This window comes from Azoarcus olearius (genome assembly GCF_001682385.1).
In the GTDB taxonomy this organism is placed as follows: Bacteria; Pseudomonadota; Gammaproteobacteria; order Burkholderiales; family Rhodocyclaceae; genus Azoarcus; species Azoarcus olearius.
In genome coordinates this window covers 2,601,011-2,657,443 of the sequence record NZ_CP016210.1, presented here as the reverse complement: position 1 = coordinate 2,657,443, position 56,433 = coordinate 2,601,011, and the positions used below count along the sequence as shown (strand labels likewise).

Sequence of the window (56,433 nt, the reverse complement as noted above, 5' to 3'; positions counted from 1 at the left end):
TCACCAGGATCACGGTGGTGGCCTGCGGGTCGGCGAGGCGTTCCACGGTGGCGGCATAGAGCGCCTTCTGCTGTTGCAGCCCGGCCAGCGGACCGAGGCAGGAGGCGCCGCCGGTGGACGACGAGATGAACTCGCTCCACGCGCTCGGCAGCGTCAGCAGGCGCAGCGTGTGGCCCGTGGGCGCGGTGTCGAAGATCACATGGTCGAAACCGGCGGTGGCGGCGGGCTCGCCGAGCAGCTTGGAGAACTCGTCGAAGGCGGCGATCTCCACGGTGCAGGCGCCGGAGAACTGTTCTTCCATGCTCTGGATCGCCGCCGCTGGCAGGATGCCGCGGTAGGGCCCGACCATGCGCTCGCGGTAGGCCGCGGCAGCCGCTTCAGGGTCGATGTTGAGCGCGTACAGCCCGGGCGCGCCAGCGATGGCGGTGGGCGTCTGGCCGAGCGCGGTGCCGAGCACCTCGTCCAGGTTGGAGGCCGGGTCGGTGCTGACGATCAGCACGCGCCGGCCGGCCTCGGCGAGCGCGAGGCCGGTGGCGCACGAAAGCGAGGTCTTGCCGACCCCGCCCTTGCCGGTGAAGAACAGGTAACGGGTGCTGGCGCGCGGCAGTGTCATCGCGGCGCTCCGCTCAGCAACAGCCGGACTTGGGATCGCAGCAGGCGCTGCCGATCTTGATGTGCGGCTTTTCCTCGCGGGTGAGCGTGATGCCGAGCTTCTGCGCGAGTTGCAGGCGCGACGGGTACATGCCGGTGCTGACGACATGGCCGTCCACCACCAGCACCGGCAGGCGGTCCATGCCGGCCTCCATCTCCTTCAGCACAGCGGGGTTCGCGGCGAAGGCCTGCGGTTCCTGGCCGAGGTTGTGGCGCTGCACGGCGATGCCGTGTTCCTCCACCCACTTCAGGTCGGCGGCAAACTGCACCAGCACCGGATCGACATCCACCCCGCACACGCCGGTGGAACAGCACATCGCGGGATCGAACACTTCGAGCTTTTTCATGCTTGTCTCCTGGATCAGCGGGCTTCGTACCAGCCCTTGGATGCATTGACGACGCGGACCACCAGCAGCATCACCGGCACCTCGATCAGCACGCCGACCACGGTGGCGAGCGCGGCGCCGGATTCGAAACCGAACAGGCTGATGGCCGCGGCCACCGCGAGTTCGAAGAAGTTGGAGGCGCCGATCAGGGCCGAAGGGCAGGCCACATTGTGCTGCTCGCCGACCTTGCGGTTGAGCCAGTAGGCGAGCGCCGAATTGAACAGCACCTGAATCAGGATAGGCACGGCGAGCAGCGCAATCACCAGCGGCTGGCGCAGGATCGCTTCGCCCTGGAAGGCGAACAGCAGCACCAGCGTGAGCAGCAGCGCCGCGATCGACCACGGCCCGATCTTTTCCATCGCCGCGTCGAAGGCCGCCTGGCCGCGCGCGAGCAGGCGGCGGCGCCACAGTTGCGCGAGCACCACCGGAATCACGATGTAGAGCACCACCGAGGTCAGCAGCGTGTCCCACGGCACGCTGATCGCCGAGATGCCGAGCAGCAGCCCCACCAGCGGCGCGAACGCGAACACCATGATGGTGTCGTTGAGCGCCACCTGCGACAGCGTGAACAACGGGTGGCCGTTGGTCAGCCGGCTCCACACGAACACCATCGCGGTGCAGGGCGCGGCAGCGAGCAGGATGAGGCCGGCGATGTAGCTGTCGAGCTGGTCGGCCGGCAGCATGGGGGCGAACAGCTGGCGGATGAACAACCAGCCGAGGAAGGCCATCGAGAAGGGCTTGACCAGCCAATTGACGAACAGCGTGACGCCGATGCCGCGCACATGGGCGCGTACCTCGTGCAGCGCGCCGAAATCCACCTTGACCAGCATCGGGATGATCATCACCCAGATCAGCAGGCCCACCGGCAGATTCACCTGCGCCACTTCCATCCGCCCGACAGCCTGGAACAGGCCGGGCAGCCACTGCCCGAGGGCGATGCCGGCGACGATGCAGAGGAAGACCCACACGGTGAGATAACGCTCGAACACGCTCATCGGCGCCGGAACAGGCGCGGGGGCGGTCATTTCGTACTGGGACATGGCGGCTTCCTACAGACCGAGCGCGGCGCGCACCGCGGGCACCAGGCGGGCGCGGATGTCGTCGCGTACCGCGACGAAGCTCTCCAGCGGTTCGCCGTGCGGATCGTGGAAGGGCTGGTGGATGCGCGGCACCGGACGCGGAAACACCGGGCAGCTTTCCTTGGCGTTGTCGCACACGGTAACGACGAGGTCGATCGGCTGGTTCAGCACCGCATCGACGTCCTTGGGGAACAGGCCCGCGGTAGGCAGGCCGGCGAGCTTCAGCGCCTCGATCGCGCCGTCGGCCACCTTGGGCTGGGGCACGGTGCCGGCGGAAAGCGCGTGCACGCGGCCGGCGAGGTCGTGGTTGAGGATGGCCTCGGCCATCTGCGAACGGCAGGAGTTCCCGGTGCACAGCACGAGAACGGTCTTGAGCGGGGTCATGCGGAATCCTTGTCGGTGGCGGCGCGGCGCTTGGCCGTGGTGTCGCAGCCGGTGGTCTTCGGCAGGCAGGCCGAGCCCTGGCAGCAGTTGCGGGTGAGGAAGGCGATCAGTTCGTCCATGATGTCGAAGCGGGCCGAGTAGTGGATGAAGCGGCTCTCGCGCTCGCCGACGATGAGGCCGACGCGACTGAGGTGGGCGAGGTGGAAGGACAGCGTGGCCGGCGCCAGGCTCAGGTGTTCGCCAATCGCGCTGGCGTTGAGCCCCGCAGGCCCGGCTTCCACCAGCAGGCGGAAGATCGAGAGGCGGGTCTCGTGGCCGAGCGCGGCGAGGAGTTCGGCGGCGTTCAGGGTTTCCATGATTCGAATATTATCGAACTGTTGGCGGGATGCCCAGCACGATGTGACCGGCGGTCGTCAGCCCGCTTCGCGGCCGATGCCCTGCAATTGCGACTGCAGGCTGAGGCGGTCCAGCTTGGCGAGCGGCAGGCTGAGGAACAGGCCGATGCGATGGCTGAGCAGGCGCAGCGCCGCGCTCATCGCCTTGCGGGCGGCTTCGTCCCCTTCGGCTTGGGCCGGGTCCTCGAGGCCCCAGTGGGCGGTCATCGGCTGCCCCGGCCACACCGGGCAGACCTCGCCGGCGGCGTTGTCGCACACCGTGAACACGAAATCGAGCGCGGGCGCGCCGGGCGCGGCGAACTCGTCCCACGACTTGGAACGCAAGCCTGCGGTTGGCAGATGGTTGCGTTCGAGCAGTTCCAGCGCGAGTGGATGCACCTCGCCCTTGGGATGGCTGCCGGCGCTGTGGGCGACGAAACGGCCGTGGCCGAGCTGGTTGAGGATGGATTCGGCCAGGATGCTGCGGGCCGAGTTGCCAGTGCAGAGGAAGAGGACGTGGTAGATGCGTTCGGACATGGGGGACTCCGGGAGCGACGAGGCGGACGAAACAGCGAGTGGTAAAAAACGATAATTCCATTATTATCGAAATGAAGGGCGGCGCGGCATGAAGCTTTTGTGACGGCGCCCCCGGTAAGCCGCCCGCGGGGCGGAACATTAGAGGGAGGATGGAGATGAAAACCCTGGACCTGCGCTGGCAGCGCCTTGTCACCACCGAAGGCGCAACCTGCGACCGCTGCGGCGCCACCGAAGCCGCGGTGGAGCACGCGTGCACCGAACTGCAAACCGCGTTGCAGCCGCTGGGCATTGCGGTGCGCCTGGAAAAGATCGAGATCGCGCCGGAGGCCTTCGCCGGCGAACCGGCCGAATCGAACCGGATCTGGATCGCGGGCAGGCCGCTGGAAGACTGGGTGGGCGGCCACGCCGGCAGCAGCCCGTGCTGTGCCGCCTGTGGCGACGCGGACTGCCGCACACTGGAAGTGGATGGCGAGGTGCACGAGGCGATCCCCGAGCGGCTGATTCTCCAGGCCGCGTTTACCGCGCTGCCCACGCTGGTGGATGAGGGGGCGCCCTCCGCCGCCGCTGCGGCGGACCCGGCAGGGCGCTGAACCGCATGTCGCGTGCGCGGGCGGCGATGAAGCCGCCCGCGTGGGCGGCTTCAACCCGCCTGACGGCTGGGTGCGAGCTGCTCCGGCGGCAGTGCGGCCGCGGGCGAGGGCGTTCTGGCGCGGTTCTGCTGACGGCGGAAGCTGGCGCGCAGCCGCTTCCAGCCGAGCACCACCGAGGTCAGCGACATCACCAGGCCGAAGCCGATCCACACGATCATCCAGCCGTCCCACAGCGGGCGCGCATACAGCCAGCCGAAATCCCAGTGATGCAGCGCCGAGAAAATCCAGCGGTAGGCGCGACGGCTGTCGTCCTGCCGCAGCAGCAGGCGGCCTTCGCGCGGATCGACGTAGTAGCGGGTGTTGCCGGCATCGGCCAGTTCCACGCGCAGCACCGGCAGCGGGCGGTCGCTGGCGGCGCGGCCATGGCGCGGGTAGTAGTAGCTGTCGTATTCGGTCTGCAGGGTCTGGCTGGCGACGGCCGCATCGCCTGCTGCGCGCAATACCGCCGCGCGTACGGTGTCCTCGGCGAACCCCGCCGCGGCCACTGGCAGCGCGTGCAGCTCGCCGGCGGCGTTCGCCGCCAGCAGCGTGGCCTCGCGGCCCAGCCGCTGCCAGCGCAGTTCCACGGTGTCGGCCGGCACCGCGGCGCTCAGGCCCGGCTGCCACTGCAGCATCACCGCGGGCACCTCCTTGCCGATGAAGCGCCCCAGCTCGCCGCGGTTGGCGTTGGCGGGGGAGAACAGCTGCCATGGATTGTTGTTGAAGAAGCCGCTGGCTATCCATAGCAGCGCGACGATGCCGCCGATGAGGCCGCTCCAGAAGTGCCAGCTGAACCAGAACGCGCGGTAGGGATGGGCGCGTCCGCCGCTGTATTGCGGCTGGCGGCCGAAGGCCGGGCGCCAGCGCAGCCAGCCGACGATGAGGCCGGTGAGCGTGGCCACCACGGTGAAGCCGGACACCCACAACAGCACGTCGCGGCGGGCCTCGCCCCAGCCGACCGAATCGAGCGGGCGGAACAGGTGCAGCCAGTTGCCGGCCCAGAACAGGCCGCGGTCCACCGCGTCCGCCACCCGTACGACTTCGCCGGTGCGGGCCGACAGCGTGATCTCGGTGCCGCGGCCGTCATCCACCGCGATGCGATGGAAGGGGCGCAAGGCTTCGAGATTGCGCACCGTGGCGTCGTGGTTGAAGGTTTCCAGATGGGCGACCGGCACCGTGGAACCGCCGATCCATGCCCGCGCCAGCGCTACTGCGCGGGCGGCATCGGTTTCGCGCGCGCTGCCGTCGCGCGCCGAGATCAGGTGACGTTCGCCCTGCACGTCTTCCACCAGCCACAAGGGCTCATCCAGCTGGCGCAGCAGGCGGGCAGCGGCGATGCGCTGCGGCGCGGCTTCGTCGCCGGCACCCCAGCGCGCGGTCCATGCGCTGCCCAGCGGCAGCCAGTCGGCCTGCGGGGCCAGCAATTCGGCGTGGGCGAACTGGTCCTCGCGGCTCTGCACGGTGTTGGGCGCATAGACGATGACCAGGCCGGAGACGAACCACAGCAGCATCAAGAGCGCGAGCGCGACCCCGAGCCAGCGGTGGGTGAAGAAGAGTAGGCGTTTGAGCTGCATCGGCGATTCTCCAGGACATTCGGTTGGGCAGGCGGCACGCGGGGCGCGCCGGCGGCAAAGCGGAAGGGCGGCGCGCGGATCGGGGAATGCCTGTGCGCCGCGAGCGCAGCCGCCACTGCAAGAACAAGGCCATTGCGGATGTCCTTGCCGCGCGCGGGGTTTTGGCGGACGGCGGATGAAAAGTCGTTGATTGCGCAGCAGATGCGCTGGCGCGGCTGCTACGGAAACGACAGCGGCGGACTGCCCCGGCGGGCCAATCCCGCGTGGCGAAAGGCGGATGGCGGTGGCATGCGGCCTGCTATCCCGGCCTGTCCATGTGGGCATCCATTCAAGAGGTCGAACAAAGATGAAGTCGAAGATCAGCATGCTCGCGTTCGCGCTGGCCGCCGTATCCCCGCTGGCGTTTGCGCAGAACGCCGCGCCTGCCGCAAGCGCCACGCCGGCTGCCGCGGCGTGGAAGTACACATCGCCCAAGCTCGATCGCGGGGCGATCGACAAACTGCTGCGCGCGCCGGACAAGGTGGTGTTCATCGATGTCCGCCAGCCGGACGAGGTCAGCAAGATCGGCGGCTTCCCGGTCTATCTCAGCATCCAGGCCGGCGACCTGGAAAAGCAGCTCGCCTACATCCCGCGCGAGCGCCGGGTGGTGACGCTGTCCAACCACGCCGGGCGCGCCGGCGCCGCGGCGGACCTGCTGGCGAGCAAGGGCTTCAAGGTGGCCGGTGCCGTGGGGGTGCAGAACTATGAGGAAGAAGGCGGCACGCTGACGAAGATCGCGCCGCGCGCCAACAGGGAAGCGGCGAGCGCCGAAGCGACCCGCCGCTGAGGGGGGAAGCGCAGCCCGCCGAGGCGGGCTGCACGGGGCGCTTACAGCTTGCCGCTGAAGACGATGCCGACCCAGCGCGGTGGCGCCGGAACGTAGGTGTTCCAGGTCTTCGCCAGGGGGGTGTCGTCGTCGAACAGGTTCTTCACCAGCAGCGTCACGTCGTAGCTCTTGTCGCGCCGGCCGAGGCCGATCGAGAAGTCGGTGGTGCTGTGGGCGTCGATCCAGCCGTAGCTCGACAGCGTGTTGTCGGAGTTGAACTTGCTGGTGTAGTAGGTGTTGAAGCTGGTGTGGAACTCCTTGTCGCCCAGCACCGGGCGGCGGTATTCCGCGCCGACGCTGAAGGTGTACTTGGCCGCGCCCGGCAGGTTCTTGCCGCTCAGATCCACGTACGGCGCCGCGATGTTGTTGACCTCCGCCGCCTTGCCCGCATTCGGGAAGGACTTGTACACCGCGTCGTTGTAGGCGCCCGAGAAGCGCAGCGTGGTGTAGCGGATGCCGGAGTAGGTCGCGTCGATCTCCACCCCGTTCACCCGCACCTTGGGCACGTTGCCGGTGGCGCTGGTGTAGTAGGTGGTGCCGTCGTTGTTCAGGTTGGTGGTGTATTCGTCATACACCTGCACGGCCTGCTGGTAGTCGCGGATGTTGGTGCGGAAGATGTTGGCGTTCAGCACCAGTGTGCGATCCAGCAGCGTCGACTTGAAGCCGAGTTCGAACGAGGTCGTCTTTTCGGGCTTGACCGGGTTGGAATAGCCGTTGGTGATCTGCGCGATGCCGGCCTTTTCGCCGTACTGGGCCGAGAAATAGGTGGTGAGGTTCTCATTCACCTTGTAGCTCGGCGACAGCAGCAGCGTCGGTTGCGTCTCACGGAAGCCCTTGGCCTTGGTCTCGGCCCACAGCACGCCGATGTTGGTGCGGCGGACCGCCTTGGCCGCGGCCACCTGGCGCTTCTGCGCGGCGGTCAGGCTGGCGTACGCCTGGCCCGGCGTAGCCGTGATCGCGGTGCCGAAGTACTTGTTGGCGACAAAGTCGGCCACGTTGAGCTGCGCCGTGGAGTTGGTGCCGGACAGTTCGCCCGTGGTGTTGTTGGACGAGAAGCCGCCCAGCTGCACGCCATTGACCGCCACCGGGTTCAGCTCCGCACCGTAGCCGTTATTGATGATCAGGCGGCTGGTGCGGTTGTCGCGGTCCTCGTGGGTGAAGCGCAGGCCGGTGGTGAGCGTCAGCGGTTCGGTCAGGTGCCAGTTGGCCTGGCCGAAGATCGCTGCGCTCTGGGTCTCGATCTTCTGCAGCGGCGACACCTGCAGTTCGTTCAGCGAGTTCTCCAGCAGGTAACGGCCGTTGCTGTTGGCGTCGAGCGTGTTGTATTGCGAGTTGCTGGCAAACCATGCGCCGGCGTCGCTGCCGAAGCCGGCGTTGGAATCGTAGCGGTTGCTCGACTTCAGCAGCAGCACGCCGGTCTGGTAATCGACGAAGCCGCCCAGTTCGGAGGTCAGGCGGAATTCCTGGCTGATCTGCTCGAACTTGTCCACGTGGCCGCCACCGCGCTTGGTGATGTCGAAGGGCGTGCCCTCGTCGTTGCGCACCTGGAAGCGGAAGTCCTTGTAGGCGGTGATCGAGGTCAGGGTGTGGCCGGCGACGCGCCAGTTCAGCTCGGCGGAGATGCCCTTGGTGTCGGTGTAGGTGGGCGTCTGGTGATCCAGGTTCACCGTGTTGCCGCCGTACAGGTAGTCGCGCTGGTAGTCGTAGCTGGAGAGCTGACGGAACCAGCGCCGCGCCAACCGGGTGGAGGCGTCGGAACTGAGCGTGTTGACGCTGCCGTCGGCGTAACGCGTGGGCGTCGGCGTGTAGACCGTCTTGCCGTTGAAGGCCTCGCCGGTGGTGGGCGCCATTTCGATGCTGAGGCGGGCATCGAAGTCCGGGTCCGGCGTCAGCAGGAACTGCACCCGTCCGGCGGCGCGGTCGTGGTTGCCGAAGGTGCTTTCGAGATAGCCCTTCTCCACGTTTTTCACATAGCCCTGGCCGCGGTCGAACTGGAAGGCGCCGCGCCATGCGAGCAGGCCATCCACCACGCCGCCGCCCACCGCGCCGCGGGCGATGAAGCGCTGTTCTTCACCGAAGGTCAGCGAGTAATCCGCCTCGGGGTTGAAGCTCGGCCGCTTGTTGGTGATCTTGAGCACGCCGAGGTTGGCGTTCTTGCCGAACAGCGTGCCCTGCGGGCCGCGCAGCACCTCCACCGAGTCGACGTCGAACAGGTCGAAGCTGGACAGCGGGTTGTAGGAGTAGGCGACGTTGTCGACGTTGATGCCCACGCTCGGGTCCATCGCGTCCGTTTGCGACTGCTTGCCCAGGCCGCGGATCGACAGGCTGCTGGTGCGCGCGTTGCCGGGGTTCCACGAGAAGTTGCCGACACGTTTCGCGATGGCGTCCAGATCGGATGCGCCTTCACGCTCGAGTTCCGCACCGGTGACCACCGCCACCGAGACCGGCACGTCCTGCAGGCGTTCCAGCCGGTGGCGGCTGCGGACCACCACGGTGTCCAGCGCCTGGGGCGAGCCGTCCGCCGCGGGGCTGCTTGCAGCGGGCGCAGCGGCGGGTGCGGCGGCAGTGCCGCCTTCCGCAGCGGTCTTTGCTGCAAGTTCCTGTTGCAGGCGCGCGATTTCGGCCTGCAGTTCGGCGACCGAGCGGGATTCCGCCGCATGGAGCGGTGCGCTGCCCGCGATGGCCATGCCGGCGATCAGCGCGGCAAGCGGCGAAAGGCGGAATGGCGTGGGGTTGGAAGGTCGTGGCGCCGGAGGGTGTTTGCGCACGCGGGTTGTCATGACGTTTTTTCTCCCTGGTTGAAAACCGAAAACACAGGGCGCCAATTCAGCAATCGCTATGCCACTGGTTATAGGGATTTGCGCGTTGCAATTCCGTATTCGAGAAATGAGCGGATTGGTATTCGGTTCAAACGTTTATGTGTCCGGGCTGAAATGCGGATCGCGTGAGCGGTGTCGTCGCGGAAAAACGCCAGGGCCGCGCTGCTGCGGCGCACGCAGCAAACGGCGGCCAGCCCTGTTGCCTGCACAGCAGCCGGATTTGTGCGTGTTGTTGAACACAAGCCTGCTGAGAAACAAGCACTTGCGAGCGGATGATGGTGAAAATCAAGCAGCGCTGAACCCGTGGCGGAACGCAATTGCTCCGCAATCTCCGGGTAATAAGCGAGGTGTGGAAAAAAATAAGAAACCCGATCAGCGATTTGCCGACATTGACCTGCGCGATGAAGCGCGGGAATTGCCGATCCGATGCATTTGGCACGCTTGCTGCTCAAGCACTGCCGATGCCGCGCCGGTGTGCCGGAGGGCGGCAGCCGATTACCGCGGTGTTTTCCGGTATTGGGTGGATGGTCGGCCGCGAGCGGTCTGCACCGGTGTGCAGTCGCATCGGGCCATTCCTGTGAATCGGTGTCTTGGGAAAAACGATGAGAAAAATCCTTTATGTCGCGGTGCTGTCTTGCTTCGCGGTCACGCTGCCCGCCGGGGCGGAAGACAAGCCGGATGCGCCGGCCCCCAGCGCGCGTGCCCAGCGGGCGCAGCAGTGGTCGCCCTACAAGCAGGTGGAGCAGCCGGCGGTGCCCGGCGTCAAGGAGGCGCGCTGGGCACGTACCCCGGTCGACCGCTTCGTGCTCGCCAAGCTGGAAGCGGCCGGCATCAAGCCCTCCGGTGAAACCGACCGCGCGACCTTCATCCGCCGCGCGACGCTGGACGTGTGGGGCGTCATCCCGACGCCGGAAGAGGTGGCGGCCTTCGTGAATGACAAGTCGCCCGATGCCTACGAGAAGCTGGTCGACCGCCTGCTCGCGTCGCCGCGCTACGGCGAGCGCCAGGCGCGCCGCTGGCTGGACCTCGCCCGCTACGCCGACAGCGCCGGTTTCACCAACGACGAGACGCGCGCCAACATGTGGCGCTACCGCGACTACGTGATCAAGGCCTTCAACGAGGACAAGCCCTACAACACCTTCATCCGCGAGCAGATCGCCGGCGACGAGCTGTGGCCCGAGCGCCAGGACGCGCTGATCGCCACCGGCTTCCTGCGCAGCTACGCCGACGACAGCAACTCGCGCAACCTGGTGCAGAAGAAGTACCAGAACACCACCGACATGGTCGATACCGTGGGCACGGTGTTCCTCGCCTCTTCGGTCGAGTGCGCGCGCTGCCACAACCACAAGATCGACAAGATCTCGCAGAAGGAATACTTCCAGCTGCAGGCATTCTTCTCCAACGCCGCAGCCAGCGACACGATTGCGCTGAAGGAGAAGTCGGAACGCGACATCGCCTACGAGAAGGCCTACGCGAAGTGGGAAGAGGCCACCAAGGAGACGCGCGACAAGATCGCCGCGCTGCTGGCGCCGATCCGGAAGGTGGGCGAGGAATACCACCTCGGCCGCTTCACTCCGGCCACCCGCGAAGCACTCGCCAAGCGCGACAACCCGGAGCAGGCCACCCCGGCCGAGCGCTGGGTGATCAACCGCTACCTCACCACCAACTACACCGATGTCGCCGTCACGGCGTCCTATCTGCGCGACGAGACCTCGCTGAAGGAAACCCGCGAAAAGCTGCAGGCGCTGAACGAAGAACTGAAGAAGTGGGACAACATCAAGCCGGTGAAGGGCTCGGACAAGATTTCCGGCATCACCGACCTCGGCGCCGATCCCGCGCCCACGCACCTGCTGTTCTCCGGCATCGATGACCGTCCGCTGGAAGAGGTGCAGCCGGGCATTCCCGCGCTGTTCAACGCCACCGGCGAAAAGCTCGACATCGCCGCGCTGCCGAATTCCACCGGCCGCCGCTCGGCGCTGGCCAACTGGCTGGCGAGCGAACGCAACCCGCTGACCGCGCGCGTGTTCGCCAACCGGGTGTGGGCGCAATACTTCGGCAAGGGCATCGTCGAAACCGTCAGCGACTTCGGTCGCGCCGGCGCCAAGCCCACCCACCCGGAGCTGCTGGACTACCTCGCCGACAACTTCGTGCGTAACGGCTGGAGCCCGAAGAAGCTCCACCGCGAAATCCTGCTGTCCAGCGTCTATCGGCAGAACTCGGCACCGCGTGAGGATGCGGAGAAGGTCGATCCCGAGAACAAGCTGCTGGCGGTGTTCCCGCGCCAGCGCCTGGATGCCGAGCAGATCCGCGACTCGCTGCTTGCCGCTTCCGGCCAGCTCGACGACACGGTGGGCGGCCCCGCGGTGTTCCCGCCGGTGCCCTCCACGCTGAAGGCGCCGGGCCGCTTCTGGAGCGTGGATAAGGACACCCGCGAGCACAACCGCCGCAGCATCTACATCTTCACCCGCCGCAGCGTGCCGTACCCGATGCTGGAGACCTTCGACATGGCCTCGTCGCAGAAGGTGCACAGCAAGCGCGCGGTGACGACCTCGCCGCTGCAGGCGCTGACGCTGTTCAACAACGACCTCGTGTTCAAGTGGTCGCAGAACCTCGCCGGCCGGGTGATCCAGGAAGCGGGCACCGATCCGGCCAAGCAGCTCGACCGCCTGTACCAGATCGTCTATTCGCGCAGCCCGGACAAGTTCGAGAAGAACACGCTGCTGGCCTTCCTCGACCGCCAGGAAGCGGTGCTGCGCGAGCAACTCGCCAGCGCCAACAACGGCAAGTTCGCGGTCGCGGTGCCGGTCGGCCTGAAGACCACGCAGGCCCAGTCGGCCGAACCGCTGCGCCTGGCAGCCTTCGTCGATCTGACCCACACGCTGGTCAATTCCAACGAGTTCGCATACCGCTACTAACCCCATCGGACAAGGACAAAAGCATCATGAAATCTCGTCGTGAATTCCTGCAGAAAGCGGGCTACGGCCTGGGCGCACTCTCGCTGTCGAGCGTGCTGGGGCAGGGCGGTGGACTGGTGTCGTGGGCCAACGCAGCCGACCTCGCGGTGGCCGCCGGCATCGAGGACCCGCTCGCACCCAAGCCCACCCACTTCGCCGCCAAGGCCAAGTCGGTGATCTGGCTGCACATGGACGGCGCGCCCAGCTCGCTCGACCTGTACGACTACAAGCCGGAGCTGGTCAAGCTCGCCGGCACGCCGACGCCGGACTCCTTCACCCAGGGCATCCAGATCGCCACCCGCGGGCTGGACGCCAACAAGCTGTTCGTCTCCAAGCGCACCTGGAAGCAGTACGGCGAAAGCGGCGCCTGGTTCTCGGACCTGCTGCCCAACCTGGCGCAGCGCGCGGACGACATCGCCTTCATCAAGTCCAGCGTCACCGTCGGCGCCACCCACAATATCTCCATCCTCAAGCTCAACACCGGCGACCTCGTTCCGGGCCGTCCGTCGCTGGGCGCCTGGGTGCAGTACGCGCTGGGTTCAGCCAACCGCGATCTGCCGGCCTATGTGGTGCTCTACAACGGCAAGAACGAACCGGCGGGCGGCTCGGTGAACTGGAGTTCCGGCTTCCTGCCGGCGGTGTATCAGGGCACCGCCTTCCTGCCGGGCGACGTGCCCATCCACAACCTCACCCGCCCCGAACTGGTCGCGGCCAACGCGCAGCGCAGCAATCTCGACCTGCTCAAGCACATCAACGAGTATCACGCCAGCCGCCACAAGGGCGACACCGAGCTGAAGGCGCGCATCGAGGCCTACGAACTCGCCCACCGCATGCAGAGCACCGCGCCGGAAGCGGTGGACATCAGCAAGGAGACCGCCGCCACCAAGGCGCTGTACGGCGTGGGCGAGAAGGACACCAACGACTACGCGGTGAATCTGCTGCGCGCGCGCCGGCTGGTGGAGCGTGGCGTGCGCTTCATCCAGGTGGTGTCCGGCCCGGCCGATGAGGAAATCCGCAACTGGGATGCGCACAACGACCTCGAAGGCAACCACGGCAAGATGGCGCGCATGGTGGACAAGCCGATCGCCGGCCTGCTGGCCGACCTGAAGTCGCGCGGGCTGCTGGAGAGCACGCTGGTGGTGTGGACCTCGGAGTTCGGCCGCACCTCTTTCGGCGAATCCGGCGACGGCCGCGACCACAACCCGTGGGGCTACACGCAGTGGGTGGCGGGCGGTGGAGTCAAGGCCGGCTTCACCTACGGCGAAACCGACGCGATCGGCCTGCAGGTGGCGGACAAGGAGAAGGCGGTCGATACCTACGACCTCCACGCCACCGTGCTGCACCTGCTCGGCCTCGACCACCTGAAGGTGAATTTCTTCAACGCCGGCCGCGCCGAACGCCCCACCGTGGTGTACGGCAAGGTGGTGAAGGAACTGATCGCCTGATGGCACCCGGCCCCGCCCGCGGGCGGGGCCATTTCCCCAATCGCAAGGCGGCCCCCGCGGGTCGCCGGACCGGGCCCTTGATGCCCGGTGGAAGTCCGGACAATGTGCAAGTTCAGTCTCGTCTTTGCCCTTTTCATGGCGCTCGCCAGCGGTGTGTTCGCGGCGGTCGCCCAGCTCGATTCCGACCTGATGCAGGCGGTCGAGGACACCAACAAGAGCCTGTCGTCTAACCTGCTGCTGAAGAACGCCCCGGCGAGCCTTACCGACGTGCGCGAACTCGACGCGATGTTCGCCGAGATCGAAGGCTATTACGTCGCCAAGGGCGACGCCGCCGATGCGGTGGAGCTGTCGCGCAAGAGCCGCGCGCTGGCCGCGGAAATCCAGAAATCCGTGCAGGCGAGCGAGTTCGACCACGCCGTCACGCTGTCGTCCGAGTTGTCGCGGACCTGCAAGACCTGCCACAACTTCTACAAGAAATCATGAGGATGCATGCGATGAAGACTCACGCCCTGGCGACCGTGCTGGCGCTTGCCGCCTCTTCCGCGACCTATGCCGCGCTGCCCGCCGGGGCCGAGGCGCCGCTGTTCGAGGCCCAGGCCGCGCTCGCCGGCAAGGCCCAGTCCTTCGTGCTGAAGGAGGCGATCGCCCGCGGCCCGGTGGTGGTCTATTTCTACCCGGCGGCCTACACCAACGGCTGCAACCTGCAGGCGCGCACCTTTGCCGACAAGCAGACCCAGTTCGCCGCGGCGGGCGCCACCGTCATCGGCGTGTCGCTCGACAACATCCGCCGGCTGACCGAGTTTTCGGCCGATCCCGAGTTCTGTGCCGGCAAGGTGGCGGTGGCGTCCGACGCCGACGGCCGCATCGCGCGCGCCTACGATCTGCAGGTGCGCGAAGTGGCGGCGGGGCGCAAGGACGTGCGCGGGGTCGAGATCGGCCACGACGCGGTCGAGCGCACCACCTTCGTGATCGACCGCAGTGGCCGCATCGCCGCCACCATCAGCGGCGTCGCGCCCGCCACCAATGTGGAGCAGGCCCTGGCGGCGGTGCAGTCGCTCGCCGCCGTGCGCTGAGCGGCGATCCGAGCCGTCCGGCCTTGCACCCCGGGTCGCAGGGCGACACGGGGCGCGTCAATCTCTTTCCAGGACATCCAGATGTACGGGCATTCGGGGGGCGTTGCTCCCCTTTTTTTGTCACTCGCCTTCGTGGCGATGACGGGTAGCGCGTGGGCTCAGGGCAACGAGGTGCTGCGCCACGGCAGTGGCGATCCCACGCTGGGCAAGCAGATCAGCGAAGCCGAGTTGTGTCAGGAGTGCCATGGCGCCGACGGCCGCGGCACCACCGCCGCCACGCCGAGGCTGGCGGGGCAGTTCGCCGCCTATCTGATCAAGCAGGTGCGGGACTTCCGCAGCGGGGCGCGCAAGCACAGCGCGATGAGCGTGATCGCGCCCAATATCGCCGACGAGGATCTGGTCGATATCGCCGCCTACTTCGCCCGGCAGGAAGCGCCGCCGGGACCGCATGCGAGTGCCGAGAGCGGCCTGCTGCCCGCTGCAAGCCCCGCGGTGGCCAGGGCGCTGTTCGAACAAGGCGACGCCGCCCGCGGCATCCCCGCCTGCGCGGCCTGCCATGGGCCGGATGCACGCGGCGCGGTGGCCGGCAACGTGATCAGCCCGGCGCTGCGCGGCCAGCAGCTCGCCTATCTGCGGGGGCAGATGGCGAGCTGGAAGCTCGGTGAGCGACGCAACGACGCCACCGGACAGATGAACGCGCTGGCGGCGAAGCTGAGTGCCGAGGAGATCGAGGCGCTGGCCGAATACCTGTCGCGGCTGTAGGCGCTGTTCCTCCTGCAGCAGCCGCGGCCGCGGCACTGCCTCGCAGCCAGCAGCGGCGTCCGGCGCCAGCCTCCGGACAAGGCCGGGCTGATCTTCCAAGTGGCTGAAAAACAAGCAGTCTTGCGATGGAAGCAGGCCGCCCGGATGAGTCGATAAGGCTGGCACGGCGGCTGCTAACGGGCCTACGGTCGCCCATTTCCGCAGGCTCCCTATCCGATGAATACGTTCCACGCCCTTGCCCTGGCTGCCGGTTTCGCGCTGGCGGCGTCCGCCGCCTTCGCCCAACAGCCCGCCGTTACGCCCGCCATTCCCGGCGTGGTCGCGGCAGGCACGCCGATCGAACTCGTCCGCGAAGGCTTCAAGGGCACCGAGGGGCCGATCGGGCTGCCCGACGGCAGCCTGTTGTTCACCGAGACGCAGGACAAGCGCATCACCCGCATCGCGCTGGACGGCAGCGTTTCGTCCTTCCTCGAGAACAGCAACGGCGCCAACGGCCTCTGCTTTGCGCCGAATGGCGATCTGGTGGCGGTGCAGGTGGCCGACACGCGGGTGGGCGTGGTGCACCCGCCGGAGCGCGCCCGCACGCTGGTCGAACGTTTCGACGGCCGCCGCTTCGGCCGCCCCAACGACCTCGTGGTGGACAAGCGCGGCACCGTGTATTTCACCGATTCCGGCATCAACGCCGCGCAGAGCGCGGTGCAGAACGACGGCACGCCCACCGATGCGGTGGCGCCGCCGGCGGTGTATCGCATCAGTCCCGCCGGCGCGCTGCAGCGCATCGCCGCGGACATCGAGCGCCCCAACGGCATCCAGCTGAGCCCGGACGAGAAGGTGCTCTACGTGGCCAACACCTGGGGCGAGCACGTGCTCGCCTTCGACATCGCCGACGACGGCAGCATCGGCCCGCGGCGCAATTTCGCCCGCCTGGCGGGTTACCAGAAGACCGACACCGGCTATTCCAGTGGCGCGGACGGCCTCGCGGTGGATGCGCAAGGGCGGGTCTATGTCGCCTCCAGCGTGGGCGTGCAGGTCTTCAGTGCGCGCGGCGAGGCGCTGGGAATCATCGCGCTGCCGAAGGCGCCGCAGAACCTTGCCTTTGCCGGGGCTGACAAACGGACGCTGTACGTCGTCGGCCGCGGCGCCGCCTATCGCATCGCCACGCTCGCCGCCGGCAACCCCGGCCGCGCCAAGTGAGGCTGCTGCGGCATCTGCCTAACGCATCGTGAGGAATCCCGTCATGACCCAGACCGTCCCGTCCGCCGTTCCCACCGCCGCTACCGCGGAGATCGACAGCGCCGGCGCCATCTTTGCCGGCTCGGTGCTCGGCGCGCCGCCCGCGCCCGGCCAGACCGCCGCCGATTTCGCACCGGAGGTGCTGAGCCTGTTCGACAAGTATGTGCACGGCGTCATCCCGCGCCGCGAGTTCCTGCGCTCCGCGGCCAAGTACGCGGTAGCCGGGCTCACCGCCGAAGGCCTGCTCAACGCGCTCGCGCCGCGCTTTGCCGAGGCGCAGTTCATCGATCACGACGACGCGCGCATCAGCGCGGGCTACGTCGAGCATCCCTCGCCCAAGGGCTACGGCACCGTGAAGGGCTATCTGGCCCGTCCGGCCAGGACCGCCGGCCGTGCGCCCACGGTGCTGGTAGTGCATGAGAACCGCGGCCTCAACCCGCACATCGAGGACATCGCCCGCCGCCTTGCCGTGGATGGCTTCATCGCCTTCGCGCCGGACGCGCTCCACCCGCTCGGCGGCTATCCCGGCGACGAGGACAAGGCGCGCGAACTCTTTCCCAAGCTCGACCAGGCCAAGACGCGCGAGGACTTCATCGCCGCCGCCGGCTACCTGCGCACGCTGCCGCAGGGCAACGGCAAGGTCGGCGTGGTGGGCTTCTGCTACGGCGGCGGCGTTGCCAACTTCCTCGCCACGCGGATTCCCGATCTGGCCGCGGCGGTGCCCTTCTACGGCGGCCAGCCGACCGCAGAGGAAGCTGCCCGCATCAAGGCGCCGCTGCTGATCCACTACGCCGGCAACGACGAGCGCATCAACGCCGGCTGGCCCGCCTACGAGGCCGCGCTGAAAGCCGCGCGCGTGCGCTACGAGGCGCACTTCTATCCCGGCGCCCAGCACGGCTTCAACAACAACACCACGCCGCGCTTCGATGCCACCGCGGCCTCGCTGGCGTGGCAGCGCACGATCGCGTTCTTCCGCCAGCACCTCGCCGACGGGGCGAGGGACGCCTGACGCTTTCCCATCCCGGTCGCTTCCGACCTTTCATCCAGGAGTCGTAATGAAGAAGTGCTTCAAACCGCTGGTCGCCATCCTGCTTGCCACCGCGTCGCTCGGCGCGGCGGCCCAGCAGGCCAAGCCGGAACAGCTGATCAAGTGGCGGCAGTCGGTCTATCAGGTGCTGGCGTGGAACCAGGCCCGCATCAAGGCCAACGTCGAAGGTCAGTTCAACAAGGACGAGGTGATCCGCGCCGCCAACTCCACCGCGGCAATTGCCAACTCCGGCCTGGGCGCACTGTTCGCCCCCGGCACCGACACCGGCAAAGGCTGGCGCGACACCACGGTGAAGCCCGAACTCTTCAGCGACACCAAGGGCGCAGCGGAAGCGGCCGGCAATTTCGCACGCGAAGCCAACGAGCTGGCGCGCGTGGCGGCCACCGGCGACGCCGCGGCGGTGAAGGTGCAGTTCGGCAAGGTGGGCGAAAGCTGCAAGGCCTGCCATGACGACTACCGGAAGAAGGACTGAGGGGGAAAGGCGGCGCTTTATGTCCGCGCCCGAACGCCTTCTTTAACCCCGGTGATTCTTCGAGGGGCGAAAATTAACCGCAGGGTTTTTCTCCCTCCCCTTCAAGGGGAGGGCGGGGGTGGGGATGGGGTTCGCCGGGCGCCGCGGGAGCGTTCTTCCCCCGGGTGTCGCTTCTTGATTTCGTTTCCTCGCCTGGGCGTCGTTCCTGACCCCATCCCCACCCCGACCCGGGAGTCTTCGCTTCGCTCCGCTCCGGCGGCGCATAGCGATGCTCTGCGAAACCCGCGCCTACGCCCCCTTGAAGGGGAGGGAGAAGACCCTCGGCCCCTTTCACTTTCTGCGTTTTCTGATCGACTTCACTGTCAGAAAAGCCGCGACCACTCTGATTGCAGCGACGACGACAGTGCGGGCAAACCGCCGTGGGCCCTGGGGGCATTCGCCTCAGCTGGCCGAAAATGGAACCGCGAGGTTTTTCTCCCTCCCCTTCAAGGGGAGGGCGGGGGTGGGGATGGGGTTGGCCGGGCGCTCTTCGGGAGCGTTCTTCCCCCGGGTGTCGCTTCTTGATTTCGTTTTCTCGTCTGGGCGTCGTTCCTGACCCCATCCCCACCCCGACCCGGGAGTCTTCGCTTCGCTCCGCTCCGGCGGCGCATCGCGATGCTCTGCGAAACCCCCGCCTACGCCCCCTTGAAGGGAGGGGGCAAACCGCCGGCCTTCACCTCCTCAAGCAAAAAGGCCCCGGCGATTCGCCGGGGCCTCTTCATTTCAGTTGCAGGGGACGTGCCGCCTCAATTCAGGCTACGCCGTCCTCCCGCTGCCACATTTGCTTCGCTGCGCTGCAGGGTGGCGAGGTCGCCGACGATGCGGGCGGCTTCGTTCAGCAGGACGTCGGGTGCCTTCTTGCGCAGCTGTTCGGCGGCCAGTTCGGCGTCGAGGCTGCGTTCGCCGGCGAGCAGGCCGTCGTCGCCGTTGTCTTCGTCGGCGGCGTTGGCGTTGGCGTTGGCGCGCAGCTTGCGTTCCTGCTCGGCGCGTTCGCGGCGGCGCTCGGCTTCATTCAGCGAGATGTCGAGCTTCTTGCGCTGGGCGGCGACTTCGGTGACGTCCTGCTGCAGGTTGCGGAAGGCGGCGTCGTTGGCGATGCGTGCAAGGTGGCGCTGCTGCAGCGTCGGCACCAGCGCCGGGATGCCGCCGGCGGCCTTGTGGGGCGCGGGGTCGATGCGGGTCCAGGGCAGCGCGTTGTCGAAGCCGGATTCGCCGAAGCGGTCGGCGTCGAGCAGCGAGGGCAGGCCGATGTCGGGGCTCACGCCGCGCAGCTGGGTGCTCTCGCCGTTCACGCGGTAGAACTGCGCGATCGTCATCTTCAGTTCGCCATAGATGGGTTTGCTGTTGCGGGCCATCTCGTCGAGATCGACCAGCGTCTGCACCGTGCCCTTGCCGAAGCTCTGCTCGCCGATCAGCACGCCGCGGCCGTAGTCCTGGATCGCCCCGGCGAAAATCTCGGAAGCGGAGGCGGAGGCGCGGTTGATCAGCACGCCGAGCGGGCCGTCCCACACCTGGCCGGCGTCGGTGTCGCGCTCCACGCGGATCTGCCCCTGTGCGCTGCGCTGCTGCACCACCGGGCCGGTGTCGATGAAGAGGCCGGTGAGCCGTACCGCCTCGTCCAGCGAGCCGCCGCCGTTGTTGCGCAGGTCGATCAGCACCGCGTCGGCGCCTTCGGCCTTCAGTTCGCGCAGCAGCCGGGCGACGTCGCGGCTGGCGCTGCGGTAGTCGCCGCCGGCGCCGCGCGCCGCCACGTCCTGGTAGAACGCGGGCAGGGTGATCACGCCCACCTTGCGGGGCGCCTCCGGGGGGCCGGCGTCGATCACGCTCTTGGACGCGGCCTGCTTTTCCAGGTTGATGGTGTCGCGCACCAGCTTCACCTTCTTGTGCGCGCCGTCGGGGCCGGCCTCGGCGGGCAGCACGTCGAGCACCACCACGGTGTCCTTGTTGCCGCGGATCAGCGCCACCACGTCGTCCACCCGCCAGCCCAGCACTTCCACCGGCGGCTGCTCGCCCTGGCCGACGCCGAGGATGCGGTCGCCGATCGCAAGCTGGGTGGAGCGCGCGGCGGGGCCGCCGGGCACCAGTTCGCGGATCACGATGTAATCGTCGCGCTCCTGCAGCACCGCGCCGATGCCGACCAGCGACAACCGCATCGAAATCTCGAAGTCTTCCGAGGCGCGCGGCCCGAGGTAGTTGGTGTGCGGCTCGATCGAGGTCGCGTAGGCGTTCATGAAGGTCTGGAACACGTCCTCGCTCTTGATCCGCGTGGCGCGCGTCAGCAGGCTGTCGTAGCGCTTGGTGAGCGTGTCGCGGATGCCCTTGTCGTCCTTGCCGGCGAGCTTGAGGCGCAGCCAGTCGTTCTTGACCCGCTTGCGCCACAGTTCTCGGGCCGCCGCCTCGTTCGCGGGCCAGGGCTCGTCGGTGCGCACGAAGCGGTACTGCTCGTCGGTGGAGAAGTCGAAGCTGCCCGCGGCGAGTTCGCGTGCCAGCGCCAGCCGCTCGCGCAGCCGGGTCTGGTAAAGCGCGAAGATCTCGAACGGCAGGCGCAGGTCCTGCTCGCGGATCGCGTCGTCCAGCGTGGTGCGGGCCGCCGCGTAGCGCTCGATATCCGCCTGCACGAAGTACACCCGCTCGGGGTCGAGCGCCTTCAGGTAGCGGTCGAGGATGCGGGCGGACAGCGCGTCGTCCAGCGGCGTGGGCTGGTAGTGGAAGCGGCCGAGCAGCCGCGCGCTCAGCGCCGCGGCCTCGGCCTGGGTGGCCGCGGGCTGCAGCGGCGTTGCCACCTGGGGTTCGGCCGCGTGCAGCGTGGCGCTGAGCAGCAGCACGATCCAGGGCAGTTTTCGGTTCATTCAGGGACTCCAGGCATGACCTGCGGAAGGGGCCGGTTGTTGCGTGCGGCTTACCAGCCGGGGGCGGCGGCGGGGGCCGGACTGGCCGGCACTTCTGCCAGCCAGCCGCCCGCGGCAGCGTAAACGCTCGCCACCGCCAACGCCAGCGCGACCCCGAATGCCAGCGGACGGAGCCGCCCGGCGCGCGCAACAGTCGATGGCGCTTGGGCCTCAAGGCCGGGGCCGAGTTCCTTCCAGCCGGTCAGCATCGGCCGCACGAGGTTGTCGCGCTTGATCCGCACGTAGAACACGATGGCCGCCAGATGCAGGCCCACGACGCCGAGCAGCACGTTCTGCAGCAGTTCGTGCAGGCCGGTGAGGCGGGCCGAGGCGGCTTCCGACACCAGCCCCGCGAGCGGGCCCTGGAAACTGATGTCGTCGTTGGCGAACAGTCCGCTGACCGCCTGGGCGCCCACCAGCCCGAGCAGCGCCAGCACCGACAGCGCGCCCAGCGGATTGTGGCCGATGCCGTGCCAGCTGCCGGCGAGATAGGCGCGGATCGCCCCGAAGCCGCGCACGAAGCTGGCGAAGCGCGCGGTGGGCGCGCCGATGAACCCCCACACCAGGCGGAACGCGACCAGGCCGACGATGAAGAGCCCGATGCGGCCGTGCCAGACGATGTAGTTGCCGCCGATCTGGCCGGTGACGTAGGCGGCGAGGATGGCGAAGGCCAGCAGCCAGTGGAAGAGGCGGGTGGGCAGGTCCCAGATATGCACGCGCTTCATGGACGGATCTCCGGTCAGGACAAAGGTGGGGACGGCACCGGCGCGGGCGCGACGGCCGGGGCGGGGTGTTCCTTGGCCAGCGCGGCTTCCCACGGGTCGCCGCCGAGCGCGCGCACCAGCTCGACCGAGGCCGCGAGCTGGCGCCCGAGCAGGTCGAGGCTGGCGCGCTCGGCGGTCAGCGCCGCGGCCTGGGCGATGGCGACGTTGAGGTAGCTGACGGTGCCGGCGAGGTACTGGTTGTTGGTCTGCGCCAGGAACTCGTTGGCGGCGCGGGTGGCGGCGGCCTGCACCTGGCGCTCGTCGCCCAGGATGCGCAACCCGGCCAGGCTGTCCTCCGCTTCGCGGAAGGCGTCCAGCACGGTCTGGCGGTAGTCGGCCACGCTGCGGTCGTAGGCGGCTTCGGCCTGGTCGCGCGCGGCGCGGCGGGCCCCGCCGTCGAACAGGTGCTGGGCCAGTGTCGGCCCCAGCGACCAGAAGCGGTGCGGCAGCGCGAAGAGGTCGGCGAGGCGCTCGTGCTGATAGCCGGCGGAAGCGTCCAGCACCAGCGTGGGGAAGAAGGCGGCCTCCGCCGCGCCGATGCGGGCATTGCCGGCGGCCACGCGGCGCAGCGCGGCAGCCACGTCGGGACGGCGCTGGAGCACCTCGGCCGGTTGCGCGGCCGGCAGCGGCGGCAGTTCGGGCACCGCGGCAACCGGCTCGATGCGCAGCTGCGAAGGCGCGCTGCCCACCAGCACGGCGATCGCGTGTTCCAGCCGGGCGCGTTGCAGCTGCAGGTCGATGCCCTGGGCCTCGGCGCTGCGCAGCTGGGTTTCGGCTTGCGCCACCTCGGCCAGGCTGGCGACGCCGGCGCGGTGGCGGTTGGTCGTGATCTCCAGCGAACGCCGGTAGGTGGCAACAGTGCGTTGGTAGAGCCGCTGCTGGGCGTCGATGACGCGCAGTTGCAGGTAGTCCTGCGCCAGCGTGGCTTGCAGCGCCAGCCGCAGCGCGGCGAGGTCGGCGCCGCTGGCGGCGGCATCGTGGCGGTCGGCTTCGGCGTTGCGCGCGAGCCGGCCCCACAGGTCGATCTCCCAGCGGCTGGTGAGGCTGAAGCGTTGCAGGTTGCGCGCGGCTGGATCGCTGCTGCTGTCGCTCGCAGCGGTGCGGCTGCGGCTGCCGGCCAGCCCCGCGTCGAGCGTGGGCAGCGCGTCGGCGCGGGTGCCGCGGGCGAAGGCGAGTGCTTCGCGATAGCGCGCCGCGGCGGCGGCCACTTCAAGGTTGTCGGCGTTCAGGCGCGCCAGCAACTGGTCGAGCAGCGGGTCGCGGTAGCGCGTCCACCAGTCGCCGGTGGCGGGCATGTCCTGCGGCACGGCCACCTGCCAGCCTTCGGCGGCGCGGAAGGTGGCGGGAAGGGCGACATCGGGCGCGCGGAAGTCCGGCCCGAGCGCGCAGCCGCCGACCAGCAGCGCGGCGGCGAGGACGAAGACCTTGGGGCGCGGCATGCGTTGGCGGGCGGCGTGGCGAGGTGGTGGTGGGGTCATGGCGGGCAAGGCGGCGGGGGGTGACGCGGTGTGCGGTTTCATTGGGGGCGTCAGGCGGGATCGACGGCGGGGGCCGGCGCGGCAGCGGGGGCCGCAATCCGCTTGTGCGCCTGGCGGGCGAGCCGCAGGCGCAGGCGGTCGAGCGCGAGATAGACCACCGGCGTGGTGTACAGCGTGAGCCACTGGCCGACCAGCAGCCCGCCGACGATGGCGATGCCGAGCGGCTGGCGCAGTTCGGCGCCGTCGCCGCTGCCGAGCGCAAGCGGCAGCGCGCCGAGGATGGCAGCGGCGGTGGTCATCATGATCGGGCGGAAGCGCAGCACGCACGCGTCGAGGATGGCCTCGCGCGGGGCCAGCCCGTGGCTGCGCTGCGCGTGCAGCGCGAAGTCGATCATCATGATCGCGTTCTTCATCACGATGCCGGCGAGCAGGATCACGCCGATCAGCGCGATCACGGTGAATTCGGTGCCGAAGGCGAGCAGCGCCAGCACGGCGCCGATGCCGGCCGAGGGCAGCGTTGACAGGATGGTGAGCGGGTGCAGCAGGCTCTCGTACAGGATGCCGAGCACCAGATAGACCGCGACAATCGCGGCCAGAATCAGTAGCAGCTGGCTGTTGCCGGCGGACTGGAAGGCGCGCGCCGCGCCCTCGAAGCTGCCGAAGATGCTGGACGGCACGCCGAGCTGCGCCATGGCCGCGCTGATCGCGCGCGTGGCCTCGCCCAGCGGCACGCCGGGGGCGAGCGCGAAGCTGACCGTGGAGGCGGCGAACTGCGACTGGTGATTGACCGTGAGCGGGGCGTTGCCCGGCTCCCAGTGCGCAACCGCCGACAGCGGCACGCGGCTGCCGTCTTCGGCCACCAGCACGATGTCGGCCAGCACCGTGGGGCTGCGCCAGAAGTGCGGCGCGGCGCCCATCACCACCCGGTACTGGTTGAGCGGATGGTGGATGGTCGACACCAGCCGTTCGCCGAAGTAGTTGTTGAGCGCGAGGTCGATCGCCCGCTGGCTCAGGCCCAGCCGCGCCGCGGCCTCCCGGTCCACCACCAGCCGTGTCTGCAGGCCCTTGTCGCGGGTATCGGTGTTCACGTCGGCCAGTTGCGGCAGCGCGGCGAGCGCGGTGCGGATCTTCGGTTCCCACGCGCGCAGCGCATCCAGGTCGTCGCTCTGCAGCGTGTAGAGGTAATCCGATGAGCCGCCGCGGCCGCCGATGCGGATCTCCTGCGCGGACATCACGAACACGCGCGCGCCGGCGACCCGGGCGAGCCGGGGGCGCAGGCGCTCGATCACCGCCTGCGCCGGCTCTCTCCGTTCGCCGAGCGGCTTCAGCGTGACGAACATCCGCGCCGAGGTCACGGTGCCGCCGCCGGGGCCGTTGCCGCCCACCGAGCCCGAGGTGCGGAGCACCGCGGGGTCCTGGCGCAGGATCGAGTCGATCACCGTGAGGTGTTCGTACATCGCCTGGAAGGAGCTGCTCTGGTCGCCCTCGATGAAGGCGATCAGGCGGCCGGTGTCCTGCTGCGGCAGGAAGCCTTTCGGCACCACCGTGTAGAGATAGACGTTGAGTCCGACGACGCCGGCCAGCGCGAGCAGCATCGTCGCACGGTGGTCCAGCGCCCAGCCCAGGCTGCGGCGGTAACCCGCCAGCAGCGCGGCCAGCGTGCGTTCGCGCAGGCGGCCGAAACCGCCGGGCGCGGGCAGCGCCGTGGTGGGGCGCAGCAGGCGCGAGCACAGCATCGGCGCGGTGGCGATCGACAGCAGCAGCGAGACGCCGATTGCCGCCACCAGCGTGAGCGCGAATTCGCCGAACAGGCGGCCGACCACGCCCTCCATGAAGATGATCGGGATGAACACCGCGGCGAGCGACAGCGCCATCGACACCAGCGTGCCGCTGACCTCGCCGACGCCGCGCAGCGCCGCCTGCAGCGGCGACAGACCGTGTTCGATGTGGCGGGTGGTGTTTTCCAGCACCACGACGATGTCGTCCACGACGAAGCCGGCGGCCACCGTCAGCGCCATCAGCGACAGGTTGTTGATGCTGAAGCCGGCGAGGTACATCAGCGCCAGCGTGCCGACCAGCGCAACCGGCACCGTCACCGCCGGGATCAGCGCGGCGCGGCGGTCGCGCAGGAAACCGATCACCACCAGCACCACCAGCAGCACCGACAGCACCAGGCAGACGCCGACGTCGCGCAGCGAGGCGCGCACGGTGGTGCTGCGGTCCTGCGACACCTCCAGCCGGATCTGCGGCGGTATCGCGGCCTGCAGCTCGGGCAGCAGCTTCAGGATGTGGTCCACCGTGGCGATGATGTTGGCGTTGGGCTGACGATTGACCATCAGCAGCACCGCCGGCCGGCCGCTGGCGACGCCAGCGTTGCGCAGCTCCTGCGCGCCGTCGCGCACCTCGGCCACGTCGCTGAGCCGCAGCGCGGCGCCCTGTTGCCAGTGCACGATCATCGGCGTGTAGTCGGCCGCGCTCAGGGCCTGGTCGTTGGCGCCGATCTGCCAGTGGCGGCCGCCGTCCTCCACGAAGCCCTTCGGGCGATTGACGTTGCCGCTGGCGATCGCGCCGCGCACCGTCTCGGCGCTGACGCCGCTGCGCGCCAGCGCGAGCGGGTTGAGTTCCACCCGCACCGCGGGCAGCGAGCTGCCGCCCACGCTGACCTGCCCAACGCCTTCCACCTGCGCGAGCTTCTGCGCCAGGATGGTCACCGCCGCGTCGTAGATCTGCGTGCGCGACAGCACGTCCGAGGTCATGGCCAGGATCAGGATGGGGCTGTCGTTGGGGTTGGACTTGCGCAGCGTGGGGTTGCCCGCCATGCCCGAGGGCAGTTGCGAGCGCGAGGCGTTGATCGCCGCCTGGATGTCGCGCGCGGCGCCGTCGATATCGCGCGAGAGGTCGAACTGCAGCACCACCTCGGTGCTGCCCAGGCTGCTGCGCGAGGTGATCTCGTTGACCCCCGCGATGCTGCCGAGCGCGCGTTCGAGCGGCATCGCCACGCTGGCCGCCATCGTGTCCGGGCTGGCGCCGGGCAGGCTGGCGCGCACCGAGATCACCGGGTAATCCACTTGCGGCAGCAGCGCCGCCGGCAGCTGGAAGAAAGCCGCCAGCCCGACCAGCGCCACGCCGAGCGTGAGCAGCACCGTGGCGACCGGGCGGCGGATGAAGCGTGCGGCGAGCGACATCAGCCTTCTCCCGCCTGCGCGCCGAGGCCGCCCAGGCGGTGGCGCGCGCGCCGGCCGAGGCGGTCGAACGCGAGGTAGATCACCGGGGTGGTGAACAGCGTGAGGACCTGCGACACGATCAGCCCGCCCACCATGGTGATGCCGAGCGGCTGGCGCAGCTCGGCGCCGACGCCGGTCGACAGCATCAGCGGCAGCGCGCCGAGCAGGGCGGCGAGCGTGGTCATCAGGATGGGCCGGAAGCGCAGCAGGCAGGCTTCGAAGATGGCTTCGTCGGGTGACTTGCCGTGGTCGCGTTCGGCCTCCAGTGCGAAGTCGATCATCATGATGGCGTTCTTCTTGACGATGCCGATCAGCAGAATGATGCCGACGATGCCGATGATGCCGAGGTCCGACCCGGCGAGCAGCAGCGCCAGCAGCGCGCCGACGCCGGCCGAGGGCAGGGTGGAGAGGATGGTCACCGGGTGGATGTAGCTCTCGTAGAGCACGCCGAGCACGATGTACATGGTGACGATGGCCGCGACGATCAGCCACACGGTGCTGGTGAGCGAGGCCTGGAAAGCCTGCGCCGCGCCCTGGAAATGCAGGCTGAGGCTGGCGGGCGGGTCCAGTTCGGCGAAGGCCGCGCGGATGTCTTCCACCGCGTTGCCCAGCGCCGCGCCGGGCGCGAGGTTGAACGAGAAGGTGGCGGCCGGGAACTGGCCGATGTGGTTGATCGCCAGCAGCGTCGGCCGTTCGCTGATGCGAGCCACCGCCGACAGCGGCACCTGGGCGCCGCTGGCCGAGACCAGATACAGGCTGTCGAGCGCCGCCAGGCCGCGCTGGAATTCCGGCTTCACCTCCAGCACCACGCGGTAAAGGTTGGTCTGCGTGAAGATGGTGGAGATCTGGCGCTGGCCGAAGGCGTTGTAGAGCGCGGCGTCGATGTCGGCCGGCGTGATGCCGAGGCGGCCGGCGCTGTCGCGGTCGATGTCCACATAGGCCTGGCGGCCCTGGTCCAGCCAGTCGGTGGCGACGTCGGCGAGCGCCGGCTCCCGCGCCAGCCGGTCGCGCAGCAGATGCACCCATTCGCCCAGCTGCTCGGCGTTGGCGCCTTCCAGGCTGAACTGGTACTGGGTGCGCGCGGCGCGGCTCTCGATCGTGAGGTCCTGCACCGCCTGCATGTACACCGCGATGTCGGGCACCGCCTTCAGCCGCGCCTGCAGCCGCTGGATCACCGCCGCGGCGCCGGCGTCACGCTCGCCGAGCGGCTTCAGCGCGATCAGCAGGCGGCCGCTGTTGAGCGTGGCATTCACGCCATCCACGCCCACCACCGACGACACGCTGTCGACCGCCGGGTCGCCGAGGATGGCGCTGACCGCCGCCTGCTGGCGCTGCGCCATCGCGGCGAAGGACACGTTCTGCGGCGCATCGGTGATGCCCTGGATCAGCCCGGTGTCCTGCGCGGGGAAGAAGCCCTTGGGCACGATCAGGTAGAGCAGCACGGTCAGCCCCAGCGTGGCGCCGGCCACCGCCAGCGTCAGCCCCTGGCGCGCCAGCACCCAGCGCAGCGCCACCGCGTAGCGCGCGATGCAGCGGTCGATGAAGGCGCCGGTGAGGCGGAAGAAGGCGCCGTGGTTTTCTTCCGGCGCGTGGTGCAGCAGGCGCGCGCACATCATGGGCGTCAGCGTCAGCGACACCACCGCCGAGATCAGGATCGCCACCGCCAGCGTGATGGCGAATTCGCGGAACAGGCGGCCGACCACGTCGCCCATGAACAGCAGCGGGATCAGCACCGCGATCAGCGAGAAGGTCAGCGAGATGATGGTGAAGCCGATCTGCTGCGCGCCCTTCAGCGCCGCCTCCAGCGGGCTTTCGCCTTCCTCCAGGTGGCGGACGATGTTCTCGATCATCACGATCGCGTCGTCCACCACGAAGCCGGTGGCGATGGTCAGCGCCATCAGCGTCAGGTTGTTGATCGAGAAGCCGGCGAGGTACATCACCGCGAAGGTGCCGACCAGCGACAGCGGCACCGCCACGCTGGGGATGAAGGTGGCCGGCAGGTTGCGCAGGAAGATGAAGATCACCATCACCACCAGCGCGATCGCCAGCAGCAGCTCGTGGCCGACGTCGCGCACCGAGGCGCGGATGGTGGTGGTGCGGTCGGACAGCAGGCGCAGGTCCACCGTGGCCGGCAGCGAGGCCTGCAGCGTGGGCAGCAGCGCCTTGATGCGGTCCACCGTGTCGATGACGTTGGCCCCTGGCTGGCGCTGGATGTTGAGGATGACCGCCGGGCGCGTGTCGGCCCATGCGGCCAGCCGGGTGTTCTCGGCGCCGTCGACGAGTTCGGCGATGTCGCCCAGCCGGATCGGCGCGCCGTTCTTCCACGCGATGATCAGGCGGCGGTATTCGTCGGCGGAGCGCAGCTGGTCGTTGGCGTCCAGCGTGGAGGCGCGCAGCGGGCCGTCGAAGCTGCCCTTGGCGATGTTGACGTTGGCCTCGCCGATGGCGGTGCGGATGTCTTCCAGGTTGAGCCCCTGCGCGGCGAGCGCCTGCGGATTGACCTGGATGCGCACCGCCGGGCGCTGGCCGCCGCCAATGCTGACGAGGCCGACGCCGGCGATGCGCGAGATCTTCTGCGCGAGCCGGGTATCGACCAGGTCCGCCACCTGCGGCAGCGACAGCGTGCCCGACGAGATCGCCAGCGTGACGATGGGCGCGTCGGCCGGATTGACCTTGCTGAATACCGGCGGCATCGGCAGGTCGCCGGGCAGGAAGGCGCTGGCGGCGTTGATCGCGGCCAGCACCTCCTGCTGCGACACGTCCATCGACAGGCCGAGCGCGAACTGCAGCGTGATCACCGAGGCGCCGCCGGAGCTGGTGGAGGACATCTGCTTGAGCCCGGCGATCTGGCCGAGCTGGCGTTCCAGCGGCGCGGTGATCGACGAGGCCACCACCTCCGGGCTAGCGCCGGGGTAGAGGGTGGAGACCTGGATGGTCGGGTACTCCACCTCCGGCAGCGCCGCCACCGGCAGCAGCCGGTAGCCGATCAGTCCGGCGAGCAGGATCGCGAGCATCAGCAGCGAGGTCGCCACCGGCCGCAGGATGTAGAGCCGCGAGGGGTTCATTGCGCCGCCCCGGGCGGACGGCGCTCGTTTCGGGCCGTGGCCGGCTCCGCCAGCGCCACGGTGACCCCGTCCACGCTCAGCACATCCACGCGCGCGCCGTCGCGCAACTGGTCGGTGCCGTCGAGCACGATGCGTTCGCCGCCGGCAAGGCCGTCTTCCACCACGGTCAGCTCGTTGGCGCTCGGCCCGGTGCGGATCTGCCGCGCCTGCACGCGCTGGTCGTCGCCCACCACGAACACATAGCTGCCCTGCGCGTTGCGCTGCACCGCGGCGCTGTGCACCAGCACGCTGTCGCGGCGGGTCTCGGCGCGCAGCCGCACGTTGATGAACTGGTTGGGGAACAGGCTGTTGTCGCCGTTGGCGAACTCGGCCTTCAGCTTCAGCGTGCCGGTGGCGACATCGATCTGGTTGTCGATGCTGATCAGCCGCCCCTCGGCCAGCCGGGTGCGGCCGTCGCGGCTCCAGGCTTCCACCACCGCGCCGCGCGCGCCCTGCTGCAACTGGCCGAGCTGCGGCGTCAGCGCGTCCGCCGCGAGCGCGAACACCGCGTGGATGGGCTGGGTCTGGGTGATGACGACGAGGCCGGCGGCGTCCTGCGCGTCCACCTGGTTGCCGATGTCCACCACGCGCAGCCCGAGGCGGCCGGCGGCCGGCGCGGTGACGCGGGTGAATTCCAGCTGCAGCGCGGCCTGCGCTTCCAGCGCGGCATCGGCGGCGACAGTGCCTTCGAGCTGGCGCACCAGCGCTTCCTGCGCGTCCACCTGTTGGCGGGCGATCGAGTCCTGCGCCAGCAGCGCGCGGTAGCGTTCGAGGTCCACCCGTGCCGCGCCCAGCGTGGCCTCGTCGCGCAGGCGCTGCGCGCGCGCCTGATCGAGCGCGATGCGGAACGGCCGCGGGTCGATCTCGGCGAGCAGTTCGCCCGCCTTCACCACCTGGCCTTCGCGGAAGTGCAGCGCGGTGAGCTGGCCGCCGACGCGCGGCTTGACCACCGCGGTGTTGGACGCGGTAACCGTGCCGAGCGCCGACAGCGCGATGTCGAGATCGCCCACCCGCGCGGCGGTAGCGCGTACCGCCAGCACCGGCGGCGGGGCGCCGGGGCCGCGGCGCAGCGCGCGGGCGCCTTCGCCGCCGGGCGCACCGGGTGCGGCCTGGGGGTTGGGTGTGCGCCCGGCGGGTTGCAGGTAGGCATAGACGGAGGCGCCGCCGGCCAGCAGGCCGATGGCGAGTGCAAGCGTGCGTTTGTTGAGCAGGGTGCGGAGGTTGAAGCCCATGGGGAGCCTGGCGGGGCGCAAGAGTTGGGAGGCAATGCCGCCCCGGGGGGCGGTGTAACGGGCATGCCAACGCCCCCGCGACAGCGCGGGGGCGGTTGACTGGGGCGGCCGGGCCGCGTGCTCAGAGGAATTGTTCGGCGCCGATCAGGCCCACCTTGGTCAGTCCCTTGCGCTGCACCGCGGCCATGACCGTGGCGACCGACTTGTAGGCCACCCGCTTGTCCGGATTGACGTGCAGCTCGGGCGGCGATTCGAGCGCGGCGACGGTGGTCAGGCGCGATTCCAGCGCGTCTGCGTCGGCCAGTGCCTCGCCGTTCCACAGCACCGTGCCGGCGGGGTCGATGTCGATGCGCACCACCTCGGGCGGCGTGGTCGGCGGCGGCGGGGTGCCCACCGGCATGTTCATGTTCACCGAGTGGAGCTGGATCGGGATGGTGATGATCAGCATGATCAGCAGCACCAGCAGCACGTCGATCAGCGGCGTCGTGTTGATGTCCACCAGCACTTCCGGATCGCCCGAGCCGCCGGCGGCGGCGACGTTCATTCCCATGGTCGGTTCTCCTGTGGATCAGCCGCGCGGCGGCGGTTCGGTGATGAAGCCGACCTTGACGATGCCGGCGCGCTGGCAGGCGAAGATCACCTTGCCGACGAACTCGTAGGGCGCCTCGCCGTCGCCGCGGATCTGCACCTCGGGCTGCGGTTCCTGCAGCGCGATGCCCTTCAGGCGTTCGACCAGCGCCTCGCTGTCGGTCACCGCGCTCTCGTTCCAGAACACCTTGCCGTCACGGGTGACCGCGATGTTGATGTTCTCCGGCGCGGTGACGCGCGGCTGGTTGGTTTCCTTGGGCAGTTCCACCGCCACCGTGTTGGTGACGACCGGGATGGTGATCAGGAAGATGATCAGCAGCACCAGCATCACGTCCACCAGCGGCGTGGTGTTGATGGCGGAGACGACGTCGTCCTCTTCGCCCGGCAGGGTCATCGCCATGGCGGCTTACCCCGCGACTGCGTGGATGGGCGGGTGGGCGTGGCCGCTCTTGCCGCGCGCGGCCTTTTCGGCGTGGGCGCCGAGCAGCACGGCGTGGAGTTCGGCGCCGAAGCTGCGCACGTCTTCCAGCGCGGCCTTGTTGCGGCGGACCAGCCAGTTGTAGCCCAGCACCGCCGGCACCGCGACGGCAAGGCCGATGGCGGTCATGATCAGCGCCTCGCCGACCGGGCCGGCCACCTTGTCGATCGAGGCCTGGCCGGCAACGCCGATCGCGGTGAGCGCGTGGTAGATGCCCCACACCGTGCCGAACAGGCCGACGAAGGGCGCGGTGGAACCGACCGTGGCGAGGAAGGCGAGCCCGCCCTGCAGCCGGCTCTGCACCTTCTCGGTGGCGCGGTGGATCGAGAGCTGGATCCACTCGTTCACGTCGATGAACTGCAGCAGGCCGTCGTGGTGGGCAGTGGCGTCGTTGCCGGACTTGGCGATGTAGTGGTAGGCCGAGTTCTTGTCCAGCGTCTCAAGGCCCTTGTCCACATCACCCGCGCCCCAGAAGGTCTTGTTGGCGCTGTTGCCCTGGCGGTTGAGTTTGGCCTGCTCGTAGAGCTTGCTGAAGATGATGTACCAGCTGCCGATCGACATCACGACGAGGATGGCCAGCGTGCCCTTGGCGACGAAGTCGCCCGCGCTCCACAGCGCTTCGAGGCCGTAGGGGTTCTCCACCGTGGTGGTGGCGCCGCCCTGGGCGAGCGCCAGCGGCGCGGCGGCAAGGGTGGCGAGGGCGAGGAGGAGGCGGGCGGCGGTGGCCCGGGGGTTGCGGTTGCGGATCATGGCGGTTCTCCTGAAAAGGGGGTTCGTGAAGAAGGCTCAGGCGTCGAGGCGGAAGGCGAAGGGCACGCGTACGCGCACGTCCTGGCCCTGGCCGGAACACCGGAGCTTGGCCACCGCGGCGGTGGCGGCGGCGTTGAAGACGGAATTGCTGCTGCGCGACACCGCGACGTTCTTGATCGAGCCGTCCGGCGCGACGGTGAAATCGACCACCACGTCGCCCGACAGACCGAGGCGTTCGGCCTGCGGCGGGTAGGCGACCTGGCTGCGCACCGCGACGTGGTTGGCGCAGGTCACCGCGATGTCGACCACCGGCGGCGCGGCCGGCACGGGGGCGGGCGCCGGGGCCGCGGGCGGCGCGGGCGGCTGCGGTTCGGCCGAGGTCGCGGCGATCACCGGCGGCGGGGCCTGTACCGGCGTCTCCACCGGAGGCACATAGGCGGGCGGCGGCGGTGCAACCTTGGGCGGGGCCTTCACCACCTGCTTGGGCGGCGGAGGAGGCGGGGGCGGCGGCGCCGGTTTCACCGGCTCGATCAGGCTCACGTCCAGCGGTGCCTTCAGCACTTCGATGACCTTGCGCCCGAGGCCGTTGGCCAGCCCGTAGCCGAGGATGATGTGAAAGCCCAGCACCGCCGTGAAACCGATCATCAGCCGGCGCGGGTCTTTTTGCTGCTCTGCATAACTCATCGTCTGTGGATCTCCATGAAGCGGGCGGCGAAGCGGGACGAGGGTTCCGGTTCGCGTGCGCGGCGACATACGCTGGGTCTTCAGCATGGCGCGTGCCTGTTTGCGACGGCGCCTGAAGAAATTGCCTTAATCGATATAAAACAATGTGTTGGGTTTCTTCCGAGGCGGCGCTGGGTGCGAAACGCGCGGCGCGCGGTGCTGGCTGCGCGGCAACCGGCGAAAGCGGCTGCTGCGCGCGCAGCAGGTGCTGCGCTGCAGCAGCCGAGGCCTAGTCGAAGGCGTCCGCGGTCTCGGGCGTGGCGTCGCCGATCAGGCCGAAGCGCTTGAGCTGGGTGCGCAGGATGTTGCGCGAGATGCCCAGCTCGCGCGCGGTGCGCACCTGGTTCTCGCGGCAGTACTCGAACGCGGTGGTGAACAGCAGGCGCTCGATCTGCTCGTACAGCGCCGGCGTGCCGCCTTCCAGCAGCCGGCACACCAGCACCTGCAGCGAGGCGAACGGATCGCCGCCGGTCGGGGCCGCACCCGCGGCGCCGGGTCCGGTTACGCCCGGCAGGCGCAGGTCGGCGGGCGTGACGATGCCGTCCTGGCAGACGATGAGGGCGAAATGCACCACGTTCTCCAGCTCGCGGATGTTGCCCGGCCAGTGGTAGCGGGTGAGCAGGGTTTCGGCTTCCGGGCTCAGCGTGGGCGCGTCGATGCCGAGCCGGTGGCGGTAGTACTCGATGAAATAATCGACCAGCGGCAGGATGTCGGTGGCGCGCTCGCGCAATGCGGGCAGCATCACCGGGGCGACGTTCAGGCGGTAATAGAGATCGAGGCGGAAATGCCCGGCTGCCACGGCCTTTTCCAGATCGACGTTGGTGGCCGCGACCAGCCGCACATCCACCGGCGTCGATTTGCGCGAGCCGAGCCGCACCACCTGGCGTTCCTGCAGCACGCGAAGCAATTTCACCTGGATCGCGAGCGGCAGATCGCCCACTTCGTCGAGGAACAGCGTGCCGCCATTGGCCGCTTCGAACCAGCCGGCGCGCGCCTGCTGGGCGCCGGTGAATGCGCCGGTTTCATGGCCGAACAATTCGGCCTCGACCAGGTTCTCGGAAAAGGCACCGCAATTGACTGCAATGAAGGGCCCACGGCGGCCGCTCAATGCGTGGATATGGCGCGCAATCAATTCCTTGCCGGTGCCGGTTTCACCGATGATCAATACATTTGCATCGCTGGGGGCGACGCGTTCAACATGCCGCAACAGGGCAAGCGACTTTCTGTCGTGGAAAATCAGTGCCTTGGCGCGGATTGTCAGTGCCTGGTTCTCGGCATTGGGAAGGGTCAGCAGTTTTCCCGGACTCGATTCGCTCATGGGTTTCTCTACCAGCAGGGATGAAACCAACCGGCTCGCCAAGGCGGCCGGTCGAATGCTTGTTATGGGGCGATCCCGGGGAGGGAGCGGCTGTCATCAAGCTTAGGGCGGAGTTCCCGGGGGGCAAACAGAAGATATGTGCAGTCGATAGCAGAATCGAAGCGAATTCCTTATTCCCTGTCGCGCTTGAATTTGGATATCAACGTAGAGATGAATTGAGTATGAAATTTAATTGGTTATCCAATTTCACCGCGGCCACCGAGAATCCGCCGCATTCCGGGCCGGATTGCGGCCGTTCCTCGTCCCTATTCCAGCGCGCGGTTTGCCAGCATGAATGTCAGTCAACTCCGCCTCGTCCTCGAGGCCATCCGGCAGAATTTCAACCTTTCCGGCGTGGCTAGCAGCCTGTTCATTTCCCAGCCGGGCGTCAGCCGCCAGATCAAGGAGCTGGAGGACGAACTCGGCGTCGAGCTGTTCGAGCGCCGCGGCAAGCGCCTGACCGGCCTGACGCCGCCGGGCGAGGTGCTGGTGCCGGTGATCGACCGCATCCTGCTCGATGTGCGTAATCTCAAGCAGGTCGCCGACCGCTTCGCGATCCAGGATTGCGGTCAGCTGCGCATCGCCAGCACCCACACCCAGGCGCGTTATCTGCTGCCTGCCGCGCTGCACGACTTCCGCGCGCGCTTCCCGAAGGTGAAGCTGGTGCTGCAGCAGGGCACGCCGGCGCAGATCGCGGAATGGGTGGCCAACGGCGAGGCCGATCTCGGGGTGTCCACCGAGGCGATCGACCGCCACCGCGACCTGCAGGCCTTTCCGGTGCGCGAATGGCATCACGCGGTGATCGTGCCGCCGGCGCATCCGCTGGCCGCGGCCGGGGAATTGACGCTGGCGGCGCTCGCCGAGCACCCGCTGGTGACCTATGGCGAAGGCTTTGCCGGACGCAGCGTGATCGACGCCGCTTTTTCCGCCGCGGGGCTGGCGCCCGACGTGGTGCTGGCGGCGCTGGACGCCGACGTGATCGTCACCTATGTGGAAGCGGGCTTCGGCGTGGGCATCGTCGCCGAGATGGCGGCGCGCGGCGCGGCCGCCCGTGGAGGCGTGGCGCAGTTGGACGCGCGCCACCTGTTCGGACCCAACGTGGCCCGGGTCGCGGTGCGCCGCGGTGCCTACCTGCGCGAATACGCGCTTGAACTGGTGGCGATGCTGGCGGCGGAACGCAGCCTGGATGACATCCTGTCCGCGCTGCAGCGCGACCTGGCGCCGCGCGGCGCCGACTGCGCGCACTAGATGCGGCGTGCGTTAACCCGGGAGCGGCTCCGTATCCGCCGGAGAAGACGCCGCTTCGGCGATCCGGTAGCAGCCGCGCCCGGCCTTCTTCGCCTCGTACATCGCGTGGTCGGCGGCCATCAGCACGGCCTCCGGATCGTCGTGGGCGGCGCCGAAGGCGATACCGATCGACACGCCCACCCGCAGCGTATGGCCCTTGATCGACAGCGGCGGGGCGACCGCCTCGATGCAGCGGCGCGCGAGTTCGGTCACGCCGGCGCAGTCCTCGCGGCTGGCGAGGTCGGTGACGAGCAGCACGAACTCGTCGCCGCCGACACGCGCCAGCGTGTCGCTCTGGCGCAGCACCGCCCTCAGGCGTGCGCTGACGTCCCTCAGCGCGATGTCGCCGGCCTCGTGCCCCAGGCTGTCGTTGATCGGCTTGAAGCCGTCGAGGTCGAGGTAGAGCGCGGCGATGCGGCTGTCCTTGCGGCGGGCGCGCGCCAGCCCCTGGCGCAGGCGGTCGGCCAGCAGCACGCGGTTGGGCAGGCCGGTCAGTTCGTCGTGGTGCGCCATCCGCTGCAGGTCCACCTGACTGGCGGTGAGCTTGCCGAGCAGCTGGTTGAAGGCGCGCGTCAGCAGGCCGACCTCGTCGTCGCGCACCACCGGCAGCGGGGTCAGCGGCAGCTCGCCCGCGGTCATGCGTTCGGCCAGCCGCGCCGCGCGATGCAGCGGGCCGAGCATGCGGCGGATGAAGAAGCCGGCCACGCCCAGCACCAGCGCCACCGCGATCATGCTCTGGCGGATCACCACCTCCTGCGCGCGCCGCACCGGCGCGTAGGCTTCGGCGGTGGGCAGCCGCGCGACCACGAACCAGCCGGTGCTCGGCACGCTGGCGATCGCCGAGACTTCCTCGACGCCCTGCGCATTGGTGGTGACGCCCGCGCCGCGAAAGCCGTCCATCGCCTTGTCATGCAGCGGATTGACGCCGGACGGCGGCGTCGGCTTCATCGCCAGCTCGGGCCTGCCCGCGGCCACGAAGAGCCGGTCGGCGGGCGAAACCAGCAGGAAGCCGCCGCTCTCGCCGATGCGGCCGTGGCTGATACGGTCGAGGAAATCGGGTGCGGCAAGCGCGGTGAGGCCGATCAGCACCGCGCGCACGCTGCCGTCGCGCGCGCGCAGCGGCACGCTCATCGGCAGCAGCTGGGCGCCGGTGAAGAGCCCGGTCTTGGGGCGGCCGATGCGGCCTTCGCCTTTCAGCGCGTGGGTGAAGTCGGGGTCGCCTGCCAGCGAACCGCCGCTGCGGCCCGGCGCTGCGGGGTAGTCCGCCAGCACGGTGCCGCGCGTATCCGCGACCACGATGCCGAGCGAGAACACCGGATTGAGTTTGTGGCGTTCGGCCAGCCAGGCGCCGAGGCGCTCGGGGTCGTCGAGCAGCGTCTGCGGCAGGGTGGCGGCCAGCCGCTGCAGCAGGCGCAGGCGTTCGCGCAGCTTGAAGTCGATGTCCTGCGCGACGGCTTCAGCGTAGGCGAGCTGCTGCGCGGAAACGAGCTGGGTGAGGTCTTCCCGCAGGTATTTCGCCAGCAGGTAGTAGCGCGCGAAGCTGCCCAGAATCACCAGCAGCAGGCCAAAGGCGATCAGGCGCGCGAGCAGGCTTTGGGAAACTCGTTTCAGCGTCATAGAAAGATTTTATCCCACGCTGAAACATCCGGTTACCCGAAACGCGCGCACCGTGGCGGAAATGCACCACGGCGCGCCGGCCCTCAGGTGGGGATTTCGGCTTCCACCAGCTGGGCGAGCAGCAGCAGCGATTCCTGCCAGCCCAGGTAACAGGCTTCGGGGGGAATCGCGGCCGGAATCCCTTCCTGCACGGCTTCAAGCTCGGTGCCGCAGAACACCGGGCGCAGCGTCACGGTGGTCTGCATCTGCCCCGGCAGGTTAGGGTCTTCGAACTCGCCCGTGTAGCGCAGCCGGCGACCGGGTTCGAGTTCGAGATAGGCGCCGCCGAAGCTGTGCGTATAGCCGCTGCCGAGGTGGGTGAAGGACATCCGGTAGCGGCCGCCGACCTGCGCGTCGAGCGCGTGCACCGTGCCGGTGAAGCCGTGCGGCGGCAGCCATTTGGCCAGCGCGGCGGGGTCGAGGAAGGCGCGATAGACGCGCTCGGACGGGGCGCGCAGCACGCGGTGCAGGCGGATGGTGTTGGTGGTCATCGGAGCCTCCGGCAGGTGGGTGCCGCTGCCGGGCGGCATCGCGGCAGCGTCTACTGGTTATTGTCGACCCCGGCCGCCAGCGCAAGCCCGCGGCCGACGCCCGGCGCGGGCGCGGCGACGTCGGCACGATGCAGCGGCGTTTTGCGCGGGGTGTTCTTCATGTGCAGCCGCCACAGGAAACCGAGCAGGTTGTCGCCGTGCGCAATCGCCTTGCGCGGCAGCACCAGCGGGTCGTCGTCGCGGCCGGCCGGGGCGCGGTTGCAGGTGGTCGCGGTCAGGTAGCCGGCCTCGGCGACCGCCTCCACCACGCGCAGGTCGTGGCTGCCGTAGGGGTAGCAGAAGTGGTCGATGCGCTCGCCGAAGAGGTCTTCCAGCACCTGCCTGGACCGGCTCAGCTCGTCGTGGATCACCGCGTCGCTGTGTTGCGCGAGCTTGACGTGGCCGGCGGTGTGCGAGCCGAACAGGATGCCCGCACGGCGCAGTTCCAGCAGCTCCGCACGTGCCATCAGCGGCGGCGTGTCGCGGCCGTCGGCGGCAAACCAGCGCGCCGGCTGGCCGAGCATGTCGGCGATCAGATACACCGTGGCCGGAAAACCGTGGCGTTGCAGCACCGGCCACGCATGCTCGTAGAAGTTGCGGTAGCCGTCGTCGAAGGTCAGCGCCACCGCGCGCGGCGGAATCGCGCGTTCGCCGCGCAGGCAGGCGAGCACCGCGTCCATGTCCAGCACGGTGTAGCCGTGGCTCGCAAGCCAGGCCATCTGGCGCGCGAAGCGGTGCCGGTCGCAGTAGGTGGACGGATGGGCGCGCACCGCGGGGCTGCGGCCGAAGTCGCCCACCTGGTGGTACATCAGGATGTTGATGCGGTCGGGCTGCAGGGCGGGCACGGGCATGTCAGCGGCGGTCGGCGAGCTGGGCGTAAAGGGCGCGGTACTGCGAGACCACGCCGGTTTCGGAGAATTCGCCCGCTACCCGCGCACGGCCGCGGGTCACCAGCGCGTGCTGGAGTCCGGCGTCGCGCAGGGTGTGCTCGATGCCGGCGGCGAGCGCCGCGGCATCGTCGCACGGCACCACCCAGGCGTCGTCGCCATGGCGGGCGATCTCCCGCGCGCCGCGAAACGCGGTGGCGACCAGCGGCTTGCCGTGTGTCCAGGCTTCGAGGATGACGTTGCCGAGGGTTTCGGCATCGCGCGACGGAAACACCACCATGTCGGCCAGCTGGAACCAGGGTGCCGGGTCATGCTGCCAGCCGGCCCAGATCACGCGCTCGGCCACGCCTGCGGTTTCGGCCTGGCGGCGCAGCGCGGCACCCAGCGGGCCGTCGCCCAGCATCACCAGCCGCAGCCGGCGGCCGTCGATCTCGCGCGGCAGGCGCGCGAACGCGTCGATCAGGTAGCGCTGGCCCTTCACCTCGACCAGGCGCCCGGCGGTCAGCAGCACGCAGTCGTCCACATCCACGCCGATGCGCGCGCGCAGCGCGGCCAGTTCGGCGGCGGGCACCGTGCGCGCGGGTTCGGCGAAGTTGGTGATGTGATGGACGCGCGCCGCGGGCAGGCCGCCGCGGATCATCCAGTCGCACAGGCCGCGGGTGTTGCCCACCCAGGCGTGGGCGTGGGCGAAGGGCGGCAGCCGGTAGTAGCCGCCCAGGCGCGATACGTGCACCTTGCCGCGGCCCGGCTCCAGCCGCGTCAGGCGGGTGGCGCGCCCCATGTAGGTCTGCACGATGGGGGCGTCGCTGCGCGCGATGCGGCGTGCGAGTTCGTGGCGCGACAGCGGATCCCACACGGTGCGCAGTGGCAGCGTGTCGGGCACCAGCCCGGCCGGCATCTGGCCCACCAGCGCCGAGCCGCGCCGCACCACGGCTTCCACCGCGGCGCCGTGGCGCTGCATGGCGGCCAGGAAGCGGACGAACCAGCGTTCGGCCCCGCCCATCTCCTTGCTGCCGATGATGTGTAGCGATTTCATCCTGTGCCGCGCGTCCTCGTGTTGCCGCCTACATCAGCGGGTCGGCCAGCGCGTCGGGCAGCGCGGCGCTCAGCACGTCGCGGTAGATCGCCAGATTGCCTTCGCACATCGCATCCACCGAGAACTCGCGCAGCATCAGCGCGCGGCCGTTGTCGCCCATGCGTGCGCGCAGCAGCGGGTCGTCGAGCAGGCGGTTGAGCGCGCCGGCGAGGCTGCCGACATCGCCCGGCGGCACCAGTAGCCCGGTTTCGCCATCGCGCACCGCCTCCGGAATGCCGCCGACGCGGCTGGCGAGGATCGGCACCGCGGCGGTGGAAGCCTGCAGCAGCGAGACACCCAGCCCTTCCATGTCGGCGGGGTGCACCACGACGTCGAGGCAGCCCAGCACCTCCGGCAGGTTGTCGGCGAAGCCCATCAGGCGCACGTTGCCGGCCAGCCCCTGTTCGGCGATCTGCACGCGCAGCGCGTCTTCCAGCGGGCCGCGGCCGAAGATCAGCACCTGCAGGCCGGGATGCCGCGGCAGCACCTCGTGCAGCGCCGCCAGCAGGTAGCGGTGGCCCTTGCGCTCGATCAACTGCGCGACCATGCCGATCACCGGGGTGTCGGGCGCGAGGCCGAGCGCGGCGCGGAAGCCCGCCTTGTCGTAGTCGCGCAGCCACGGCCGCGGCGCGATCGCGCTGCGCACGCAGGCCAGTCGCGCGCGCGGGACGCCGGCGTCGCGCAGCACTTCGCGGATGCCTTCCGAGATCGTGATCACGCGGTCGTACAGCGGGTATTTCACCGCGGCGACGGCGCGGCTCTCCGGGTTATCCACCCGGCGCGACAGCACGCAGGGCGTGCCGCTCAGGGCCGCGGCCAGGCCGCCCCACAAGTCGGCGCCGCGGCGGCTGTGCACATGCACCAGGTCGGGCTTTTCGTGCTGGATCAGGCGGCGCAGGCGCCAGACCATGCCGAAGTCGGGGTCGCCGTGCATCGGCATTTCCACCACGCGGGCATGGGCGCGCGCGGGCGGGGCGATGTGTGCCCCGCGCGGACAGGCGAACAGGTTGTCCACCCCGCGCCGCGCCAGGCCTTCCATCAGGTAGAGCACCTGCATGCCGCCGCCGTACAGGAAACGGCCGGATTCGATGTGCAGGATCTTCATGCCGCCTTCTCCTCGGGTGGGCAGTGGGAGTGCGCCGCGTGGCGCGCGAGCGCGCCGCGCGCTTCGGCGAGCACGCGGTCGGGGTCGATGTCGCTCATGCAGGGGAAGCTGCCGCCGCAGGTCGGGTTGCGGCGGCACGGCGAGCAGCTGTAGCCGAGCCAGATCACGCGGGTCTGCGCGCGGCCTGCATCCAGGTAGGGGCGGGTGGCGCCGAAGATCGCCACGGTGGGGGTGGCAAAGGCGCTGCCCATGTGGGTGAGGCCGGTGTCCACGCCGATCAGCAGCGCGGCGCCGGCGACGATGGCGGCCGCCTCGGCCAGCGTGGTGAGCCCCGCCAGCGCGACCGCGCCGCGTGCGCCGATGGCGATGCGGTGGGCGGCCTCGCGGTCCGCCGGGCCGCCGAGGATGACCGGCACCAGCCCGAGTTCGTTGCGCACGCGCGCCGCCAGTGCGCGCCACGACGCTTCCGGCCAGTGTTTTTGCGGCCGCGTGGTGAAGGGCGCGAGCACCGCGTAGGCGCCGGTGGCCAACCCGTAGCCGGCGAGCAGCGCCGCGGCCTTGCGGCCGGTCTCGTCGCCGACGGTGAGGCGCGGCAGGAAGTCGGTGGTGTCCAGGCCGAGGCGTTCGGCCAGATGAAGGTATTCGGAGCTGATACGGCCCGGCGTGCCGCCGGCGGGCACCACCTCGGTCATCAGCAGGCCGCTGGCCTCGCGCGAGCCCAGGCCGATGCGGCGCGGCGCGGCCGACAGCCAGGCCAGCCAGCCGCTCTTGAGCAGGCTTTGCAGGTCGATCGCGGTATCGAAGCGGTGCGCGCGCAGTTCCGCCGCGAAGCCGCGCACGCGGCGGCGCAGCCCGGCGTAGTCGCGCTCGCGCAGCAGGCGTTTCCATTCCGCCTTCGGCCAGCCGATGACCTCGTCGATGCAGGGATCGGCCTCGAGCAGGCCTTCGAGCCCGCTTTCCACCAGCCAGGCGATGTGCGCCTGCGGGTAGCGGCTGCGCAGTGCGGCGGCGAAGGGCGAGGCGAACACGAGGTCGCCGATGGCCGAACTGCGGATGAGGAGGATGCGCTTCATGCGGGGGGATGGAATGCGGTGAAAGCCAGTGTGGCGCGCCTTGGTTGCGGGTCGATGACCGGAAAATGGGGGTTTGATGAAAGCGGGTGCGGCGCCCGGACGCCCCCTGGCGCCCGGTGCCGCGGGGGCCGCTGCTGTCGGTCCCGGGCATCAATGTGCCGCCGCCTTCGTGAAGAAAAGGCGGGGCGTTTGTGAAAATGCCGTTGAGGTGGCGGGGCGTCAGCGGCGCGCGTCGAGCGCTGCGCGGATCGCGTCGAACATGGCCGCGCCGCGCCGGCGTGCCGAGTCCAGGAAGGCCTCCAGCGACTGCGCCTCGGCGGCGGTCCAGGCCCACGCGGCGGGGTCGAGCTGTTCGAGCTCGGCGAGCGGGCGCACGCGCGTGCTGCCGCCCAGCGCGTCGTGCACCAGCGCGGAGATCTTGGGCGTGTTCGATTCCACCGCGACAAAGGGCGTGCGGGTGGCGAGCGCCAGCGTGACCGCGTGGAAGCGCCCGCTGACCAGCAGGCCGTGCCCCGCCAGCAGGCGCAGGAAGGCGTGGCGCGAGCGTGTGTTGCGCCCGGTGGCAAGCGCGTGCAGCCACTTGGCATGGCGGCGCAGGTATTCGTAGCCGGCGCCGTGTTCGGCGCGCCGCGGGCGCGCGGCGTGGGTGAGCCGGGTGTGGGCCCAGCCGCGCGCGGCGCACAAGGCTTTGAGGCGCGCGGCGACGTCGGCCTTGACCGAGTCGGTGCCCACGACGCCGGCGCGCGCGCCGGACGCAGACGGCGTCACCATCAGCGTCAGGTCGGGCACCACCGCGGCGGCAAGGCCGCTGCCCGCCAGCGTGGCGAGCGAGCCGCTTTCGCGCAGGTAGAGGGCATCGAAATCGCGCAGACGATCGATCACGCACGGCTCCAGCGCATACAGCGAGGCGTTGACGAGAAAACTGGGGATGCCGGCGAGCGCGCGGGCGTGGCCGGCGATTTCGGTCAGGTAATGCGCGCGTGCGCGGCGCGCGCTGTCGTGGATCGAGCCCTCGCCGTTGACGATCACCGCGTCCACCGTGCGCAGCGCCGCATCCACCTCGGGCCGCCCGCGCCAGTCATGGCCCATCGGCCAGTGGAACACCGGCTCGATGGCGCGTGCGCGCAGTTCGGCGGCGAGCACCTCCATGACGAATTCACAGCCGTAGTGCGAGGTGCGGCGGGTGTCGTTGAAGACGGCAACGCGGAGCGGGCGCATGGGGTCAGCGGGCGGACAAGTCGCGCAGGCGGCCGCTGGCGATCATCGTCGCCGCGGCGCGCGCCTCGACGTCGCCGTCGTGCGCGGTGGAGGATTTGCGCCGGCCCGGCAGCAGCCCGAACAGCCGGCGGTGGTAGAAGGTGCCGCTGGCGAAGAAGTCGAACCCGGCGAAGGCCAGATCCGCGCAGCGGCCGTACTGGAAGAAGAGGTTGATCGCAATCAGCCCGGTCGAAGGGCGCGCCGGCGCGGTGCGCGCATGCAGCGCGTCCCACACTTCGAGCGGATGCAGCACCAGCGTGTCGCCCAACGCGGCGAGGTCGGGCATGCGCTCGCGCTTGGGCGTGGCCCACACGGTCCAGCGCGGGCGATAGGCGGACAGGATGGTGGCGGCGTCGAGCTTGTCGGTGGAGCTGAACACGATGTCGGTGCGGCTGCCCTGGTGGCGGGGCTCGCGCACCAGCCCGAGGTTCATCCGCACCACCAGGTCGAAGCCGTCGATGCGTTCGCCCAGCCCTTGCGAGAACTGGCCGCTGCTGTTGCCGACCACGACCACCCGGCGGCCGGCCACTTCGTCCAGCAGCGCGCGCAGGCGCTCGTCGGCGGGCAGCGGCACCGCGGCGGGGATCATCGAGCGCCTCCGGTGGCGACGCGCAGCCGGTGGGCGAGCGCGCCGGCGGGCACGGCGAGCGTCAGCACCAGGATGTTGGTGCCGACGATGGCGGGGAAGAACACGTTGGTCAGCGAGAACAGCAGCGCCGCTACCGTGGCGAGCAGCCCGTACAGCGCGAAAGCGCGCGCTTCGGCGTCGGCGTGGCGCAGGCCGGGGGCGAAGTAGCGCCCCAGCCCGCCCAGCAGGCCGCCGAGCGCGAGCAGGCCGAGCACGCCGCCGCGCGCGGCGGTGTCGATCAGGCCCGAGTGCAGATGGGTGTAGCGCGCGAAGTCCGGCGGCAGCAGGCCGGCCTGCGCCTGCGCCGCCAGCCAGGGCGCAAGCTGGCCGTAGCCGATGCCGGACAGTGGATGGGCAAGGAAGGCGTCGAGGCCGAGGCGGTAGAGCTGCAGCCGGGTGCCGACCGAGGACAACTCCATCCGGGCGGCCTCGGCCGGCGTCGCGTGCCAGGCGTGGAGGACGGCGTCGATCTCCGCCACGCTGCGCGCATGCAGCGCAGGCACCGCCGCCACGGTCGCGACGGTCAGCGCCAGCGCGGTCGCGGCGTAGGCCAGCCGGTGGCCGCGGCGCGTGCGCTCGGCGGCCAGCGCGAGTATCCAGGCGAGTGCCGGAATCGCGATCCAGCCGCCGCGGCTGCCGGACGCGAAGGACGCATACAGTGCGGCCAGCGTGGCGCCCGCGGTCACCAGCGTCAGCGGCGTTCCGCGCTGCTGCGCGGGTTGGGCCAGCCAGCCCGCCGCCGCGAAAAAGCCGAGCAGCAGCGCGTTGTTGCCGAACGGAATCGCGTTCATCGGGCCGCTGGCGCGCTCCATGCCCAGCCACTCCACCTGCCACGCCGCCATTGCCGCGGCGGCGTAGCAGCCGACGAGGCAGCCGTGATGCAGCCAGTGCGCCGGCAGCCCGCAGCGCGACAGCGCGAGCATGATGCCGATCGCCAGCAGCAGCCGGCCCGGCTTGTCGAGCTGGCCGGGGTCCCAGCCGGTGAGGGCGAGATTGAGCACGCAGTACAGCGGCACCAGCGCGAAGATCAGCGCCAGCATCGCCTCGTCGCGGTGCAGCCGGCCACTGGCGAGCGCGAGCCCGAAGCCGGCGCAGGCCAGCAGCGCACCCACCGTGCCCGGGCTGGCCGGCCCGCGCAGCACGACCAGACCGGCGAAGCCGAGCACCGCGGCCGCGCCGCACAGCGGCGCCAGCCTTGCGCCGGCGCCGGGCGAAACGGTGTGCCCGTGATTCACGCCCGTCACGGCCGCAACACCACGCCGACCGCTTCGAAGCTGCGCGCCATGTCCTCGCGCTCGGCCGCCGACTTGAAACGGATGCGCGACCAGCCGCAGGCCTCGACCACGGTGTCGGCGCCGTAGAGCTGGCGGGCGAACAGCAGCGCCGACGAGCGCACGCCGAGCACCGCGTGGTAGTGGCGCGCGGCCATGAAGCGCTCCAGCGGCTCCGCTGGCGCTACCGTGCGGTAGTCGGGATGGGTCAGCTCGTGCTGGCGATCCTTGGGGTGCGGCTTGTAGTCCACCGCGTCGATGCCGAGCGCGTCGAGGCGGGCGCGGATCTCGGCGGTGACGGCGGCGAGGTCTTCCGCGCGCATCAACCCGAAGGCGGTGAGCGGCTGGCCGACGACCAGCGCGCGGCGCGGGCCGCCGGCCGCCGCCGCATCCTGGCCGGCTTCCACCAGCGGCGGCAGCACCGCCACCTTGTGCGCCGGGTAGGCGTGGGGCAGGCCGGGCAGCACGTAGATGCGGTCGCAGAACGGCGCGTCCGAGCCGATGCGGTCGCCGCCGAAGCACCAGTAGTCCAGCTCCGGCGCTGCCAGCCGGCGCAGCTTGCGACCGAGCTGCGCAAGGCGCCTGGCCAGGCTGAGCGGGTAGCGCCGGGTGCTGATGATGCCGTCCGGCAGGATGCGGGCGTGCATCGAACGCGCGCCGCAGGCGGGCGGCAGCGCGCGCAGGAAGTAGTTGATCGCCTCGGTGTCGAACACCGCGCTGTGGATGTGGAGCCGCTCGCAGTGCCCGACGAGGGCGGCGACCAGCGCGATGTTGGCGCGCAGCCGGCGGTGGCGGCCGAAGGCGCCGGGCAGCGGTTCCCAGCGCGGCCAGGGCATGAAGGCGGTGGCGTCCCATTCCTCGGGGCGCACGATGTTGGCCACGCTGTGCTTGTACCAGACCAGCACCTGTCGGCTGCCGGCCTCGGCGGTGGCGGCAATGCGGCGCGCCGCGAGGTATTGCAGCGGCGAGGCGACGAAGTAGAGCGCGACGGTGCCGGCCGCCACCGCTGGGGCGGGCGAGGGCGCCGCGCGCAGCACGCTGTCACCGCCAGGCCCGACGCAGGGGGAAGGCGGCAGCGACGCGGCGAGCGCGCCGCCCTCGGCCGCGGCGTCCGGAAGCGCAGGCCGCCACAGCGGCAGGCGGGCGGCGTGCAGCGGCTTCATGCGGGTTCGGCCAGGGCCAGGGCGGGTTCGGCCTGCCCGCCGCCGGCCAGCAGCCGGGCATAGGCACCGCCGGCCGCGGCCAGTTCGTCGTGCGTGCCGGATTCGACGATGCGGCCGTGCGCCATCACCACGATGCGGTCGGCGTCGCGCACGGTGGACAGGCGGTGGGCGATGACCAGCGTGGTGCGCTGGCGGCGCAGGCGGTCGAGCGCGTCCTTCACCGCGCGCTCGGAGGCGTTGTCCAGCGCCGAGGTGGCTTCGTCCAGCAGCAGGATGGGCGCGTCGCGCAGGAAGGCGCGGGCGATGGCGATGCGCTGGCGCTGGCCCCCGGAAAGCTGGTCGCCGTCGTGGCCGATGCGGGTGTCCAGCCCCTGCGGCAGCGCGGCGATGAAGTCCCACGCGTGGGCGGCGCGGGCGGCGGCCTCGATCGCGGTGCGCGACACGTCCGGCCGGCCGTAGGCGATGTTGGCGGCCACGGTGTCGTCGAACAGCACCACCTGCTGTCCCACCCAGGCGATCTGGCTGCGCAGCCACGCCAGCGGCAGCGCGTCGAGCGCATCGCCGTCGAGCAGGATGCGGCCGTGCTGCGGGGTGTGAAAGCGCGCGACGAGATTGACCAGCGTGCTCTTGCCGCTGCCGGAGGCGCCCACCAGCGCCACGGTTTCGCCCGGCCGCACGGTCAGGCTGAAGTCGTCGAGCGCGGGCGTGTCCTGGCCCGGATAGCGGAAGCCGACGTGCTCCAGCCGCAGTTCGCCGCGCGCGGGCGGCCGCTGGTCCGTGCCGCCGGTGGCATCGGCTTCGGCCGGCGTGTCGAGCAGTTCGAACAGGCTCTGCGCGCCGGCCAGCCCGCGCTGGATGACGGCATTGATGTTGGTGAGGCGGCGGATCGGCTCGAACAGCATCGCCATCGCGGTGACGAAGGCGACGAACTCGCCGGGCGTCAGGCGGTTTTCGGCGGACAGCAGCGAGGCCACCCAGATCACCGCCGATACCGCCGCCGCGGCGAGGACCTGCACCAGCGGTGCGTTGGCGGCAGCGATGCGCACGCTGCGCATGGTCTGCTTGCGCAGGCGTTCTGCGAGCGTGGCGAAGCGCGCGTCTTCCCAGTCGTGGCTGCCGAAGAGTTTGATCTCGCGGATGCCGGCAAGCGACTCTTCCACCGCGCCGGTAACCGCCCCGGTGGTCTCCTGCATCGCGCGGTTGGTGCCGCGCAGCTTGCGGCTGGCGATGCGGATCAGCCACGCCACCAGCGGCGCGATCGCAACGATCAGCACGGTGAGTTCCCACGCGGTATAGACCAGGTAGCCGACCAGCCCGACGATGATGCAGGCGTCGCGGATCACGACGATCCACGCGGTGGAGAGCGCCGCGCCCACCTGCGGGATGTCGTACAGGATGCGCGACAGCATGCGGCCGCCGGCTTCGGCCTGATGCACCGCCAGCGGCAGGTGCAGTTGGTGGCGGAAGACCCGGCGGCGCAGGTCGGTGATCGCCTTGTTGGCGATCCACTGGCTGGACACGCTGGCGACGTACTCCGCCACGCCCTTGGCCACGAAGGCGAGCAGGATCAACAGCGGCACCTGCCATTGCGCCGCGGTACGGCGCGCGATCAGGCTGTCATCCACCAGCGGCTTGAGCAGCGCGGGCAGCACCGGCTCCAGCGCGGCGGCGGCCACCATCGCCAGCAGCGACAGCGCCACCACGCCGCGATAGGGGGCGAGGCTGCCGAGCAGCCGCCGGTAGAGCGTAAAGGCGTCTTTCATTCCCGCCGCAGCACCGTGTCGACCATCGCGCTGGCCCAGCCGTGGTCGCGGAAGGCGGCCTTGAGCGCCTGTTCGTCGTACACCGTGTCCACCCAGTCGAGAAAGGCGATCGGCGTGCGCGCGTGGTGGGGGAGATAGCTGGCGAAGAAGAAGTCGAGGATGCCGGTGCGGGCGCGCTTCGAATGGCCGTATTTCCACGACAGCTCGCGCATCGCCTCGCGCACCGGGTGGCCGAGTTGCAGGATGCGGTACAGGGCCGCGCCCAGCCCGGCGCGGTCGGCGCCCGACTTGCAGTGCAGCAGCGCCGGGTACTGCAGGCCGGCGAAGAGGTCGCGCATGCGGTGGATTTCTTCCACCGACGGCGGCACCCGCGAGTACAGCTTGACGCTGTGCAGCGCGATGCCGAGGCGGGCGCAGGCTTCTTCCTCGAAGAAGTAGGAGCCGTAATCGTGCACCCCGCGCAGGTTGATGATGCTGCGGATGCCGTGGCGGGCGTGGTAGCGGCGGATCTGCGCCGGGCTGGGCTGGCTGCAGCGGTACATGCCGCCGCCCAGCGCATGGAAGTTGTTGTACACCGCGCGGATCGCGCCGTGGTCGACCAGATGCATGTCCAGCCAGGCGCGCAGCCGGCGGGTGGGGGTGGATAACGCTGCGTTCATGCCTGCCTGGTTCAGTAAGCCTTGAAGCCCTTCAGCAGCCATAGTGACGCCCTTCTGTGAAAATCCGGATACAGCGCGACATCCACTTCGCCCAGGGGCTGCGCCTGTTCGAAACGCCGGGTGACCTCGGCCAGCGCGGCCGGGTCGCGGCGGATGGAGGCAAACAGCACGCTGCCGCGGTCGTCCGCGCGCAGCGGCGCGGTGAGGCCGTAGTGATCGACGATGTGGGCGTCCGCCTGCCAGCGCGCGTAACGCAGCGGGCGCAGGCCGTAGATGAGCTGGGCGAGCAGTTCGCGGTCGTCGCCCATCAGGATCACGTCGGGGTCGCGGGTGCGCGCGGCCTCGTAGTGCGGACGTACCGCGGCCACCAGCGCGTCCCAGCCGCGGGCGCGCTTGTAGGGGTCGCTGCGGCCGGTCAGCGGCTTGCCGGCCGCGGCGAGCAGGTCCTGCCAGTGATACAGCCCCAGCCCCAGCACGATATTGAGCGCGACCGCCGCCATCAGCAGGCGCGCTCGCTGCGGCTGCAGCGTGGCCGCGACGAACAGGCAGCCCGCCACGAAGACCGGCGCCGCCCAGTTGCCGTTTGCACGCCCGGTCAGCGCCTGCAGGCTGACCACCAGCAGCAGCGGCCACACGAAGACGAGCAGGAAACGCAGCCGCGCGTCGGCCCACAGCGCGCGGGGCGCGCGCAACGGCAACAGCAGGCCCAGCGCGAGCAGCGGCCCGAACGCGGCCCACTGCGCGAGCAGAAATTCGCCGAGTTCGTCCGGCTCCCAGCCGCGCGCGTTCAGCCGCGTGATCTCGGCGGTGTGCTGGAAGGTGGGAAAGCCGTGGTGCGCGTTCCACCACAGGTTGGGGGCGAAGATCGCCAGTGCCACCGCCAGCGCCAGCCAGGGCCCCGGCGAGGCCAGCCGGCGCCGCCCCGCGGGCTCGGCCAGCAGCGCCAGCAGGGCCGAGCCCGCGAACGCGAGCATCGTGTACTTCGACATCAGGCCCAGCCCGGTGACCACACCCAATCCCAGCCAGGGCGCGATGCGCTCGTCGCGCTGCGCCTGCCACAACAGCAGCAGCGCGAGCGCCCAGCACAGCAGCAGCGGCGCATCGGTGCTGGCAAAAAGCCCCAGCGCGGACGTGGCCGGCAGCGTGAGGAAGGCGAGCCCCGCCCAGCAGCCGGTGCGGGCGTCGAACAGCACGCAGCCGAGGCGGTGGATGACCAGCGCGGTGGCCGGGTACAGCATCAGCGACGGCGCCTTGAGCGCGTACAGGTTGTCGCCGAACAGGCGTTCGGACAGCGCCAGCAGCGCGGCGATCAGCGGCGGCTTGGAGTAGTAGCCCCAGTCCAGCGCCTGCGCCCAGCCCCAGTAGTAGGCCTCGTCCACATACGGGTTCAGCCCGAGGCGCGCGAGCACCGCCAGCCGGTATGCAGTGGCGAGCACCACGCAGCCGAAAAAGAAGCGCGACAAGGCGCGCTCGGCGGCGGCAGGGGCGGGGAGCGAGGATGTCGCAGGCAGCATGCGGGCGATTCTAGGGAGCGCTTCGTGAGCCCTTCGTGAAGGTCGTGTTACGGCTGCGCCACGGCGGCGGGCAGCGCCGGCGGCAAAACGCACGCGGCGGCGCGGGCGGATTGCGCTAACCTTCGCTCCTATTACCAAGGACAACGAAGGCGGGGCATGCGGATACTTGCGGCAGATATCGGCGGCTCGCAGTCGCGCCTGCTGCTCGCGGAACTGGAGGGCGAGGCGTGGCGCACGCTGCGCCGCCACACCTTTCCCAGCCCGGATTTCGCCTCGGTGGAGGCGCTGCTGGACGGCTTTCTGGCGGGCGGCGAGGCCGTGGCGGCAGCCTGCCTCGCGGTCGCCGGGCCGGTGGCCAGCCAGCGCGTCGCGCTCACCAACCTGCCGTGGATCGTCGATGCGGCAGCCCTTGCGACCCGTTTCGGGCTGCGCCAGGTGCGCATCGTCAACGACTTCGCCGCCCAGGCCCACGGCCTGCCCGCGCTCGATGCGGATGGAATCTGCACGCTGCAGGCCGGCGCCCCGGTGGCGGATGGCTTGCGCGCCTTGATGGGGGCCGGCACCGGCCTGGGCGTTGCGCTGCTTGCCGGACCGGACGCCCACCCGCGCGCGCTGCCGAGCGAAGGCGGCCATGCCGATTTCGCCCCGCGCAATGCCGAAGAAATGGCGCTGGTGCAGGACCTGTTGCCGCGTCATGGCCGCATCAGCCTGGAAACCCTGCTGTGCGGACGCGGGCTGGAGCGCCTGTACCGGCGCGCGGCCGGGCTGGCGGACGACGCACCGGCGAGCGCGCGCGCGATCGGCGAAGCGGCGCTGGCCGGCGAGCCCGCCGCACGCGATGCGGTGGCGCTGTTCGGCCGCCTGCTCGGCGCCGCGGCGGGCAATCTGGCGCTCACCAGCCTCGCGCTCGGCGGCGTCTATCTCAGCGGCGGCATCACACCCAAGCTGCTGCCGCTGTTGCGCGACGGCGGCCTGCGCGAAGCCTTTTGCGACAAGCCGCCGATGCGTGCGCTGATGGAGCGGATTCCGCTTCATGTCGTCACCGACGAACTGCTCGGGCTGAAGGGCGCGGCCCAACTGGCGGCGCGCCTGGCGCGCGGGCTGGACTGACGATGGGCGCGGCCGCCACTCCGCCTGTCTCGCGCGGCCGCGTATCGCAGTTGCTGCGCCAGTTCCGCCTGCTGGTGGCGCCGTACTGGCGCAGCGAGCGCAAGTGGCGGATACGGGCGGCAACCGCCTGGCTGGTGCTGCTGACCATGGCCCAGGTGGGGTTGGCGATCTGGATCAGCTACTGGAACCGCGAGCTGTTCGACGCGCTGGAGGAGCGCTCGCTGTCCGACCTCGCGCGCCAGACCCTCACCTTCGTGCTGATCTTCGTGCTGACGATGGCGGTGACCGCGGCGCATCTGCACATCAAGCGCTGGGTGCAGCTGGACTGGCGCAAGTGGATGACCAGCCAGCTGCTCGACCGCTGGATGGCGCATGCACATCTGTATCGCCTGAACTACTCCAGCGCCGACCACGACAACCCGGACGGGCGCATTGCCGAGGACGTGCGCATCGCCACCGACATGGCGATCACGCTGGCCCATTCCCTGCTGTTCTCGCTGCTGATCCTGGGCAGCTTCGTCGACATCCTGCTCGAAGTGTCCGGCACCGCGCCGGTGCCGGGCACCTCGTTCGCGGTGCCCGGCTTCATGGTGGCGATGGCCTTCGTCTATGCCGGCGTCGGCACCGTGCTGGGGCTGATGCTGGGCCGCCCGCTGATCCGCAGCACCAACGTGCTGCAGGCGGTGGAGGCCAATTTCCGCTTCGGCCTGGCGCGGGCGCGCGAGCATTCCGAGCCGGTGGCGATGATGCGGGGCGAGCGTTTCGAGCGCCGCGCGGCCGACCAGCAGTTTGCCGACGTGGGCCGCGGCTGGAACCTGCAGACGCTCGCCTATCTCGGCATCGTGTCGTTTTCCACCGGCTACGGCACGCTGCTGCCGGTGTTCCCCATCCTGATCGCGGCGCCGCAGTACATCGGCGGGGCGATGTCGCTGGGCTTGCTGATGCAGGCCGCTCAGGCCTTCCAGCGCCTGACCTCGGCGCTGTCGTGGCCGGTGGACAACCTCGGCGACCTCGCGCGCTGCCGGGCATCCATCGACCGCATCGTGGCGCTGTATGAAGACCTGGATGCGCTGGAGCGGCGCGGCTGGGAGAACGACGCCAGCGGCGAGCGCATCCGCGTCATCCATTCCCACCACCCGGAGCTGCGCATCAGCGGACTGCGCCTCGAGTCGCCCAGCGGGCAGGTGCTGCTGGAGGATTTCGAGCTGCATGTGCGGCGCGGCGAACGCATCCTGATCACCGGCGACCCGGCGCTGACGATCAGTCTGTTCAAGGCGGTGGCGGGCCTGTGGCCATGGGGCAGGGGCGAGATCAGCCTGCCCGAAGGGCGCGACATGATGTTCCTGCCGCAGCGCCCCTTCCTGCCCGAAGGCACGCTGCGCGCGGTGCTGAGCTACCCGCAGCGCGCCACCCGCTACAGCGACGCCGCGCTGCATCGCGCGCTGGAATGCGCCGGCATCTCCTGGCTGGCGCCGCGGCTGGACGAAAGCGAGGACTGGAGCCGCAGCCTCTCGCTGCGTGCGCAGCAGCGGCTGGGCATTGCGCGCCTCTTCCTGCAGCAGCCGGGCTGGGTGTTCATCGAGGAAGCCACCGACGCCTTCGACCTGAAGGACGAGGTGTGCACCATGGAGATGCTGCACCACGAGCTGCCCAGCACCACGCTGCTCAACATCAGCCTGCACAACGGCCTGTTCCACTTCTACGACCGCAAGCTGGTGCTGACGCGCCAGCGCGAGCCCGCCGCGCGGGCCCGCGAAGCCGCCGCGCTACCGGAAGCTTGACGGCAGCCAGCCGCGCTCCACGCTGTCGCGGAAGCACCAGGCCGGCGTGGTCTCGGTTTTGTAGCTCCAGAAGAACCAGCCGAGGTATTTCTCGAAGGTGGCCAACTGCGCCGCCGCGTAGCCGCGCGTGGCCACGTTCTGTTGGAAATCGTCCATGTATTCCAGCGCGTGGTTGAACGGGCCCTCTGCCCACAGCGACACCACCCGCAGGTCCAGCCCCAGGCTCCATTCGCCGCAGATCGCCGGCAGGTTCAGCTCGGTGATGATGTCGTCCGCTTCCTGCTTCCATTCTCCGGCCGCCTTGCGGATGTGGCCGTAGATGTCCATGTCGATCTCGGCGCGGTCGAAGCACTGGTAGCGGTGCAGGTCGAAAATCACGTTTTCGTATTCCGGCGCCTGCATGAAGCCAAGGTATTCGCGGAAGGAGCGGAAACCGTCGTGGAACACCACCGCCACGCGGTCTGCCGGGCAATGCTTGCGGATGCGCGCGTAGGCCTGCAGGTAGAAGGCCTTGAGGTAATCGGTGGGCACGTCCCAGCGCGGCTCGTTGAGCGCCTCGATGGCGTGCAGCGCGGGATGGTTGCAATAGCGCTGGGCGAGGCGTTCGAGCACGTCCAGCGTGTGCGCCAGGTAATCCGGCTGGGTGTGCCATTCGCACACACCGAGGATGCCGCCGTTGTCGAAACCGTTCTGGCAGCCGGGCGCGGCGTGAAGGTCCAGCACCACGTGCAGGCCGAACTCGCGGGCCCATTCCATCGCGCGGTCCAGCACGTCGATGCCGCCAGTGACGAAGGGCTGGCGTTCGCTGCCGTACTTGGGGTGGTAGGGGTAGCCGGGGCCGAAGATCCAGTGCCCCACCGGGATGCGCACCGCGTTGATGCCGCGTTCGGCCAGCCAGGCGAAATCATCGCGGGTGACGAAGGTGTTCCAGTGGTGGCGCAGCTTTTCCGGCGCGGCGCTGCCGAGTTCGGCGCACCAGGTGGTTTCGTCGGTCGCCGCCAGGCCTTCGAACAGGCTGGGGACCATCCACTTTTCCAGCAGCAGCCAGCTTCCCAGGTTGACGCCGCGCAGCTTCAAGCTCTTGCTTTTCATTATTCGCCTCCTGTTCGTTTTGCACCGCCCAGGCACTGTGCAACAGCGACGTTGCGGCGGTCCAATTAGTCTCACAACGTCTGATGACAGGATACTCGCCATGAAAACCGGATGGTGGCGCAACGCGGTGGTGTACCAGGTGTATCCCCGCAGCTTCATGGATTCCAACGGCGACGGCATCGGCGATCTGCCGGGCCTGCTGCAGCGGCTGGACTACCTGCAGTGGCTGGGGGTGACGGTGATCTGGCTGTGCCCGATGTTCCGCTCGCCCAACGACGACAACGGCTACGACATCAGCGACTACCAGGACATCCACCCCGAATTCGGCACCATGGCCGACTTCGACCGCCTGCTGGAAGAACTGCACCGGCGCGGCATGCGGCTGGTGCTGGACCTGGTGCTGAACCACACCAGCGACGAGCATCCGTGGTTCATCGAGTCGCGCAGCTCGCGCGACAACCCCAGGCGCAACTGGTACGTCTGGCGCGACGGCCGCAACGGCGGCCCGCCCAACAACTGGGAGAGCATCTTCAAGGGCTCGGCCTGGGCCTGGGACGAAGCCACCGGCCAGTATTACCTCCACCTCTTCACCCGCCGCCAGCCGGACCTGAACTGGGAGAACCCCGAGGTGCGCACGGCCATGGCCGCCATGGTGCGCTGGTGGCTGGACAAGGGCGTGGACGGCTTTCGCATCGACGCCGTCACCCACATGAAAAAAGCGCCCGGCTTTCCCGACGCGCCCAATCCTCAGGGGCTGGAGTTTGCCCCCGCCTACGGCTGCCACATGTGCGTGCCCGGCGTGCTCGATTTCGTCGACGAACTGGCGCGGGCATCCTTTGCCCGCTACGACGTGATGACCGTGGGCGAGGCCAACGGCGTTTCGGCCGCGCAGGCGGTGGAATGGGTGGGCGAAGACCGCGGCCGGCTCGACATGATCCTGCAGTTCGAGCACTGGCACCTGTGGTCCAACCAGCCCCGCGTCGCGCTCGACGTGCGCGCGTTGAAGACCATCCTGACCCGCTGGCAACTCGCGCTGGCGGAAAGCGGCTGGAACGCCCTCTACCTGGAAAACCACGACCTGCCGCGCGTGCTGTCGCGCTGGGGCGATACCGCCCGCTATCGCTACGAAAGCGCCACCGCGCTCGCCGCCATGTACTTCCTGATGCGCGGCACGCCCTTCATCTACCAGGGCCAGGAACTCGGCATGGCCAACACCGTGTTCACCAGCCTGGACGACTTCCGCGACCGCTTCGCCTACAACCGCATCGAACGCATGCGCGCCGCCGGCATGGACGACGCCGACATCCTCGCGGAAATGTCACTGACGGCCCGCGACAACTCCCGCACTCCCATGCCCTGGAACAACAGCTCCAACGCCGGCTTCACCACCGGCATCCCCTGGCTGGCGGTGAACCCGGAGTACCCGGCGATCAACGTCGCCACCGAACGGGAGGAGCCGCGCTCGGTGCTCAACTTCTACCGCGCGCTGATCGCGCTGCGCACCACGGAGCCGGTACTGGCACACGGCCGCTACCGCCTCGTCGCCAAACGGCATCCGCAGGTTTATGCGTATCTGCGCGAGTCGGAAGAGGGGCGTTTTCTGGTGGTGTGCAATTTGACCGCGGAACCGGCGACGTTTTCACACCGGGCGTTTCCGTGGCAGCGGGTGAAG

48 protein-coding genes (2 of these 48 only partly in view) are annotated in these 56,433 nt (G+C 69.7%); 14 read left to right on the top strand and 34 right to left on the bottom strand.

Going from position 1 to position 56,433, the window contains the following annotated elements; translation table 11 throughout:
* The 6 genes in view from arsA to dqs_RS12210 are tightly spaced (at most 57 nt apart) and all read right to left on the bottom strand, a layout consistent with a single transcriptional unit that may run on beyond the window.
* A protein-coding gene (gene arsA, locus dqs_RS12235; RefSeq protein WP_065340640.1) for an arsenical pump-driving ATPase crosses the window boundary here: on the bottom strand, positions 1-613 show its beginning. The gene continues 1,136 nt to the left of window position 1, outside the view; the window shows 613 of its 1,749 coding nt (coding positions 1-613); the start codon lies at positions 611-613; the stop codon falls past the left edge of the window.
* Positions 614-626: 13 nt separating this feature from the next.
* A complete protein-coding gene (gene arsD / locus dqs_RS12230; protein ID WP_065340639.1) occupies positions 627-998 on the bottom strand; it encodes an arsenite efflux transporter metallochaperone ArsD in 372 nt (123 codons plus the stop codon).
* 14 nt (positions 999-1,012) lie between these two features.
* Entirely contained in the window at positions 1,013-2,077 is a 1,065-nt protein-coding gene (gene arsB / locus dqs_RS12225; RefSeq protein WP_011766085.1) for an ACR3 family arsenite efflux transporter, read from the bottom strand.
* A 9-nt stretch (positions 2,078-2,086) separates the two neighbouring features.
* Positions 2,087-2,500 carry an arsenate reductase ArsC gene (locus tag dqs_RS12220; protein WP_011766084.1) on the bottom strand — a complete coding sequence of 138 codons (414 nt, stop codon included), beginning with the start codon at positions 2,498-2,500 and terminating at the stop codon, positions 2,087-2,089.
* On the bottom strand, positions 2,497-2,856 hold the full coding sequence (locus tag dqs_RS12215) for an ArsR/SmtB family transcription factor (RefSeq protein WP_065340638.1): 360 nt from the start codon (positions 2,854-2,856) through the stop codon (positions 2,497-2,499). Before dqs_RS12215 ends, dqs_RS12220 begins: the two co-directional genes overlap by 4 nt.
* A 57-nt stretch (positions 2,857-2,913) precedes the next feature.
* On the bottom strand, positions 2,914-3,411 hold the full coding sequence (locus tag dqs_RS12210) for an arsenate reductase ArsC (RefSeq protein ID WP_065340637.1): 498 nt from the start codon (positions 3,409-3,411) through the stop codon (positions 2,914-2,916).
* Between the two features lie 155 nt (positions 3,412-3,566).
* On the opposite strand from dqs_RS12210, the gene dqs_RS12205 reads away from it, so the two are divergent.
* Positions 3,567-4,001, top strand: a complete 435-nt coding sequence (locus tag dqs_RS12205; RefSeq protein WP_065340636.1) for a DUF2703 domain-containing protein — start codon at positions 3,567-3,569, stop codon at positions 3,999-4,001.
* Between the two features lie 50 nt (positions 4,002-4,051).
* Here dqs_RS12205 and dqs_RS12200 read toward each other — a convergent pair whose 3' ends face one another.
* On the bottom strand, positions 4,052-5,614 hold the full coding sequence (locus dqs_RS12200) for a PepSY-associated TM helix domain-containing protein (RefSeq protein ID WP_065340635.1): 1,563 nt from the start codon (positions 5,612-5,614) through the stop codon (positions 4,052-4,054).
* A gap of 346 nt (positions 5,615-5,960) precedes the next feature.
* On the opposite strand from dqs_RS12200, the gene dqs_RS12195 reads away from it, so the two are divergent.
* A complete protein-coding gene (locus dqs_RS12195) occupies positions 5,961-6,440 on the top strand; it encodes a rhodanese-like domain-containing protein (protein WP_065340634.1) in 480 nt (159 codons plus the stop codon).
* Between the two features lie 41 nt (positions 6,441-6,481).
* Here dqs_RS12195 and dqs_RS12190 read toward each other — a convergent pair whose 3' ends face one another.
* On the bottom strand, positions 6,482-9,259 hold the full coding sequence (locus dqs_RS12190; protein WP_065340633.1) for a TonB-dependent receptor: 2,778 nt from the start codon (positions 9,257-9,259) through the stop codon (positions 6,482-6,484).
* Between the two features lie 68 nt (positions 9,260-9,327).
* On the bottom strand, positions 9,328-9,750 hold the full coding sequence (locus dqs_RS20795; protein ID WP_157108184.1) for a hypothetical protein: 423 nt from the start codon (positions 9,748-9,750) through the stop codon (positions 9,328-9,330).
* A 150-nt stretch (positions 9,751-9,900) separates the two neighbouring features.
* Here dqs_RS20795 and dqs_RS12185 point away from each other — a divergent pair, with 150 nt between their 5' ends.
* The 8 genes from dqs_RS12185 to dqs_RS12150 all read left to right on the top strand — a co-directional run bounded on the left by dqs_RS12185 (position 9,901) and on the right by dqs_RS12150 (position 18,285).
* Entirely contained in the window at positions 9,901-12,213 is a 2,313-nt protein-coding gene (locus dqs_RS12185; RefSeq protein ID WP_065340632.1) for a DUF1549 and DUF1553 domain-containing protein, read from the top strand.
* Positions 12,214-12,239: 26 nt separating this feature from the next.
* A complete protein-coding gene (locus tag dqs_RS12180) occupies positions 12,240-13,697 on the top strand; it encodes a DUF1501 domain-containing protein (RefSeq protein WP_011766076.1) in 1,458 nt (485 codons plus the stop codon).
* 102 nt (positions 13,698-13,799) lie between these two features.
* Positions 13,800-14,180, top strand: a complete 381-nt coding sequence (locus dqs_RS12175) for a hypothetical protein (protein WP_065340631.1) — start codon at positions 13,800-13,802, stop codon at positions 14,178-14,180.
* An 11-nt stretch (positions 14,181-14,191) separates the two neighbouring features.
* Positions 14,192-14,770 carry a peroxiredoxin gene (locus tag dqs_RS12170; protein ID WP_065341725.1) on the top strand — a complete coding sequence of 193 codons (579 nt, stop codon included), beginning with the start codon at positions 14,192-14,194 and terminating at the stop codon, positions 14,768-14,770.
* 81 nt (positions 14,771-14,851) lie between these two features.
* The gene (locus dqs_RS12165) at positions 14,852-15,532 is read left to right on the top strand and encodes a c-type cytochrome (RefSeq protein WP_065340630.1); all 681 of its coding nucleotides are present in this window, start codon (positions 14,852-14,854) and stop codon (positions 15,530-15,532) included.
* 216 nt (positions 15,533-15,748) lie between these two features.
* Positions 15,749-16,726 (top strand): SMP-30/gluconolactonase/LRE family protein, encoded by a 978-nt coding sequence (locus dqs_RS12160; RefSeq protein ID WP_065340629.1) that lies wholly within the window; start codon positions 15,749-15,751, stop codon positions 16,724-16,726.
* A gap of 43 nt (positions 16,727-16,769) precedes the next feature.
* The gene (locus dqs_RS12155) at positions 16,770-17,774 is read left to right on the top strand and encodes a dienelactone hydrolase family protein (protein ID WP_221405608.1); all 1,005 of its coding nucleotides are present in this window, start codon (positions 16,770-16,772) and stop codon (positions 17,772-17,774) included.
* A gap of 46 nt (positions 17,775-17,820) precedes the next feature.
* Positions 17,821-18,285 (top strand): c-type cytochrome, encoded by a 465-nt coding sequence (locus tag dqs_RS12150; RefSeq protein WP_011766070.1) that lies wholly within the window; start codon positions 17,821-17,823, stop codon positions 18,283-18,285.
* A gap of 785 nt (positions 18,286-19,070) precedes the next feature.
* Here the strand turns inward: dqs_RS12150 and dqs_RS12140 are convergent.
* The 11 genes from dqs_RS12140 to dqs_RS12090 form a co-directional block, all read right to left on the bottom strand.
* Positions 19,071-21,173 carry a carboxy terminal-processing peptidase gene (locus tag dqs_RS12140; RefSeq protein WP_065340627.1) on the bottom strand — a complete coding sequence of 701 codons (2,103 nt, stop codon included), beginning with the start codon at positions 21,171-21,173 and terminating at the stop codon, positions 19,071-19,073.
* Positions 21,174-21,223: 50 nt separating this feature from the next.
* Complete coding sequence (locus dqs_RS12135) at positions 21,224-21,937, bottom strand: cytochrome b/b6 domain-containing protein (RefSeq protein ID WP_065340626.1); 714 nt, start codon at positions 21,935-21,937, stop codon at positions 21,224-21,226.
* A gap of 14 nt (positions 21,938-21,951) precedes the next feature.
* Complete coding sequence (locus dqs_RS12130) at positions 21,952-23,415, bottom strand: efflux transporter outer membrane subunit (RefSeq protein ID WP_084018470.1); 1,464 nt, start codon at positions 23,413-23,415, stop codon at positions 21,952-21,954.
* An 89-nt stretch (positions 23,416-23,504) separates the two neighbouring features.
* Positions 23,505-26,639, bottom strand: a complete 3,135-nt coding sequence (locus dqs_RS12125) for an efflux RND transporter permease subunit (RefSeq protein WP_065340624.1) — start codon at positions 26,637-26,639, stop codon at positions 23,505-23,507.
* Positions 26,639-29,743, bottom strand: coding sequence for an MdtB/MuxB family multidrug efflux RND transporter permease subunit (locus dqs_RS12120; protein WP_065340623.1), 3,105 nt, complete (start codon positions 29,741-29,743; stop codon positions 26,639-26,641). The genes dqs_RS12125 and dqs_RS12120 overlap by 1 nt, the downstream gene beginning before the upstream one ends.
* Entirely contained in the window at positions 29,740-31,014 is a 1,275-nt protein-coding gene (locus dqs_RS12115; RefSeq protein WP_065340622.1) for an efflux RND transporter periplasmic adaptor subunit, read from the bottom strand. Before dqs_RS12115 ends, dqs_RS12120 begins: the two co-directional genes overlap by 4 nt.
* A 121-nt stretch (positions 31,015-31,135) precedes the next feature.
* Complete coding sequence (locus dqs_RS12110) at positions 31,136-31,564, bottom strand: ExbD/TolR family protein (protein WP_011766063.1); 429 nt, start codon at positions 31,562-31,564, stop codon at positions 31,136-31,138.
* 18 nt (positions 31,565-31,582) lie between these two features.
* Positions 31,583-32,002, bottom strand: a complete 420-nt coding sequence (locus dqs_RS12105; RefSeq protein ID WP_011766062.1) for an ExbD/TolR family protein — start codon at positions 32,000-32,002, stop codon at positions 31,583-31,585.
* 6 nt (positions 32,003-32,008) lie between these two features.
* A complete protein-coding gene (locus dqs_RS12100; protein ID WP_011766061.1) occupies positions 32,009-32,830 on the bottom strand; it encodes a MotA/TolQ/ExbB proton channel family protein in 822 nt (273 codons plus the stop codon).
* Positions 32,831-32,866: 36 nt separating this feature from the next.
* On the bottom strand, positions 32,867-33,514 hold the full coding sequence (locus dqs_RS12095; RefSeq protein ID WP_065340621.1) for a TonB family protein: 648 nt from the start codon (positions 33,512-33,514) through the stop codon (positions 32,867-32,869).
* A gap of 268 nt (positions 33,515-33,782) precedes the next feature.
* Positions 33,783-34,871, bottom strand: a complete 1,089-nt coding sequence (locus dqs_RS12090) for a sigma-54 interaction domain-containing protein (RefSeq protein ID WP_065340620.1) — start codon at positions 34,869-34,871, stop codon at positions 33,783-33,785.
* 330 nt (positions 34,872-35,201) lie between these two features.
* Between dqs_RS12090 and dqs_RS12085 the strand changes: the two genes are divergently transcribed.
* The gene (locus tag dqs_RS12085) at positions 35,202-36,158 is read left to right on the top strand and encodes a LysR substrate-binding domain-containing protein (RefSeq protein ID WP_065340619.1); all 957 of its coding nucleotides are present in this window, start codon (positions 35,202-35,204) and stop codon (positions 36,156-36,158) included.
* Positions 36,159-36,170: 12 nt separating this feature from the next.
* Here dqs_RS12085 and dqs_RS12080 read toward each other — a convergent pair whose 3' ends face one another.
* The 13 genes from dqs_RS12080 to dqs_RS12020 form a co-directional block, all read right to left on the bottom strand.
* A complete protein-coding gene (locus tag dqs_RS12080) occupies positions 36,171-37,814 on the bottom strand; it encodes a GGDEF domain-containing protein (protein ID WP_065340618.1) in 1,644 nt (547 codons plus the stop codon).
* 83 nt (positions 37,815-37,897) lie between these two features.
* Entirely contained in the window at positions 37,898-38,344 is a 447-nt protein-coding gene (locus dqs_RS12075) for an SRPBCC family protein (RefSeq protein WP_041642584.1), read from the bottom strand.
* A 50-nt stretch (positions 38,345-38,394) separates the two neighbouring features.
* Entirely contained in the window at positions 38,395-39,234 is an 840-nt protein-coding gene (locus tag dqs_RS12070) for a polysaccharide deacetylase family protein (RefSeq protein ID WP_011766055.1), read from the bottom strand.
* Between the two features lies 1 nt (position 39,235).
* On the bottom strand, positions 39,236-40,306 hold the full coding sequence (locus tag dqs_RS12065) for a glycosyltransferase (RefSeq protein WP_065340617.1): 1,071 nt from the start codon (positions 40,304-40,306) through the stop codon (positions 39,236-39,238).
* Positions 40,307-40,334: 28 nt separating this feature from the next.
* The gene (locus dqs_RS12060) at positions 40,335-41,450 is read right to left on the bottom strand and encodes a glycosyltransferase family 4 protein (RefSeq protein WP_065340616.1); all 1,116 of its coding nucleotides are present in this window, start codon (positions 41,448-41,450) and stop codon (positions 40,335-40,337) included.
* Positions 41,447-42,523: a glycosyltransferase family 9 protein gene (locus tag dqs_RS12055; protein WP_065340615.1), complete on the bottom strand. Its 1,077-nt coding sequence runs from the start codon at positions 42,521-42,523 to the stop codon at positions 41,447-41,449. The genes dqs_RS12060 and dqs_RS12055 overlap by 4 nt, the downstream gene beginning before the upstream one ends.
* Positions 42,524-42,742: 219 nt before the next feature.
* A complete protein-coding gene (locus dqs_RS12050) occupies positions 42,743-43,741 on the bottom strand; it encodes a polysaccharide pyruvyl transferase family protein (RefSeq protein WP_065340614.1) in 999 nt (332 codons plus the stop codon).
* Positions 43,742-43,745: 4 nt separating this feature from the next.
* Positions 43,746-44,369 (bottom strand): glycosyltransferase family 29 protein, encoded by a 624-nt coding sequence (locus dqs_RS12045; RefSeq protein ID WP_065340613.1) that lies wholly within the window; start codon positions 44,367-44,369, stop codon positions 43,746-43,748.
* Positions 44,366-45,643: an O-antigen ligase family protein gene (locus dqs_RS12040; RefSeq protein ID WP_157108183.1), complete on the bottom strand. Its 1,278-nt coding sequence runs from the start codon at positions 45,641-45,643 to the stop codon at positions 44,366-44,368. The genes dqs_RS12045 and dqs_RS12040 overlap by 4 nt, the downstream gene beginning before the upstream one ends.
* A gap of 5 nt (positions 45,644-45,648) precedes the next feature.
* Entirely contained in the window at positions 45,649-46,842 is a 1,194-nt protein-coding gene (locus dqs_RS12035; protein WP_084018467.1) for a polysialyltransferase family glycosyltransferase, read from the bottom strand.
* A complete protein-coding gene (gene msbA, locus dqs_RS12030; RefSeq protein WP_065340611.1) occupies positions 46,839-48,605 on the bottom strand; it encodes a lipid A export permease/ATP-binding protein MsbA in 1,767 nt (588 codons plus the stop codon). The genes dqs_RS12035 and msbA overlap by 4 nt, the downstream gene beginning before the upstream one ends.
* Positions 48,602-49,264, bottom strand: coding sequence for a protein-tyrosine phosphatase family protein (locus dqs_RS12025; protein WP_236778683.1), 663 nt, complete (start codon positions 49,262-49,264; stop codon positions 48,602-48,604). The genes msbA and dqs_RS12025 overlap by 4 nt, the downstream gene beginning before the upstream one ends.
* An 11-nt stretch (positions 49,265-49,275) precedes the next feature.
* Positions 49,276-50,778, bottom strand: coding sequence for an ArnT family glycosyltransferase (locus dqs_RS12020; protein WP_065340610.1), 1,503 nt, complete (start codon positions 50,776-50,778; stop codon positions 49,276-49,278).
* 156 nt (positions 50,779-50,934) lie between these two features.
* On the opposite strand from dqs_RS12020, the gene glk reads away from it, so the two are divergent.
* Positions 50,935-51,888 carry a glucokinase gene (gene glk / locus dqs_RS12015; protein WP_065340609.1) on the top strand — a complete coding sequence of 318 codons (954 nt, stop codon included), beginning with the start codon at positions 50,935-50,937 and terminating at the stop codon, positions 51,886-51,888.
* 2 nt (positions 51,889-51,890) lie between these two features.
* On the top strand, positions 51,891-53,669 hold the full coding sequence (locus dqs_RS12010) for an ABC transporter ATP-binding protein/permease (RefSeq protein ID WP_065340608.1): 1,779 nt from the start codon (positions 51,891-51,893) through the stop codon (positions 53,667-53,669).
* Here dqs_RS12010 and dqs_RS12005 read toward each other — a convergent pair.
* A complete protein-coding gene (locus tag dqs_RS12005; RefSeq protein ID WP_065340607.1) occupies positions 53,655-54,761 on the bottom strand; it encodes a glycoside hydrolase family 5 protein in 1,107 nt (368 codons plus the stop codon). The two genes, dqs_RS12010 and dqs_RS12005, sit on opposite strands and share 15 nt — an antisense overlap.
* Positions 54,762-54,861: 100 nt before the next feature.
* Here dqs_RS12005 and dqs_RS12000 point away from each other — a divergent pair, with 100 nt between their 5' ends.
* Positions 54,862-56,433 carry the 5' portion of a glycoside hydrolase family 13 protein gene (locus tag dqs_RS12000; RefSeq protein WP_065340606.1) on the top strand. The gene runs 90 nt beyond the window's last position, so the window shows 1,572 of its 1,662 coding nt (coding positions 1-1,572); the start codon lies at positions 54,862-54,864; its stop codon lies beyond the right edge, outside the window.

Excerpts from the sequence above, each read along its gene's own strand:
- dqs_RS12155 (WP_221405608.1), top strand. The coding sequence starts at position 16,770 with ATGACCCAGACCGTCCCGTCCGCCGTTCCCACCGCCGCTACCGCGGAG.
- arsB (WP_011766085.1), bottom strand. The coding sequence starts at position 2,077 with ATGTCCCAGTACGAAATGACCGCCCCCGCGCCTGTTCCGGCGCCGATG.
- dqs_RS12070 (WP_011766055.1), bottom strand. The coding sequence starts at position 39,234 with ATGCCCGTGCCCGCCCTGCAGCCCGACCGCATCAACATCCTGATGTAC.
- dqs_RS12095 (WP_065340621.1), bottom strand. The coding sequence starts at position 33,514 with ATGAGTTATGCAGAGCAGCAAAAAGACCCGCGCCGGCTGATGATCGGT.
- dqs_RS12020 (WP_065340610.1), bottom strand. The coding sequence starts at position 50,778 with ATGCTGCCTGCGACATCCTCGCTCCCCGCCCCTGCCGCCGCCGAGCGC.
- dqs_RS12035 (WP_084018467.1), bottom strand. The coding sequence starts at position 46,842 with ATGAAGCCGCTGCACGCCGCCCGCCTGCCGCTGTGGCGGCCTGCGCTT.
- dqs_RS12045 (WP_065340613.1), bottom strand. The coding sequence starts at position 44,369 with ATGATCCCCGCCGCGGTGCCGCTGCCCGCCGACGAGCGCCTGCGCGCG.
- dqs_RS12160 (WP_065340629.1), top strand. The coding sequence starts at position 15,749 with ATGAATACGTTCCACGCCCTTGCCCTGGCTGCCGGTTTCGCGCTGGCG.
- dqs_RS12110 (WP_011766063.1), bottom strand. The coding sequence starts at position 31,564 with ATGGGAATGAACGTCGCCGCCGCCGGCGGCTCGGGCGATCCGGAAGTG.
- dqs_RS12220 (WP_011766084.1), bottom strand. The coding sequence starts at position 2,500 with ATGACCCCGCTCAAGACCGTTCTCGTGCTGTGCACCGGGAACTCCTGC.
- dqs_RS12075 (WP_041642584.1), bottom strand. The coding sequence starts at position 38,344 with ATGACCACCAACACCATCCGCCTGCACCGCGTGCTGCGCGCCCCGTCC.
- dqs_RS12065 (WP_065340617.1), bottom strand. The coding sequence starts at position 40,306 with ATGAAATCGCTACACATCATCGGCAGCAAGGAGATGGGCGGGGCCGAA.
- dqs_RS12135 (WP_065340626.1), bottom strand. The coding sequence starts at position 21,937 with ATGAAGCGCGTGCATATCTGGGACCTGCCCACCCGCCTCTTCCACTGG.
- dqs_RS12005 (WP_065340607.1), bottom strand. The coding sequence starts at position 54,761 with ATGAAAAGCAAGAGCTTGAAGCTGCGCGGCGTCAACCTGGGAAGCTGG.
- dqs_RS12190 (WP_065340633.1), bottom strand. The coding sequence starts at position 9,259 with ATGACAACCCGCGTGCGCAAACACCCTCCGGCGCCACGACCTTCCAAC.
- dqs_RS12055 (WP_065340615.1), bottom strand. The coding sequence starts at position 42,523 with ATGAAGCGCATCCTCCTCATCCGCAGTTCGGCCATCGGCGACCTCGTG.
- dqs_RS12215 (WP_065340638.1), bottom strand. The coding sequence starts at position 2,856 with ATGGAAACCCTGAACGCCGCCGAACTCCTCGCCGCGCTCGGCCACGAG.
- dqs_RS12050 (WP_065340614.1), bottom strand. The coding sequence starts at position 43,741 with ATGCGCCCGCTCCGCGTTGCCGTCTTCAACGACACCCGCCGCACCTCG.
- dqs_RS12185 (WP_065340632.1), top strand. The coding sequence starts at position 9,901 with ATGAGAAAAATCCTTTATGTCGCGGTGCTGTCTTGCTTCGCGGTCACG.
- dqs_RS12125 (WP_065340624.1), bottom strand. The coding sequence starts at position 26,639 with ATGTCGCTCGCCGCACGCTTCATCCGCCGCCCGGTCGCCACGGTGCTG.
- dqs_RS12175 (WP_065340631.1), top strand. The coding sequence starts at position 13,800 with ATGTGCAAGTTCAGTCTCGTCTTTGCCCTTTTCATGGCGCTCGCCAGC.
- dqs_RS12100 (WP_011766061.1), bottom strand. The coding sequence starts at position 32,830 with ATGATCCGCAACCGCAACCCCCGGGCCACCGCCGCCCGCCTCCTCCTC.
- dqs_RS12170 (WP_065341725.1), top strand. The coding sequence starts at position 14,192 with ATGAAGACTCACGCCCTGGCGACCGTGCTGGCGCTTGCCGCCTCTTCC.
- dqs_RS12105 (WP_011766062.1), bottom strand. The coding sequence starts at position 32,002 with ATGGCGATGACCCTGCCGGGCGAAGAGGACGACGTCGTCTCCGCCATC.
- dqs_RS12010 (WP_065340608.1), top strand. The coding sequence starts at position 51,891 with ATGGGCGCGGCCGCCACTCCGCCTGTCTCGCGCGGCCGCGTATCGCAG.
- dqs_RS12195 (WP_065340634.1), top strand. The coding sequence starts at position 5,961 with ATGAAGTCGAAGATCAGCATGCTCGCGTTCGCGCTGGCCGCCGTATCC.
- dqs_RS12150 (WP_011766070.1), top strand. The coding sequence starts at position 17,821 with ATGAAGAAGTGCTTCAAACCGCTGGTCGCCATCCTGCTTGCCACCGCG.
- dqs_RS12210 (WP_065340637.1), bottom strand. The coding sequence starts at position 3,411 with ATGTCCGAACGCATCTACCACGTCCTCTTCCTCTGCACTGGCAACTCG.
- dqs_RS12140 (WP_065340627.1), bottom strand. The coding sequence starts at position 21,173 with ATGAACCGAAAACTGCCCTGGATCGTGCTGCTGCTCAGCGCCACGCTG.
- glk (WP_065340609.1), top strand. The coding sequence starts at position 50,935 with ATGCGGATACTTGCGGCAGATATCGGCGGCTCGCAGTCGCGCCTGCTG.
- dqs_RS12025 (WP_236778683.1), bottom strand. The coding sequence starts at position 49,264 with ATGAACGCAGCGTTATCCACCCCCACCCGCCGGCTGCGCGCCTGGCTG.
- arsD (WP_065340639.1), bottom strand. The coding sequence starts at position 998 with ATGAAAAAGCTCGAAGTGTTCGATCCCGCGATGTGCTGTTCCACCGGC.
- dqs_RS12060 (WP_065340616.1), bottom strand. The coding sequence starts at position 41,450 with ATGAAGATCCTGCACATCGAATCCGGCCGTTTCCTGTACGGCGGCGGC.
- dqs_RS12205 (WP_065340636.1), top strand. The coding sequence starts at position 3,567 with ATGAAAACCCTGGACCTGCGCTGGCAGCGCCTTGTCACCACCGAAGGC.
- dqs_RS12085 (WP_065340619.1), top strand. The coding sequence starts at position 35,202 with ATGAATGTCAGTCAACTCCGCCTCGTCCTCGAGGCCATCCGGCAGAAT.
- dqs_RS12165 (WP_065340630.1), top strand. The coding sequence starts at position 14,852 with ATGTACGGGCATTCGGGGGGCGTTGCTCCCCTTTTTTTGTCACTCGCC.
- msbA (WP_065340611.1), bottom strand. The coding sequence starts at position 48,605 with ATGAAAGACGCCTTTACGCTCTACCGGCGGCTGCTCGGCAGCCTCGCC.
- dqs_RS12180 (WP_011766076.1), top strand. The coding sequence starts at position 12,240 with ATGAAATCTCGTCGTGAATTCCTGCAGAAAGCGGGCTACGGCCTGGGC.
- dqs_RS12200 (WP_065340635.1), bottom strand. The coding sequence starts at position 5,614 with ATGCAGCTCAAACGCCTACTCTTCTTCACCCACCGCTGGCTCGGGGTC.
- dqs_RS12130 (WP_084018470.1), bottom strand. The coding sequence starts at position 23,415 with ATGCCGCGCCCCAAGGTCTTCGTCCTCGCCGCCGCGCTGCTGGTCGGC.
- dqs_RS12080 (WP_065340618.1), bottom strand. The coding sequence starts at position 37,814 with ATGACGCTGAAACGAGTTTCCCAAAGCCTGCTCGCGCGCCTGATCGCC.
- dqs_RS12090 (WP_065340620.1), bottom strand. The coding sequence starts at position 34,871 with ATGAGCGAATCGAGTCCGGGAAAACTGCTGACCCTTCCCAATGCCGAG.
- dqs_RS12115 (WP_065340622.1), bottom strand. The coding sequence starts at position 31,014 with ATGGGCTTCAACCTCCGCACCCTGCTCAACAAACGCACGCTTGCACTC.
- dqs_RS12120 (WP_065340623.1), bottom strand. The coding sequence starts at position 29,743 with ATGAACCCCTCGCGGCTCTACATCCTGCGGCCGGTGGCGACCTCGCTG.